The 51048-nt window shown below is 70.2% G+C and carries 50 protein-coding genes; 21 read left to right on the top strand and 29 right to left on the bottom strand.

The window, feature by feature from the left end:
• Positions 1 to 24 precede the first annotated feature (24 nt).
• Positions 25 to 846, top strand: coding sequence for an IclR family transcriptional regulator (locus tag ABD327_RS33515; RefSeq protein WP_344456868.1), 822 nt, complete (start codon positions 25 to 27; stop codon positions 844 to 846).
• Positions 847 to 888: 42 nt separating this feature from the next.
• Here the strand turns inward: ABD327_RS33515 and ABD327_RS33510 are convergent, their stop codons facing one another.
• From ABD327_RS33510 to ABD327_RS33460, 11 genes are all read right to left on the bottom strand, one after another.
• Positions 889 to 1815, bottom strand: a complete 927-nt coding sequence (locus ABD327_RS33510; RefSeq protein ID WP_344456866.1) for an ABC transporter permease — start codon at positions 1813 to 1815, stop codon at positions 889 to 891.
• A gap of 25 nt (positions 1816 to 1840) precedes the next feature.
• On the bottom strand, positions 1841 to 2767 hold the full coding sequence (locus tag ABD327_RS33505; protein WP_344456864.1) for an ABC transporter permease: 927 nt from the start codon (positions 2765 to 2767) through the stop codon (positions 1841 to 1843).
• Positions 2764 to 3045, bottom strand: coding sequence for a hypothetical protein (locus ABD327_RS33500; protein ID WP_344456862.1), 282 nt, complete (start codon positions 3043 to 3045; stop codon positions 2764 to 2766). The genes ABD327_RS33505 and ABD327_RS33500 overlap by 4 nt, the downstream gene beginning before the upstream one ends.
• Positions 3042 to 4082: an ABC transporter ATP-binding protein gene (locus ABD327_RS33495; protein WP_344456859.1), complete on the bottom strand. Its 1041-nt coding sequence runs from the start codon at positions 4080 to 4082 to the stop codon at positions 3042 to 3044. The genes ABD327_RS33500 and ABD327_RS33495 overlap by 4 nt, the downstream gene beginning before the upstream one ends.
• Positions 4075 to 5124 carry an ABC transporter ATP-binding protein gene (locus tag ABD327_RS33490; protein WP_344456857.1) on the bottom strand — a complete coding sequence of 350 codons (1050 nt, stop codon included), beginning with the start codon at positions 5122 to 5124 and terminating at the stop codon, positions 4075 to 4077. Before ABD327_RS33490 ends, ABD327_RS33495 begins: the two co-directional genes overlap by 8 nt.
• Positions 5121 to 6224, bottom strand: a complete 1104-nt coding sequence (locus tag ABD327_RS33485) for a class I SAM-dependent methyltransferase (RefSeq protein WP_344456854.1) — start codon at positions 6222 to 6224, stop codon at positions 5121 to 5123. The genes ABD327_RS33490 and ABD327_RS33485 overlap by 4 nt, the downstream gene beginning before the upstream one ends.
• 3 nt (positions 6225 to 6227) lie before the next feature.
• Positions 6228 to 7778, bottom strand: a complete 1551-nt coding sequence (locus tag ABD327_RS33480; protein WP_344456852.1) for an ABC transporter substrate-binding protein — start codon at positions 7776 to 7778, stop codon at positions 6228 to 6230.
• A 10-nt stretch (positions 7779 to 7788) separates the two neighbouring features.
• Positions 7789 to 8076 (bottom strand): hypothetical protein, encoded by a 288-nt coding sequence (locus tag ABD327_RS33475; RefSeq protein WP_344456850.1) that lies wholly within the window; start codon positions 8074 to 8076, stop codon positions 7789 to 7791.
• Positions 8073 to 9131, bottom strand: coding sequence for a class I SAM-dependent methyltransferase (locus ABD327_RS33470; protein ID WP_344456848.1), 1059 nt, complete (start codon positions 9129 to 9131; stop codon positions 8073 to 8075). Before ABD327_RS33470 ends, ABD327_RS33475 begins: the two co-directional genes overlap by 4 nt.
• Positions 9132 to 9166: 35 nt before the next feature.
• Positions 9167 to 10372 (bottom strand): FAD-dependent oxidoreductase, encoded by a 1206-nt coding sequence (locus ABD327_RS33465; RefSeq protein WP_344456846.1) that lies wholly within the window; start codon positions 10370 to 10372, stop codon positions 9167 to 9169.
• A gap of 380 nt (positions 10373 to 10752) precedes the next feature.
• Positions 10753 to 11565 (bottom strand): IclR family transcriptional regulator, encoded by an 813-nt coding sequence (locus ABD327_RS33460; protein WP_344456844.1) that lies wholly within the window; start codon positions 11563 to 11565, stop codon positions 10753 to 10755.
• 139 nt (positions 11566 to 11704) lie between these two features.
• Between ABD327_RS33460 and ABD327_RS33455 the strand changes: the two genes are divergently transcribed.
• The 8 genes from ABD327_RS33455 (at position 11705) to ABD327_RS33420 (ending at position 20006) form a co-directional block, all read left to right on the top strand.
• Positions 11705 to 11998, top strand: coding sequence for a Dabb family protein (locus ABD327_RS33455; RefSeq protein ID WP_344456842.1), 294 nt, complete (start codon positions 11705 to 11707; stop codon positions 11996 to 11998).
• Positions 11991 to 12647, top strand: a complete 657-nt coding sequence (locus tag ABD327_RS33450) for an isochorismatase family protein (protein ID WP_344456840.1) — start codon at positions 11991 to 11993, stop codon at positions 12645 to 12647. Before ABD327_RS33455 ends, ABD327_RS33450 begins: the two co-directional genes overlap by 8 nt.
• Positions 12644 to 13537, top strand: a complete 894-nt coding sequence (locus ABD327_RS33445) for an isocitrate lyase/PEP mutase family protein (protein WP_344456838.1) — start codon at positions 12644 to 12646, stop codon at positions 13535 to 13537. Before ABD327_RS33450 ends, ABD327_RS33445 begins: the two co-directional genes overlap by 4 nt.
• On the top strand, positions 13534 to 14277 hold the full coding sequence (locus ABD327_RS33440) for a maleate cis-trans isomerase family protein (protein WP_344456836.1): 744 nt from the start codon (positions 13534 to 13536) through the stop codon (positions 14275 to 14277). Before ABD327_RS33445 ends, ABD327_RS33440 begins: the two co-directional genes overlap by 4 nt.
• 14 nt (positions 14278 to 14291) lie before the next feature.
• A complete protein-coding gene (locus tag ABD327_RS33435; protein ID WP_344456834.1) occupies positions 14292 to 15977 on the top strand; it encodes a nitrilase-related carbon-nitrogen hydrolase in 1686 nt (561 codons plus the stop codon).
• A 213-nt stretch (positions 15978 to 16190) separates the two neighbouring features.
• Entirely contained in the window at positions 16191 to 17291 is a 1101-nt protein-coding gene (locus ABD327_RS33430; protein WP_344456832.1) for a PP2C family protein-serine/threonine phosphatase, read from the top strand.
• A 195-nt stretch (positions 17292 to 17486) separates the two neighbouring features.
• Entirely contained in the window at positions 17487 to 19202 is a 1716-nt protein-coding gene (locus tag ABD327_RS33425; protein ID WP_344456829.1) for a hypothetical protein, read from the top strand.
• 252 nt (positions 19203 to 19454) lie between these two features.
• Positions 19455 to 20006: a hypothetical protein gene (locus ABD327_RS33420; protein WP_344456827.1), complete on the top strand. Its 552-nt coding sequence runs from the start codon at positions 19455 to 19457 to the stop codon at positions 20004 to 20006.
• Between the two features lie 15 nt (positions 20007 to 20021).
• Here the strand turns inward: ABD327_RS33420 and ABD327_RS37550 are convergent, their stop codons facing one another.
• The 9 genes from ABD327_RS37550 to ABD327_RS33375 all read right to left on the bottom strand — a co-directional run bounded on the left by ABD327_RS37550 (position 20022) and on the right by ABD327_RS33375 (position 27362).
• Entirely contained in the window at positions 20022 to 20234 is a 213-nt protein-coding gene (locus ABD327_RS37550; RefSeq protein WP_425547276.1) for a hypothetical protein, read from the bottom strand.
• 167 nt (positions 20235 to 20401) lie between these two features.
• Complete coding sequence (locus tag ABD327_RS33410) at positions 20402 to 21094, bottom strand: aspartate/glutamate racemase family protein (RefSeq protein ID WP_344456825.1); 693 nt, start codon at positions 21092 to 21094, stop codon at positions 20402 to 20404.
• Between the two features lie 94 nt (positions 21095 to 21188).
• A complete protein-coding gene (locus ABD327_RS33405; protein ID WP_344456823.1) occupies positions 21189 to 22136 on the bottom strand; it encodes an oxygenase MpaB family protein in 948 nt (315 codons plus the stop codon).
• A gap of 95 nt (positions 22137 to 22231) precedes the next feature.
• Positions 22232 to 22420: a ferredoxin gene (locus ABD327_RS33400; protein WP_344456821.1), complete on the bottom strand. Its 189-nt coding sequence runs from the start codon at positions 22418 to 22420 to the stop codon at positions 22232 to 22234.
• A gap of 17 nt (positions 22421 to 22437) precedes the next feature.
• On the bottom strand, positions 22438 to 22641 hold the full coding sequence (locus ABD327_RS33395; RefSeq protein ID WP_344456819.1) for a hypothetical protein: 204 nt from the start codon (positions 22639 to 22641) through the stop codon (positions 22438 to 22440).
• The gene (locus tag ABD327_RS33390) at positions 22638 to 23783 is read right to left on the bottom strand and encodes an amidohydrolase family protein (RefSeq protein WP_344456816.1); all 1146 of its coding nucleotides are present in this window, start codon (positions 23781 to 23783) and stop codon (positions 22638 to 22640) included. Before ABD327_RS33390 ends, ABD327_RS33395 begins: the two co-directional genes overlap by 4 nt.
• A gap of 15 nt (positions 23784 to 23798) precedes the next feature.
• Positions 23799 to 24659 carry a mycofactocin-coupled SDR family oxidoreductase gene (locus ABD327_RS33385; RefSeq protein ID WP_344456814.1) on the bottom strand — a complete coding sequence of 287 codons (861 nt, stop codon included), beginning with the start codon at positions 24657 to 24659 and terminating at the stop codon, positions 23799 to 23801.
• Between the two features lie 37 nt (positions 24660 to 24696).
• Positions 24697 to 26172 carry an aldehyde dehydrogenase family protein gene (locus ABD327_RS33380; protein WP_344456812.1) on the bottom strand — a complete coding sequence of 492 codons (1476 nt, stop codon included), beginning with the start codon at positions 26170 to 26172 and terminating at the stop codon, positions 24697 to 24699.
• Complete coding sequence (locus tag ABD327_RS33375; RefSeq protein WP_344456809.1) at positions 26172 to 27362, bottom strand: cytochrome P450; 1191 nt, start codon at positions 27360 to 27362, stop codon at positions 26172 to 26174. Before ABD327_RS33375 ends, ABD327_RS33380 begins: the two co-directional genes overlap by 1 nt.
• 320 nt (positions 27363 to 27682) lie before the next feature.
• Here ABD327_RS33375 and ABD327_RS33370 point away from each other — a divergent pair, with 320 nt between their 5' ends.
• The 6 genes from ABD327_RS33370 (at position 27683) to ABD327_RS33345 (ending at position 36246) form a co-directional block, all read left to right on the top strand.
• Positions 27683 to 28915: a CaiB/BaiF CoA transferase family protein gene (locus tag ABD327_RS33370; RefSeq protein WP_344456807.1), complete on the top strand. Its 1233-nt coding sequence runs from the start codon at positions 27683 to 27685 to the stop codon at positions 28913 to 28915.
• A 66-nt stretch (positions 28916 to 28981) separates the two neighbouring features.
• Positions 28982 to 30466, top strand: coding sequence for a FadR/GntR family transcriptional regulator (locus ABD327_RS33365; RefSeq protein WP_344456805.1), 1485 nt, complete (start codon positions 28982 to 28984; stop codon positions 30464 to 30466).
• Positions 30467 to 30628: 162 nt separating this feature from the next.
• Positions 30629 to 32284: a thiolase C-terminal domain-containing protein gene (locus ABD327_RS33360; RefSeq protein WP_344456803.1), complete on the top strand. Its 1656-nt coding sequence runs from the start codon at positions 30629 to 30631 to the stop codon at positions 32282 to 32284.
• A gap of 33 nt (positions 32285 to 32317) precedes the next feature.
• Positions 32318 to 33229: a DUF7065 domain-containing protein gene (locus tag ABD327_RS33355; protein WP_344456801.1), complete on the top strand. Its 912-nt coding sequence runs from the start codon at positions 32318 to 32320 to the stop codon at positions 33227 to 33229.
• Complete coding sequence (locus ABD327_RS33350) at positions 33226 to 34608, top strand: phosphotransferase (RefSeq protein ID WP_344456799.1); 1383 nt, start codon at positions 33226 to 33228, stop codon at positions 34606 to 34608. Before ABD327_RS33355 ends, ABD327_RS33350 begins: the two co-directional genes overlap by 4 nt.
• 135 nt (positions 34609 to 34743) lie before the next feature.
• Positions 34744 to 36246 carry a FadR/GntR family transcriptional regulator gene (locus ABD327_RS33345; RefSeq protein WP_344456797.1) on the top strand — a complete coding sequence of 501 codons (1503 nt, stop codon included), beginning with the start codon at positions 34744 to 34746 and terminating at the stop codon, positions 36244 to 36246.
• 9 nt (positions 36247 to 36255) lie between these two features.
• On the opposite strand, the gene ABD327_RS33340 is transcribed toward ABD327_RS33345, so the two are convergent.
• On the bottom strand, positions 36256 to 36483 hold the full coding sequence (locus ABD327_RS33340) for a hypothetical protein (protein ID WP_344456795.1): 228 nt from the start codon (positions 36481 to 36483) through the stop codon (positions 36256 to 36258).
• Positions 36484 to 36604: 121 nt separating this feature from the next.
• Here ABD327_RS33340 and ABD327_RS33335 point away from each other — a divergent pair, with 121 nt between their 5' ends.
• Both ABD327_RS33335 and ABD327_RS33330 read left to right on the top strand, forming a co-directional pair.
• Complete coding sequence (locus tag ABD327_RS33335; RefSeq protein ID WP_425547275.1) at positions 36605 to 37150, top strand: DUF6193 family natural product biosynthesis protein; 546 nt, start codon at positions 36605 to 36607, stop codon at positions 37148 to 37150.
• Between the two features lie 253 nt (positions 37151 to 37403).
• The gene (locus tag ABD327_RS33330; RefSeq protein ID WP_344456791.1) at positions 37404 to 37913 is read left to right on the top strand and encodes an SMI1/KNR4 family protein; all 510 of its coding nucleotides are present in this window, start codon (positions 37404 to 37406) and stop codon (positions 37911 to 37913) included.
• Positions 37914 to 38783: 870 nt separating this feature from the next.
• Here the strand turns inward: ABD327_RS33330 and ABD327_RS33325 are convergent.
• From ABD327_RS33325 to ABD327_RS33300, 6 genes are all read right to left on the bottom strand, one after another.
• Positions 38784 to 39356, bottom strand: coding sequence for a hypothetical protein (locus ABD327_RS33325; RefSeq protein WP_344456789.1), 573 nt, complete (start codon positions 39354 to 39356; stop codon positions 38784 to 38786).
• A gap of 295 nt (positions 39357 to 39651) precedes the next feature.
• Complete coding sequence (locus ABD327_RS33320) at positions 39652 to 40371, bottom strand: GntR family transcriptional regulator (protein ID WP_344457164.1); 720 nt, start codon at positions 40369 to 40371, stop codon at positions 39652 to 39654.
• Positions 40372 to 40501: 130 nt separating this feature from the next.
• Positions 40502 to 41728, bottom strand: coding sequence for an acyl-CoA dehydrogenase family protein (locus ABD327_RS33315; protein WP_344456787.1), 1227 nt, complete (start codon positions 41726 to 41728; stop codon positions 40502 to 40504).
• 262 nt (positions 41729 to 41990) lie between these two features.
• Positions 41991 to 42956 carry a glucosyl-3-phosphoglycerate synthase gene (locus tag ABD327_RS33310; RefSeq protein WP_344456785.1) on the bottom strand — a complete coding sequence of 322 codons (966 nt, stop codon included), beginning with the start codon at positions 42954 to 42956 and terminating at the stop codon, positions 41991 to 41993.
• A gap of 449 nt (positions 42957 to 43405) precedes the next feature.
• Positions 43406 to 44374 carry a glucosyl-3-phosphoglycerate synthase gene (locus ABD327_RS33305; RefSeq protein WP_344456783.1) on the bottom strand — a complete coding sequence of 323 codons (969 nt, stop codon included), beginning with the start codon at positions 44372 to 44374 and terminating at the stop codon, positions 43406 to 43408.
• Between the two features lie 35 nt (positions 44375 to 44409).
• Positions 44410 to 45846 carry a helix-turn-helix domain-containing protein gene (locus tag ABD327_RS33300; RefSeq protein WP_344457162.1) on the bottom strand — a complete coding sequence of 479 codons (1437 nt, stop codon included), beginning with the start codon at positions 45844 to 45846 and terminating at the stop codon, positions 44410 to 44412.
• 153 nt (positions 45847 to 45999) lie between these two features.
• Here ABD327_RS33300 and aceA point away from each other — a divergent pair, with 153 nt between their 5' ends.
• The 4 genes from aceA to ABD327_RS33280 all read left to right on the top strand — a co-directional run bounded on the left by aceA (position 46000) and on the right by ABD327_RS33280 (position 50162).
• On the top strand, positions 46000 to 47286 hold the full coding sequence (gene aceA / locus ABD327_RS33295) for an isocitrate lyase (protein ID WP_344456781.1): 1287 nt from the start codon (positions 46000 to 46002) through the stop codon (positions 47284 to 47286).
• Positions 47287 to 47623: 337 nt separating this feature from the next.
• Positions 47624 to 48409, top strand: a complete 786-nt coding sequence (locus ABD327_RS33290) for an ABC transporter permease (RefSeq protein ID WP_344457159.1) — start codon at positions 47624 to 47626, stop codon at positions 48407 to 48409.
• A complete protein-coding gene (locus ABD327_RS33285) occupies positions 48402 to 49199 on the top strand; it encodes an ABC transporter permease (RefSeq protein WP_344456779.1) in 798 nt (265 codons plus the stop codon). The genes ABD327_RS33290 and ABD327_RS33285 overlap by 8 nt, the downstream gene beginning before the upstream one ends.
• A 6-nt stretch (positions 49200 to 49205) precedes the next feature.
• Positions 49206 to 50162, top strand: coding sequence for an ABC transporter ATP-binding protein (locus ABD327_RS33280; protein WP_344456778.1), 957 nt, complete (start codon positions 49206 to 49208; stop codon positions 50160 to 50162).
• 4 nt (positions 50163 to 50166) lie between these two features.
• Here ABD327_RS33280 and ABD327_RS33275 read toward each other — a convergent pair whose 3' ends face one another.
• Positions 50167 to 50637, bottom strand: coding sequence for a hypothetical protein (locus tag ABD327_RS33275; protein ID WP_344456776.1), 471 nt, complete (start codon positions 50635 to 50637; stop codon positions 50167 to 50169).
• A 139-nt stretch (positions 50638 to 50776) separates the two neighbouring features.
• On the bottom strand, positions 50777 to 50992 hold the full coding sequence (locus ABD327_RS33270; RefSeq protein WP_344456773.1) for a DUF3099 domain-containing protein: 216 nt from the start codon (positions 50990 to 50992) through the stop codon (positions 50777 to 50779).
• Between the last annotated feature and the right edge of the window lie 56 nt (positions 50993 to 51048).

Raw genomic sequence — 51048 nt, 5'->3', positions numbered from 1 at the left:
CCGACCGAGACTTAGGATCTACACGTGACCGAGAAGAGCGTTTCGGGACGTACCGCCACACGCGCCGCGGACGGCTCGGGAACCGAGACCGCGGCGCGCGTCGCCGACGTGCTCCTGCTGTTCGCCGGCGGCCCCCAGTACCTGGGCGTCAGCGCGATCAGCCGGGAACTGGGCCTGTCCAAGGCCGTGGTGCACCGCATCCTGCAGTCCCTGGTGTCCCGCGAGATGCTGCAGACCGACCCGGGGGTGCCCGGCTACCGGCTGGGGCCCGCGGCGGTGGCGCTCGGGGCGAGCGCGCTGTCGCGGTTCGAGACCCGCACCGCCGCGCTGCCCGTGCTGCGCAGGCTGCGCGACGAGACGGGCGAGACCAGCACCCTGTCCGGGCTGGTCGGCGAGGAGCGCGTCTACCTGACGCAGTTCGAGAGCCCGTACGAGGTCAAGATGACCGTCGAGGTGGGCCGCAGGTTCCCGCTGTACGCGGGCTCCTCCGGCAAGGCCATCCTGGCGTTCCTGCCGGAGGACCGGCGCGAGACGCTGCTGTCCAGGCCGCTGTCCCCGCTCACCGAGCACACCGTCACCGACACCGATGAGCTCCGCGCCGAGCTGGCCTCGATCGCGCGGGCGGGCGCCGCGGTGTCGCTCGGCGAGCGCCAGTCCGACGCCGGGTCGGTCGCCGCCCCCCTGTTCGGCCCGGACGGCGAGGTCCACGGCTCGATCAGCGTGTGCGGGCCCCGGCACCGCTTCACCCCCGAGGTGGTGGACCGGCACCGCGAGCTGGTGCTCGCCGCCGCCGAGGAGATCAAGACGAGCTGGGCCTGGCTGCGCACGCCGAAGGAGCGCCGCTGACCGTATGGTCGGCGACGCTCCTCCTTCACCACTACCGGCGGGTCACCACAGTTCGGGGTCGCTCTTGGTGCGGGCCGACGGGTTGAGCGCGTCGCGCACCGCGTCGCCCAGCAGGTTGAACGCCACGACCACCAACATGATCGCCAGGCCGGGGAAGACCGTGGCCCACCAGGCCAGGCGCAGCGTGGTGCGCGAGTCCGACAGCATGCTGCCCAGGGAGAAGTCCGGCGGCTGCACGCCCAGGCCCAGCAGGCTGAGCGCGCTCTCCACCAGGATCATCACGCCGGCGCTGGTCGACCACAGGATGATGACCGGGCCGAGCACGTTGGGCGCGATGTGCCGGAAGAGGATCGCCGGGGTCCGCGCCCCGATGGTGTGGGCCGCGGTGACGAAGTCCATGCGCTTGGTCTGGGAGACCGAGTTGACGATCGTCCGCGCGTAGTTCGCCCACCCCCACACCGCCAGGATGATCATGAGCTTGACGATGCCGGGACCGACGACCGCGGCGAGCGCGACGCCCACCGCGACGAACGGGATCGCGAACTGGATGTCGGCCAGCCGCATGAGCAGCATGCCGACGCCGTTCTCGAAGTACCCGGCGATCAGGCCGAGCACCAGGCCGAACAGCGCGGCGCCGGTGGCGGTCACCACGCCGACGACCAGGCTGAGCCGCAGCCCGTACAGCAGCCGGCTGAAGACGTCGCGCCCGAGGGTGTCGGTGCCCAGCAGGTAGCCGCCCTCGCCGCCCAGCCACGACGGCGCCTGGCTCGCCGCGGCGAGGTTCTGGTGGGTGGGGTCGTGCGGCACGAGCCACGGGGCGAAGACCGCGATCAGCACCAGCACCGCCAGCATCGGGATCGCGATGCGCCCGGAGGTGTCGCCCCAGACCCGGCCGAGGATCTCGACGAGGCGGCCGCGGCTGCGCCGAACCGGCTTGGACTTGGCGACCGGGACGGTGGCCGTGGTCATGAGGTCCTCCCTGGGATCATGGGGGTCATGCCGCCGCCTTGGCGCGCAGCCTGGGGTCGATCAGCCGGACGATGAGGTCCATGGCGATGTTGACCAGGGTGATGAGCATGGCCATGCAGAACACGCTGGCCTGCACCAGCGGGAAGTCCTGGTTGCCCACGCTGCGGATGAGCAGCGCGCCCAGGCCGTTGTAGCCCAGCAGCGGCTCCAGCACGAGCAGCGCGCTGAACAGGAACGAGAACTCGATGCCCAGCCAGGCCAGCAGCGGCGGCATCGCGCCGGGCAGGGCGTGGCCGAACAGGACCTTCCAGGGCGGCACGCCCTTGGAGCGGGCGGTGAGCACGTGCCCCTCGCCGAAGGAGTCCAGGAGCTGGCCGCGCACCAGCCGGGTGGTGGTCGACACCGCCGCGAGGGTCAGCGCGAGCACCGGGATCACCAGGCTGGCCATGCCGTCGCTGCCGGTGGCCGGCAGCCACTGCAGGTTCACCGCCAGCAGCAGCACCAGCAGCAGCGCCATCCAGAAGTAGGGCACGCTGCCGGTGATGAAGGCGCCGACCATGAGCAGGCGGCCGGAGACGCGGCTGGGCTTCAGCGCGGCGACGATGCCGATGCCGAAGGACACCACCACGCACAGCACCAGGGACGGGATCACCAGCCACAGGCTCGGGCCGAGCCGTTCCATGACCATCGTCGCGGCGGGCTGGCCGAAGGAGAACGACTGCCCGAAGTCGAAGGTGACCGCGCTCAGCAGCGCCTGGCCGTACTGGACGAGGAAGGGCTCGTTGAGGCCGAGCCGCTCCCGGGTCGCCTCGAGCACCGCCGCGCTGGCGTCCGGCGGCGCCATCAGCTCGGCCGGGTCGCCCGACAGCTGGGCCAGGGCGAACAGGAAGGTGGTCACGCCCCAGGCGACCACGAGGACCAGCAGCAGCCGGCGGACCGCGTATCCGATCATCGGGGGCCTCCGGCGGCCGCGGCGTCCATGACGCGCTCGAGGAAGCGGCCGCGGTCGGCCGCCAGCCGGGCGCTCAGCTCGGGCCCGGGCTGGAAGCGGTCGAGGTCCTCGCGGGTGACCGAGCCCTTCTCCTCCAGGAGTTCCTCCAGGACGGTGAAGCGGTCGCGGAGCACCCACAGCTCGGAGGCGACCTCCATGAGGGCGTTGAACACCCCGTCCAGGTGTTCGGAACGTTCCAGGTGGACGGGGTTCTCAGCGGCGAATCCCGGCATGGTCATCCGCCTTTCTTGAGGGTCAGCAGTTCGGAGTCGGGAAGGGTGAGCGGGGGCGGCGCGGGCACCGCGCGATGTCCGAGTTCTCCGCCGAGCCGCAGCTCGCCCGGGAAGTGGCAGGCCGCCTGGCGGCCCTCGGCGACGGTGACCAGCGGCGGCGCCTGCTCGACGCATCTGGCGGTGGCCAGCGGGCAGCGGGAGCTGAACGCGCAGCCCGGCGGCCGGTCGACCGGGGAGGGGATGTCCCCGGTCGGCACGATCCGGTGCTCGGGGTCCCGCTGCATCGAGGCCAGCACCGCGGTGTAGGGGTGGGCGGGGTCGGCGAACAGCTCGGCGGCGGGGCCGATCTCCACCACCCTGCCCAGGTACATGACCGCGATCCGGTGGCTGAGGTGCCGCACCAGGGCCAGGTCGTGGGTGATGAACAGGTAGGCGAGACCGCGCTGACGCTGCAGTTCCTGCAGCAGGTTCACCACCTGGGCCTGGACCGAGACGTCCAGGGAGGCCGTCGGCTCGTCCGCCACGATCAGCGACGGGTCGAGCATGAGGGCCCGCGCGATGCCGACGCGCTGCCGCTGGCCGCCGGAGAGCTCCTGCGGGTACCGGCCGGCGAACGCCGGGTCCAGTCCCACCTGCTCCATCATCTCCATCACCCTGCGGTGCCGTTCGGCGGCGTCGCCGACCTTGTGCACCCGCAGCGGCTCGGCGAGCACGTCGCCCACCCGCTGGTAGGGGTTGAGCGAGGTCGACGGGTTCTGGAAGACCATCGCCATGCGGCGGCGGACCGCGGTGCGCAGCGCCGAGCCGCGCAGCGCGGTGATGTCGCGGCCCTCGAAGTCGATGCGGCCCGCGGTGGGCTTCTCCAGCCGGATCAGCATCCGGGCCACGGTGGTCTTGCCGCTGCCGGACTCCCCGACCAGGCCCAGGGTCTCGCCGCGGCGCACCTCGAAGGAGACCCCGTCGACGGCGCGCAGCGTGCGGCCGCCTCCGAGGCGGAACTCCTTGACCAGGCCTTCGGCCCGGGCGACGTACTGCTCACTCATCACGGGCTCCTGTGGTGATCGGACCGTACCCCTCGGTCAGCAGGCAGGCGGCGGACCGTCCCGGCAGGACCGGGCGCGGCTCGGGGCGCACGGAGCGGCACACCTCGTGCACGCTCGGGCAGCGGGCGGCGAACGCGCAGCCGGTCAGCTTCTCGCCGGGTCCCGGCGGGCGGCCCTCGATGGTGTGCAGCCGCTCGCCCGGCCGGTGGGAGCCGGGCGCGGAGCGCAGCAGCGACCAGGTGTAGGGGTGCCGCGGGCGGGCCAGGACCTCGGCGGTCGGCCCGGCCTCCACGACCTCGCCCGCGTACATCACCACCAGCCGGTCCGCCAGGTCCGTGATCACGTCCAGGTCGTGGGTCGCGATCACGATCGACAGGCCGAGCTCCCGGTTGAGCTCGCGGAGCAGCTCCAGGATCTGGGCCTGGGTCGTCACGTCCAGAGCCGTGGTCGGCTCGTCGCAGAACAGCACGGACGGCCCGGCCACCAGCGCCATCGCGATCACGATGCGCTGGGACTGGCCTCCGGAGACCTCGTGCGGGTAGGAGTTCATCCGGGAGGCGGGCTCGGGGATGCCGACCCTGGTCAGCATCTGCTCGGCCAGCCGGCGGGCCTCGTCACGGGACAGCGACGGGTCCGCCGTCCGCGCCGACTCGACCAGCTGGGCGCCGATGCGCTTCATCGGGTGCAGCGACCGCCACGGGTCCTGGAACACCAGCCGCGCCCGCTTGGCGCGCAGGTGGCGCAGGTGGCGCTTGGGCATGGCCAGCACGTCCTGGCCGTCCAGGATGATCGAGCCCTCCACCTGCGCCCCGGCGGGCAGCAGCCGCAGCGCGGCCATGATCGAGGTCGACTTGCCCGACCCCGACTCACCCGCCAGCGCCACGATCTCGCCCTTCGCGACGGTGAACGTGGCGTCGCGGATGATCCGCAGCGGGCCCTTGCCCGTCGGCAGCGTCACCCGGACGTCCCGCATGACCAGGGCGTCTTCGCGGGCCCCCTTCGAAGACGGCGCCGAGGCGGTCTCCAACAGTCCCTCGCTCACGTCGTCTCCTCTTCCTCGGCCGGGCGACGGGCCAGCGTCACCCACGGATAGCCGCCGGGACCGAGGGCCTGCTGGCGCACCTCGGTGAATCCGGCCGCCTCTGCGGTCTCCACCAGATCGGCCGTGGCGGTGGTCCGCCACCACGGCTCGTTTCCGTTCTCCGCGTCCCAGTCGTCCAGCCAGGCCTGGTAGGGGGCCCGCTTCGCGTACGGGGCGACGTCGGAGAACACCAGGTCCCCTCCCGGCCGCAGCAGCCGGAACGCCTCTTCGAAGACCTTGCGCACCGCGTGCGGGGGCAGCTCGTGCAGCAGGATGAACGAGGTCACCAGGTCCTGGCTGCGCTCCGGCAGCCCGGTCCGCTCGGCGGGTGCCCGCACCAGGTCCCAGGTCAGTCCCCGGTCGGCGGCCCGGCGCTGGGCGTAGCGCAGGGACGCCAGGGACAGGTCCACCCCGGTGACGCGGGCTCGCGTGAAGCGCTCGGCCAGCTTGAGCGTGTACTGCCCGGTGCCGCAGCCGAGGTCGCAGACGGCGGTGTAGTCCGTGCGCGGAGCCGCCGCCGCCACCTCGGCCCGCTGCCGGAAGATGTCCCCGTAAGTCGGTACCAGCATGTACCGGTAGACCAGCTCGTGGTGGACGAACCCCATGTGCTCGTGGCCGTCCCAGCCACCGGTGGTGCCGTGGAACTCGTACTGCCAGTACCGCGGCACCACCTCGTCTCCCCGGTCGAGAATCGCCGCGGGATCCGGCGCCTCCGCGAACTCCGCCAGCTCCGCGCGCTGGGCCTCGAAGGCCGCGGCGGCGCGCGGGGTCAGCGAACGGCGGCTCCAGCGCAGCGCGGCTCCGATCACCGCCTGGTCGGCGGAGCCGCCCAGAGCCCGATCGGCCGCCTCGCGCAGATCGCCGATCCGCGGATCCGGCGCGTCCGCCCAGGCCGCGACCTCGGGGGAGGCCTCGATCCGGGCTTTCACCCGGGCCCGCAGCGGGCCGAGGGCGGCCCGCTGCGCGGCCAGGAACTCCAGCTCGGCCCGGCCGCGCTGGTGCAACCGGACGTCCGGGTTCATCCCGTCGGGAACCGGTGCGGCGATCTCGTCCGGGGACAAGGGTCAGGCCTCCTTCACCACATCGTCGAGCAGCAGCATCAGACCGTTGCCGTTGTCGAACCCGCTCACGCCCTTGCGGTAACCGCCGACGGTCGGGGCGCCGTAGGTGTAGAGGACGTACGCCTGGTCGTTCAGGTACTGGGCGCACTCGATGAGCTTCTTCTCGCGCTTGGCGGTGTTCATCTCGGTCCGCTCAGCCTTGAGCAGCTTGTCCCACTTGGCGTCCTTGACGAACGGCTTCTTGGACGAGGAGACGTGGCCGTACATCCGGTCGGCGTCGAAGATGCCGGTGTAGGAGCCGCCCCGGTAGAAGATGTGGGCGTCGGAGCCGTTGCGGAACGACTGCACCCAGACCGGGACCTCCACAGAGCTGATCTTCGGCTTGAACCCGGCCTCCTGGAGCTGCGCCCCGATCGCCTCGTACAGCTTCTTGTAGAGGTTCATGCCGAAGATCTCGATCTCCGCGCCCACCGCGCCGGCCTCCTTGAGGAGGCTCTTGGCGCCCTCGAGGTCGTAGGCGGGACGGGTGATCGACTTCGTGTGGCCGAAGACGCCCTCCACCGCGACCTGGCCGTCCTCCAGCACGCCCGCGCCGTAGGTGAGCGCCTCCATCAGAGCCGGGGCGTTGACCGCCTTGACGGCGGCCTGGCGCACCCGCAGGTCGTCGAAGGGCGCCTTGTTGGTGTTCAGCTGGAACATGTTCTGGTTGCCGCTGAAGTCGGAGGCGATGGTGAGGTCGTCCCGGCCGGCCAGCGTCTTCAGGCTCTCGGCGCTGAGGTTCTGCGCCGCGTCGATCTCCCCGGCCTCCAGCGCCGAGGCGAGCGCCCCGGCGTCGGTGAAGTACCGGAGCGCGATCTCCGGGGTCTTCGGCTTGTCGCCGTAGAACCCGTCGAAGGCGGTGAACTCCACGCCCGTGTCGACCCCGAACTTGCTGATCTTGAACTGGCCGGAGCCGATGGGCGCGGCGTTGAAGCCGTCCTCACCGACCTTCTTCCAGTGCGCCTCGGGCACGATGAAGATCTGGCCGAGGCGGGCCAGCAGCAGCGGGTCGGGCTCGTTGGTCTCGATCTGCAGCGTGGTGGCGTCGATCTTGCGGACGTCCTTCACGCTGGCGAGGAACATCGCGTTGGCGTACTGCTTGGCGGTGACCTCGGTGATGCTGAAGACCACGTCGTCCACGGTGACCGGCGAGCCGTCGTGGAACGTGGCGCCCTGGCGCAGCTTGAACTTCCAGACCGTCGGCTTGGTCCGCGTCCACTCCTCGGCCAGCCGGGGGGCCGCCTCGGTGTCGCCGCGCAGCTGGCGCACCAGCGAGTCGAACGCGTTGAACTGGAAGGTCGTGTACTGCTCCTGCATCGGGTGCAGCGTGTCGTCCACGACGACCGTGCCGATGGTCAGGAGGGAGGACTTGGAACCGCCGCCGCTCGAGGAGCCCGGACCGCAGGCGCTCAGCAGGGGGGCCGCCGCCGCCAGGCCGCCGAGCGCCAGGCCGCCCCGCAGGAAGTTCCTGCGGTCGATCGCCCGGCCCTGGCCGGAGAAGAAGCTCTTGCTCACTTACCGTTCCTTATGATTCGACGGCCGCGACCGCGGCCTTCACCCGGGTGTCGGGGTCGAAGACCGCCCCGAACACGCGCCCGACGAGCGCTTCGCGCTCCTTGCGCAACTTCGCCACGAGCTCTTCGGACGGCCGCAGCTCGTCCACCGCGGCGGGGTCGAGGCAGCCCCGCTCGGCCAGCAGGTGCTCCAGCACCAGGGTGCGGTCCTTGAGGACCCACAGCTCGGAGGTCACCTCGGCGATCATGCGCGCGAGTTCGTCCAGCCGGTCGGAGCCGAGGTAGTTCTCGCCGCTCACAGGTTCTCCTCCTTGCGTCCGCGGACGATCCACGGGTAGTCGCCCTTGTTCAGTCCGTAGGCCTTGACGTCGGTGAAGCCGACCTCCTCCATCAGGGCGGGCAGGTCGAGCTGCAGGTAGGCGCGCATGAACGGCTCGCCCCGGTGCTCGGTCTCCCAGTCCAGGACGACCGACCGGAAGGCGCCGTTGCGGTCGAAGGGCGCGATGTCGCCCATGACCAGGTCGCCGCCGGGCTCCAGCACCCGGAGCATCTCCTGGAGGATCGCCTTGGTGGCGGTCGGCGGGGTCTCGTGGAAGAGGGTGAAGATCGACACCAGGCCGACCGAGGCGTCCGGCAGGCCGGTCTCCTCGACCGGGGCCTGCAGGAGGGTCCATTCCCGGCCCTCGTGCACCGCGCGGGCGCGGGCGTAGCGCAGCTGGGTCTCCGACAGCTCGACACCGATGACCTTGCTGTCGGGGAAGACGTCGGACAGGGCGGTCAGCATGCGCCCGTTGCCGCAGCCGGCCTCCAGGACCGTGCCGTAGTCCCGGCGCGGGGCCTCCAGGGCCACCTGGGTGCGCTGGTCCTGCAGGTTCTCACCGGTGCGGACGGCGCCGACGCCGCCGGGCATGATGACGTAGCGGTAGCCGAGGTCGTGGATGACCACGCCCATCAGGTCGTGGCCGTCCCAGCCGCCGGTCGTCAGGTGGAAGCCGGTGTGGAAGTAGGCCGGGACGTTGGCGTCGGGGTTGAGAGTGAGCGAGCCCGGGGCGTCCTCGGGGACGTCCAGCCACTCCTCGATCACCGGACGGGACTCCTCCGCCGCCGGGATGGAGCGGACGTAGATCTCCTCGGCCACGTACCGGGTGTAAAGGCGGTCGTAGAGCCAGGGGGCGTGGTCGGCGAGCTTCTCGTTCACCGAACGGCGCCGGTCGGCCAGGTCCTCCGGGGGCGCGGTCTCCAGCTGGTCGTAGCGCGCGGCGGCCGCGGGCTGGAGCACGCCGCCGGCGTAGCCCTGAAGCGAGCCGAGGAATTCCAGGCTCGCACGGGACCGCTGCTTCACGGGAACATCCACGAGATCCTCCTTCTCAACATGTAGGAATACAAGACTCAGGTAAGTGCTCGGGCGCCCCTGGCGATCCGGGAGGCGAGCATCGACGAGCGCAGCAGGTGCGCCCTCGCCAGCTCCGGGTCGGCCGCGGTGCGGCGCATGTGATCGTTCTGGCGCTTCCGCTCGGCGGGGTCCTCCTCGCGGAGCATGTCCCGGTTCTCATGGGTGACGACCCGCACGTAGTCGTGCGCGACGGACCTGCGGGTCTCCTCGTAGGACTCCAGCAGGGCGGTGTCCCCCGCCTCCGCGGCGAGGATCGCCTCGGCCGCCATGGCGGCGTCGTGGATCCCGCTGTTCATGCCCATGCCGCCGAGCGGGTTGTTGAGGTGGGCGGCGTCGCCCGCCAGCAGCACCCGGCCCACCCGGAACCGGTCGGCGACCCGCTGGTGCACCCGGTAGATCCGGGAGTGCACGATGTCGTAGCCGTCGGGGTGGGGGGCGATGGCCTGGAGACGGCGCTGGATCTCGTCGGGGTCGAGGGCCGTGGCGGCGTCCTGCTCGTCCGGAGAGATCGGGAAGAGGGCCCTCCAGTGCAGCGGGGTGCGCAGCAGCACCAGCCATTCACGCGGGTCGGAGATGTAGTTGACCGAGGCGATGCCGGGGATGAGCTCGGCGAAGTCCACGTTGGTGGACACCACCAGGAACTGCTCGGGGTAGGTGATGCCGGGGAAGCCGATGTCCAGCGCGTGCCGGATCGGGCTGTGCGCGCCGTCGGCGGCGATCACCCAGCGGGACCGGTACTCGACCGCGGGGGCGCCGGGGTCGGCCGAGCCGGCCACCTTCACCACAGTTTCCTCACCGTCGGTCTCGGCCGAGCGCACGTGGGCGTTCTGGAAGAGCCGGACGTTCGGCAGCTCGGCGAGCCGGTCGCGGATGATGCGGACCAGGTTCTGCTGCTCGCTCTGCAGCCGGTAGGGGAAGCGGGTGTCCTCCGCGATCTCGGCCAGGTCGAAGTGGGCGACCAGGCCCTCGGCGCGGTCCCGGTACTGGTAGGTGTCGGACACCAGGCCCGTCTCGTGCAGTGCCTCGGAGACGCCCAGCTCGTCCAGGATCTCCAGGGTCGGGGGGTGGAACGTCGAGGCCCGGGACTCGCCGAGCTCGCCGTCCCCGGCCAGGCCCGCCTCGAAGACGTTCACCCGCAGCCCGCGCAGGGCGAGCTTGAGCGCCGCCGTGGCGCCCACCGGGCCGAGACCCACGACCGTCACGTCGGAGTCCTCCGGCGGCCGTGAGTCGTTGAAGCCGAGAAGCACTGGTCCTCCATCAACTAGCAGCTCTCACACTGCGGTAACCATGCACTCGAGATGTGGGAACGCTAACCAGCACCTACCGGGCAAGTCAATGCTTTCTAGACAGGTCTTAACCAACTGGTAACGCCAGGGGGTTTTCGTTCCGCTCAACGGAACAAATTCACCAACAAACACACCCCGAGGGTGGATCACCTGGCAAAATGGAGAGATCGACGTTCCGTCGAGCGAAACATTCGCGACACACAGGGCATGCCGAACACCGGCGAGACAGGGTTCCGGTCACCGGTGAAAGGGGAAGGCGCGAGCGGGGCCGTAAGGGGCCGCGCGTGGATCAGGGCTCAGCCGTTGTGCGAGCGGTCCACGAGGATCCGGGAGATCTCGGCCGCTCCGGAGATCACCAGTTCGATGAGCCGGGCCCGGTCGGCGTGCTGCAACCGGAAGAGGGGGCCGGCGACCCCGAGGGCGCCGACCACTTCGGCGCCGTCCTTGATCACGGCGGAGGCGCCCCAGATCCCCTCGTCCACCTCGCCGAAGCTCTCCAGCCAGCCCACCCTGGCCACGAGGGACACGTCGGCCCTGATCTGCTCGCGCTCGGAGTCGGTGAGCACGGACATCGCCGCCAGGTAGCGCTCCCGCTCCGCCTCCTTCATGGAGGCCAGCAGCACCCGGGAGGCGGAGCCCTGGTGCAGGATCATCGGCTGCCCCTGGTCGAACTGCAGCCGGACCGGGTGCGGCGACTCGACGCGGTCCACGCAGATGGCGCTCCAGCCCACCCGTTTGATGAGGAGCGTGGTCTCGCCGCTGGCCTCGGCCATCGAGCGCAGCATCGGTTTGGCCAGCACGTCCAGGGAGTCCCCGGCGGCCCGGGCGGCGCCGGCGAGGGAGACGAACAACCAGCTCAGCCGGTACTCTCCCGGCCTGGCCTCCTCGACCAGGCCCTCCTCGCGCAGAACCGACAGGTAGCGGTAGATCGAGCTGATCGGCATCTCCAGCACGGCGGCCAGTTCGGCGGCGGAGCGGGTGTGCCGCTGGGGGCTGAAGGCCCGCAGCAGCTGGAGCACCTTGCGCGAGCTCTCCGCGCCGCTGCGTCGGGCGGGCCGCTCCTGCGCCGGGACGAGCGGACCTCCGTCCGCCGCGGACCTGTCGGGCACGCCGGCCCCTCCTCCACCACCGGACAGGCTTGACCCCGGAGAGCACCAGGATCTACCCTGTTCTTACATAACAAAAATCAGTCTCTCACACTGCGGGAACCGGGCACCATCCCTTGTTGAAAACGCCCGGAGGACCTCCATGGTTCGGCACATCGTCCTGCTCCGGTGGACAGAAACAGCCACCGAGCAGCAGAAGCAAGACGCGGAAAAAGCCTTTCACTCACTGCCGGAGAAGGTATCGCAGATCCAGAAGCTCGTCTGTGGCGCCGACCTCGCCCTCACTCCGGGCGCGCACGACTTCGCCGCCGTGCTCGACTTCGCGAGCGCCGATGACTGGCGCGCCTACCAGGCCCACGAGGCCCACAAAGCGATGATCGCCGAGTACCTGGCGCCGATCCTCGCCGAGCGCTCCGTCATCCAGTTCGATGTCTGAGGGGGCCGGGAAGGCCTTCGCCGAGGACGCGCTCGCCGACGACTACCGCGGTGCGGGATTCGGCGGGAGCCTGGGCCTCGGACGGCGCCCCGCGCTGGTGGTCGTCGACCTCGTCCGCGCCTACACCGACCCGGAGTCCCCCCTGTACGCGGGGGCCGAGTCCGCCGTCGCGCAGACGGCGCGGCTGGTGCGGGACGCCCGGGAACTCGGGCACCCCGTCGTCTTCACCTACGTGGAGTACGCGCCCGGCGGGACCGACGGCGGCCTCTTCTACCGCAAGGTGCCCGCGCTGCGGCTGTTCGAACGGGGCTCGCCCTGGGGAGAGCCCCCGGCGGAACTCGTCCCCGGACCCGGCGACCTGCTGGTCACCAAGCAGTACCCGTCGGCGTTCTTCGGCACGTCCCTGGCCTCCACCCTGACCGCGCTCGGCGTCGACTCGGTGGTCGTCACCGGGACGAGCACCAGCGGCTGCGTCCGGGCCACCGCGCTCGACGCCCTGTGCCACGGGTTCCGGCCGGTCGTCGTGTCCGACGCCGTCGCCGACCGCGACCCCCGGCCGCACGAGGCGGCGCTGTTCGACCTGGCCGCCAAGTACGCCGACGTCCACGAGACTGCGAAGGTACTGGACTTGTGGAAGACAACAGCATGACCCCCAGACTCGTCGCCCCCGCCGACCGCCTGCGCGCCCACCTGGCCGCGGGACCGCCGCTCCTGGCCGCGGGGTGCCACGACGCCCTCTCCGCCCGGCTGGCCGCCCAGGCCGGATTCGAGGCGATCCACCTGTCCGGCGCGCTCGTCAGCGCGGTCACCTTCGGCCTGCCCGACCTGGGCTACGTCGGCGCGTCCGACATGGTCGACGCGCTGGTCCGGGTCACGGCCGGCACCGACCTGCCCGTCATCGCCGACGCCGACACCGGCTACGGCGACCCGCTCCAGGTGGCCCAGACGGTCCGCCGGTACGAGCGGGCCGGAGCCGCGGCCCTGCACCTGGAGGACCAGGTCATGCCCAAGCGCTGCGGCCACATGGCGGGCGTGCGGCTGGCCGGCCTGGACGAGACCGTGGCCCGGCTGCGCGCCGCGGCCGACGCCCGCGAGCGGCTCGTGCTCATCGCCCGCACGGACGCGCTGAACGTCGCCGGCGAGGACGAGGTGCTGCGCCGCGTCGCCGCGTTCGCCTCGGCCGGAGCGGACGCGATCTTCGTCGAGGGCGCCCGGGACGCCGGCACCGTCCGGCGGGCGCACGAGGCGTCGGGCGGGCTTCCGGTCGTGGTGAACTACTCCGCCGCCGGGCACGCCCCCGAGCCGATCGACGTCCTGGCCGAGGCCGGCGCGCGGCTCGCGCTGTTCCCGGTGGCCGCGGCCCTGGCCGGAGCCGCCGCGATGAGCGCGGCCTACCGCGAGGTCCTGGCCGGCCGCCGCGCCCCCGAACCGCCGCTCAGCTGGGCGGACTTCACCGCCGTGCTGGGACTCCCCGCCCTCGCCGAGGACGAGGAGCGCTGGCGTCCCTCCGCTTCCGACGACCCCGAGGAGTCCTCATGACGACCGTCCTGGCCGACCGCCACGTCTTCGGCGTGATCGTGCCCTCCACCAACACCGCGGTGGAGGACGAGTACTACCGCTTCCGCGCCCCCGGCGTGTCCTTCCACACCGGGCGGATCCTCATCCGCAACGCCGTCCTGAACTCCGACGAGGACATGGAGAACTTCCTCGAGGACCTGCGCGGCGAGATCGGCGCGGCGGTGGAGTCCGTCCTGACCTGCAAGCCCGACTCCCTGATCATGGGGATGAGCGCCGAGACGTTCTGGGGCGGGGCCGAGGGCAACGCCGAGTTCGAACGCTGGATCGGCGAGATGTCCGGCCTGGACGTGGTCACCGGCGCGTCCGCGACCCACGAGGCGCTCCAGCGGTTCGGGGTCCGCAAGATCGGCGTGATCACCCCGTACCAGCCCGTCGCCGACGAGCAGGTCCGCGCCTACTTCACCGAACTGGGCTACGAGGTGCACGCCGTCCACGGTCTCAAGTGCGGTTCGGCGACCTCGATCGCGGAGGTGACGCCGCAGGAGATCCGCGACGCGTTCGCGAAGGTCGACGCCCCGGACGTGGAGGCGCTCGTCCAGGCCGGCACCAACCTGCCGGTCATCGGCGTGGCCGCCGCTCTCGAGGAGGAGCTGAACAAGCCGGTCGTTCCGATCAACGCGGCCTCCCTCTGGCACGCGTACCGGACCCACGGCATCAAGGACCGCATCCCGGGCGCCGGCCGGCTGCTCGCGACGCTCTAGAAAGGAAGCAAGAGATGGCGAAGGTTCGGGTCGCAGCGGCCCAGTTCTTCTCGGGACCGGATCCGCTGGCCAACCTGGAGCTGTGCGCGGGCTACGTCCGCGACGCGGCGGCGCAGGGGGCGCGGCTGGTCGTCCTGCCCGAGAACTCCAACCGGCTGCGGAACTTCAAGTCGCGCGAGGAGTGCTTCGAGCACTCCGAGGACCTCGACGGCGCGTTCGTGACGGGATTGCGCGAGCTGGCCGCCGAACTCGGCGTCCACATCGCGGTGGGCGTCGACCTGCGCGGCGAGAGCTCTCCGACCGTGTACATCGGCTCGGTCCTCATCGGGCCGGACGGCCGGATCGTCGGCGTGCACCACAAGCACGTCCTGTGGGACTACGAGTACACCCTCTTCGTGCCGGGCGACGAGCCCTACCAGGTGTACGACACCGAGATCGGCCGGCTCGGGCTGCTGCTGTGCGCCGACGGGATCGTCCCCGACACCCCCCGCGCGCTCGGCCTGATGGGCGCGCAGATCCTGTGCAACTCGCTGAACTCCCGCGGCCCGGACGAGTACCGGGTGCACGTGCCGCTGCGCTCCATGGAGAACCGGGTGTGGCACGTCGCGGCAAACACCGTCGGCGGCCCGGAGCACGAGTGGCCGTGGATGGGCGGCAGCCAGATCATCGCCCCCGACGGCACCCGGCTCGCCGACGCCGGAGAGGACGAGCCCGGCCTCGCCATCGCCGACATCGAGCCGGAGCTCGCCGACGACAAGCACATGGACGGCGTCGGCGACGTGTTCGCCTGGCGGCGTCCCGACCTGTACGGCGTGCTCACCCGTCCGCTCGACGAGGTGCCCGCGGCGTCCATGTACGGTCCCGCCCCGGCGGACATGCCTTCGCGACCGCTGCCCGTGGCGCTGCTCCAGGTCAGCTGGGTGCGCAACACCGAGTGGACGGTGCTGCGCGCGATCGGCCAGGTCTCCTTCGCGGGCAGGCGGGGGGCCCGGCTCGGCGTGCTGCCCGAGCTGTTCTGCCTGGAGCCCGGCGAGGCCGCCAAGGACCCCGAGCGCGCGGCGAACCTGTCCCGCGACGTCCTGCAGCGGCTCGCGTCGGCCTGCGCCGAGGCGAAGCTGTGGCTGGCCGTCAACCTGGTGGAGGCCGACGGCGGGAAGTACTACTCGACCGTCTTCCTGCTCGACGACACCGGCGCGCTCGTCCACCGCTACCGCAAGACCCACCTCACCGACGAGGACCGCGCCTGGGCGACCCCCGGCTCGGAGCTGTCGGTGGCCGACACCCCGATCGGCCGGATCGGCTTCATGATCGGTGAGGAGGTCTGGGTGCCGGAGGTGTCGCGGGTCCTGTCCGTCGAGGGCGCCGAGCTGATCGTCCACCCGACGTCCTGGACGACCCCGGACGCCATGCACGTCGCGGCCACCGAGCGCACCGAGGAGAACCGCGTCCACCTCGTCTCGGTGACCCGCCTGGACTGCCCCGCCGGCCTGGGCAGCCAGATCGTCCGCGCCGACGACTTCCAGCCCGGCCAGCCCATCGCCGTGATGCGCTACCCCACCGGCTACTGGACCCGTCCCGGCTTCGAGGAGCAGCTGCTGCTCGAGCTGGACCTGCGCGAGTCCAACGACAAGATGATGGGCTACCACCTCGACCCCCTGGCCACCCGGGCGCCGCAGCTGTACGGCTCCTTCACCGCCTGAGGACCCGGCGGTCCCTTGAGTGCGTGTCCCGGCCGGTTCTCCGGCCGGGACACGTTCGTGTTCCGGCCTGCTCCGTGATGGTCGAAGCGCGCCGGTCTTCCGGAAGAATGGGGGCAGTCGTCCCGCCGACGCGGTTACCTGGCGAAACAGGTGGCCGGGAACGGCCCCCACCGCTAGCGTGACGACGCAGAGGCGGATCAGGCGGGAGGTGGAATGCAGCCGGTCAGCACCCGGAACAGGATCATCCTGGGTCTCCTTCCCTACGCGATGATGGGGGTGGTCGCCCTCGCCGACGCGTTGACCGGTCCGGAGTACGGGTTCCTGCCCCTCCTGTCGCTGGGGCCCGCGTTCGCCAGCCTGAGCGGCGGGGTGAAGCGCTCCCTGGCCATCGGCGTGCTGGCGATGGTGCTCTGCGCGGTGCTGGCGGCCGACAACGACCTGCTGGGAACGCGGCAGAACACCGTGACGTGGGGGACGCTTCTCGGGGTGATCGGGGCGAGCGTCGTGGCGACGGTGGGACGGCAGCGCAGAGAAAGGGAACTGGCCAACGTCCGGTCGATCGCCGAGGCCGCGCAGCGGGTCCTGCTGAAGCCGGTGCCGCGGCGGGCCGGGCATCTGCGGATCGCCGTCTCCTACACCTCCGCGGTGACCGAGGCGCTGATCGGCGGCGACCTGTACGAGGTGACGGTCTCCCCCGGCGGCGGGGTGCGCATGATCGTCGGCGATGTGCAGGGCAAGGGCCTGGAGGCGGTGGAGACCGCCGCGCTGGTACTCGGCGCCTTCCGCGAGGCCGCCCCCTACGAACCCGACATCAGATCCGTCGGCGTCCGCCTGGAGCGCGCCATGAACCACCGCCTGACCGGCGAGGACTTCGTGACCGCGATCCTCGCCGAGATCCGCGACGACGACCTCACCCTCCTCAACTACGGCCACCCCGCCCCCCTCCTCCTCCGGGCGGACGGCACCTCCTTCTTCGCCGAACCGAAGCAGGCCGCTCCCCCGCTGGGCCTGGCCGACCTGGAGCCGGACCCGCCCGAGCCCTACGGCCTCCCCTTCACCTCCGGCGACCAGCTCCTCCTGTACACCGACGGCGTCATCGAGGCCCGCGACCCCTCCGGCGAGTTCTATCCCCTGGAGGACCGGGCCTCCCACCTCAAGGCCGATGACCCCGAGCAGGCCCTCCACGACCTCCGCCAGGACCTCCTCGACCACCTGGACGGCCCCATCCAGGACGACACCGCCATGCTCCTCGTCCGCTGCAAGACCCACCTCGAGGTCCTCGACGCCCAGGACGGCCCCGCCGAGACCCGCTGACCGCTCCCACCCGGCACCGGGCGTGGTGACGGTCCACGCTCCACGCGGTCGACGTCTCCACCGGGACGGGTCTCGTCATGTTGCCGCGGTAACAAAGCGCGGCCGTCACTCCCTGCGCTGTGAACTATCCGGCCGGCCCGTGCCGCAGAAGGATCGATCTGCTGCCCGCCCCGCCCCCAGCGCAAGGAGCACACCATGTCGCCATCCCGGTTCCGAACATTTCTGCTGGCCTCCGCCGTCGTCCTCACCTGCGCCTCACCGGCCGGAGCGGAGGAGTCCCGGACGGAGGCTCCCGTCGTCACGAGTTCGCCGGTGACGAGCGTGGCCGAGAGCGTGGTGCGGGTGAAGGTGCCGCTGCCCGCCTCGGCGGGCGCCCGCCCCGCCGCCTGCGACTGGCTCTCCTACCTGCGGTTCCGGCACGTCGACGGCCCTGCGAAGTCCGCGGACGCCGACAGGATCCTCATCGCGCAGCCCGGAGTCCTGGAAGGGGCCGGCGCGTTCGACAGCGTGGCCCGCAACACGATCACGCAGGCCGCCGCGCAGGGCAGGCACCTGGAGTTCTGGGCGCTGGACCGGCGGTCGAACTGCCTGGAGGACCAGACCGGGGTCCTGGCCGGCCTCGCCGCCGAGGACTCCCATGTCGCGGTCGACTACTACTACCGCGGCAAGGAGATCGACGGCCGGACCTTCGCCGGCTATCCGACCAACGACCAGGTCGCGTGGCTGCAGAACGTCGGCCTCGAGCAGACAGTCCGCGACCAGTACGACCTCATGGTCAAGGAACTCTCCGACGCCGCGGTGCGCAAGCAGAAGGTGCTGTGCGGCGGCCACTCGCTCGGCGGCATCATCACCGCGTTCTTCGCCCAGTGGGACTTCGACCACGACCCCGCCACCAAGGCCGACGCCGGATTCAACCAGTGCGCCGGTTACTTCGCCCTCGACACCCGGATCGGCACCAGGCTCCCCGGCACCGCCCAGGCCCAGGCCGTGCCGACCGGCACGACGCCCGGCGTCGACCTCGGCCCCGAGTTCGTCAAGCTCGGGCTGAACCTCGGTTTCATCCCCCGGACCCTGTCGGCACCGGCCGTCATCAACTCCGAGACGATGAACCTCCTGGCGATCGCGGGCCTGTCAGCGGACCTCGACCCCGGCGGACAGTCCGACCTGGCCACCTACATCCCGGCCGGCCCCAACACCGACGACACCTACCGGCTGCTGTTCTCCAAGGACTACGCCACCTTCTTCAAAGGATCCCCGACCGTGCAGGACTTCCGGATCACCAACGCCGGAGTCCTCGGAGGGCTGCTCGACGACAACTCCCAGCCCCTGGCGTTCATGCAGGCCAGCGTCGGCTTCTTCAGCGGCGGAAAGCTCGCAGACAAGTCCTTCCCCGTCCCCGCCGACCTGGTGAAGACCCCCGGTCTCGAAGGCCTCGCCAAACTCGTCGGCCCCGAGAAGAAGGCCATCCCCGACGAGCCGAACGGACCCCTCTACACCTGGCTCGACTACGACCAGATGGACGGGACCGTCGCCACGTCCGCTGACGGCGCCCCGTTCACCACCCCGGCCAAGGAGGTCACCGCCATCGACGAACTGGCCCGGAGCCTGGCCGAACACCCGCTCGACTTCACCGAGCACTTCTTCCCCACCAAGCTCGTCACCGACATCGCCCTCGCGTCATCCCCCCAGATCGCCGGGGACGCCGTACACCCCGAGGGCATAGAGGCCAACCCGACGATCACCCTCCTCGCCGGCGACGGCATCCTGGCCGGCTCCCCGACCGACGGCATCTTCGGCACCCTCGTCGTCGCCCCCGGCTACCAGCACATAGACGTGCTGACCGCCGCCGCCACCCAGAACGACGGCCGCCCCGAACCGATCTCCACCGCCCTCGCCGACTTCGCCGGGTGACGCTCCCGGGTGCGGGCCGCCCCTGCCCGCACCCGGCCACGACGGCTCGCTGAAGAAGGAAACGTTTGAGGGCCATCTCTTGACATCGGAGTGCGCGAAACGGTCTCCTAGTCCCACGTTGCGAAACCGCGTTTCCTTCACCGAAACGTCGGGGGCGTGCTCGATCGCGTGCGGACCGATGGTGCGATCGAGGACCAGCGGCGTGCTTCCGTGCACGTCATCGTGACCTGCATGCGACAGAAGGAGTGGTTCATGTCGACCAGCCCGATGAAGATGAAGGGCCGCGGGGCACTGCGCGGCCTCACCGTCGGTGCCACCGCGATCGCGCTGGCCACCGTGGGGCTCGGCAGCACCCCCGCCTCGGCCGGTACCGGAACCGTGGCTTACAGCTGTTCCATCTTCTCCACCAAATTCACCTACAACGCCAAGATCACCATGAAGGGCCCGGCCAAGCCCTCCGTGGGCGACACGGTGAAGATCACCGCGGACTTCTCGGCGCTGCCCGGAGTGTCACCGGTCGCCGTCGACTCGTGGAAGAGCACCGCCAAGTTCACCGTGTCGGGCGCCCAGAAGACCTCCGTCAACGCGACAGGTCCGAAGAAGACCGGCCCGATCAAGCCCAAGGGCAAGATCCCGCTCGGGAAGCTGACCGCCAAGGTGAAGCTGAAGAAGAAGGGGAAGATCTCGGTGACCACGGGCACGCTCAAGATCACCGCGGTGGCGTACGGATCGTCCGTGACGATGCCCTGCACGCCCAAGAAGAAGACCCTGCCCAAGCTGCTGAAGCTGACCGTCAAGCGCTAAGCCCGATTTCTCGGATCAGGTGCGGAGCCGGATGAACAAGGCCGTCACGGCGATGGTGCCGAGGTGGACGGTGGTGCGTTCGCCGTAGCCGGTGGGGCGGCCGCCTTCGCCGCCGCGTCTGCGCCGGTCGGCCTGCTGGTCGCGGGATTCGGGGATGGTGTGCCGGATCCCGCGGCTGCGCAGGTGGGCGCGGTCGACTCGGGCGGAGAACCCGGCGTGAACGACCACACGCCGGCTGTCAGCAGATCTATGGGACAGATCTAGCGGTCTTCGTCCCGCCGGCGCCGCATGATGAGGCAAGGGCCGAGCTCATGGAGCCCCGCGTCGATCTCGGCCTGCCGGCGAGCGCGCAACCTCGGCTCCCATTCGCCTTCCGGCGTCTCCGCAACCGGTTTTCAGTCCTCGAGTGCGAAGTCGACTGCGGCGCGGCAGTGGAGGAGCGCCGTCGGGAAGACCGGGACGGGGCTGTCCTCCTGGCCCACGAGGAGCTCGATCTCGGTGCAGCCGAGGATGATCCCCTCGGCGCCTTCGTCGACCAGCCGCCGGATGACCTGGCGGTAGGCCTCGCGGGACTCGTCCCGCACGACGCCGACGCACAGTTCGTCGTAGATGACGTCATGCACGAGCTTCCGGTCGGTCGCGTTCGGGATGAGCACGCGTAGGCCGTTCACGGCCAGTCTCTCGACGTAGAAGGTGTCGCTCATCGCGAAGTCCGTGCCGAGGAAGGCGACTGTGCCGACTCTCGCGGACTTCACCGCCTCCGCCGTCGCGTCGGCGATGTGCAGCAGCGGAACCGTGAGCTCGGACTCGATCCTGTCGGCGACTTTGTGCATCGTGTTGGTGCAGAGCACGACGAAGTCCGCCCCGGCGGCTTCGAGTGCTCTGGCGGCCTCGGTGAGCACGTCGCCCGCCTCGTCCCACCGGCCTTCCACCTGCATCTCCTCGATGGCCGCGAAGTCGACCGAGTAGAGCACGCATCGCGCGGAGTGCAGCCCTCCCTCCCGCTCCCGGACGAGTCGGTTGACGAGCTGGTAGTAGAGGACAGAGGACTCCCAGCTCATGCCCCCCAGCATTCCGATGAGTTTCATGAAGAACCTCCGGCGTGAGACAGGACCGCCTGTTCGATGTCCAGAGGCGGACGTCGGCCGCATCGTTCGGCCGGCGTCCGCCGAATGGCGACGGTCAGGCGGTCGCGTTGATGCGGTCGTGTGCCTCTTTGACGTACCAGGGGGTGCCGATGGCCTTCTGGACGCCGTTGACGACCGTCCAGTGGAGTTTCCGGCCGATCGCGCGCTGGCGGTCGGTGGACTTCGCGCCGAGGATCTCGCGGGCCCACCAGGGCATCGCGTCCTCCAGTGCCCAGCGCAGGGGGGCGCGGCCGGGTTTGTCGAACTCCGAGAAGGCGAAGTCGAGGGCCCACGCGCCGTCCTCGTTGAGGCACATGCGCGGGCGCATCTGGCGGTAGTACTCGTCGAGCTCCGCCATCGTCTGCGGCAGGTCGGTGGCGCCGATGGCCTCGTGGATGCGGGCCATTCCGGCCACCACCTCGTCGATCTTCTCCGGCGGCAGCGGCTTGGGGTGGTACAGCTGGTGGCCGCGGACGTAGCCCCAGGTGAGGCCGGCGTGCGCCCAGCGGAGGTTCTCCGCGCTGTTGGCGGCGTACGGCGTGCCGTCCGGCATCGTGCCCTGGACCGTGTCGTGGTACCGGTGCACGTTCTTGCAGATCTTCTCGGCGACCTCGGTCGGTCCGAAGACGGTGGCCCAGTAGAACGACGCCGAGCGGCCGCCGCGGCGCTTGCGGTCGTTGAAGAAGTCGCTGTGGTCGAGGCCGCCGTACACCATGTCGGGCTTGACGCCTTCGCACATCAGACCGACGAAGCCGCCGACGATCGCGGAGAAGTGCGAGTGCACGTACCACATCGCGCTGTCGGGGGAGAACCATCCGGGGTCGCCGGCCGGCCGGTCGAAGCGCACGCCGGGCAGCATGGCGGACTCGTACATCAGGTGGTCGAGCTTGTCCTGGACCCAGCCGTGCCGGCGGATCGGGTCGACGGGGCGCTGCGGGCGGGTCTGCGGGGGGCGGCGCCCATCGGCCGGCATCGCCTGGGGAGGTTCCTGGGTCACGTCCATCGTCTACATCCCAACTTGGTCATCTTGGTTGCCTTCGCAACTTTTCTAGCCTGAAAAGGCCGGCCTCCCATGGCAAGAGGCAGCCCGTAAGCGGATCACACGACGGTGACAGCCCGTTCCGGACAGGCGCGGGCACCGGCGAGGGCCGCGTCCTCCTTCCCTTCGGGCACCTCGATCTCGCCCGCGACCGCGTATCCGAGGTCGTCGAGCGCGAACACGTCCGGGGCCCGGTCGTTGCAGCGCGCGTGGCCGCAGCACTTGCCCTGGTCCACCACGAGTCTCATGAGTTCTCCAGTCGCGTTCAGCGCGCGGACGGTCCGCGCGTCCACGCCTGCAGGACGCCCAGCCGCTCCTCCAGCGCGGCCCTCGCCTCGGGCCGCGTCTCGGCGTCGAGCCGCGACCGGACGTCCTCGATCTCGGAAAGGACGCGCGCGGCCGCCTCCTCGCGGGTGAGGAGGTCGAGGTCGCTCCAGTCGGACCGCTCCGACTCCGGGCGCCCGCTCATGCGGGGAAGTCGTAGAGCCGGCGGGTGTTCAGTTCGACGATCTTGTGGACCTCCTCGTCGGGCACGCCGGCCAGCCGCTCGGCGGCGACGGCGCGGCTCTTGGGCCAGTAGGAGTCGGAGTGCGGGTAGTCGCACTCCCAGGTGATGTTGTCGACGCCGATCGCGTGCCGGGCCTCGATGCCGAAGGAGTCGTCGATGAAGCAGCCGTGGATGTGCCTGCGGAACAAGTCGGAGGGGCGCACGTCCTGGTTGACGTTCTGGTAGAAGCGGTGCCGCTCCCAGGTGGTGTCGATGCGCTCGAGCAGGTAGGGAACCCAGCCGATGCCGCCCTCGGACAGGCCGATCTTGAGTTTCGGGTGCCGGTGGAAGACCGGGGAGAACAGCAGGTCCGCGGTGGCGTACATCGAGTTGCAGCCGAACAGCGCGATCATCACCGCGAACGGGGCGTCGGGGGCTGTGACCGGCGCGTACCCCGAGGTGCCGAAGTGCATGCTCAACGGCATGCCGGTCTCCTCGGCCGCGGAGAACACCGGGTCCCAGTGCTCGGTGTGGAAGGAGGGCAGCCCCAGAGGGACGGGGTTCTCGGGGAACGCGATCGCCTTGGCCCCCTTGGCCGCGGTGCGGTGGATCTCCGCCACGCACAGTCCCACGTCCCACAGCGGGAGGATGACCAGGGGGATGAGCCGGTCCGGCGCGGCGGCGCACCACTCGTCGAGGATGTAGTCGTTCCACGCCCTGACGCACAGGCGGGCCAGCTCGCGGTCCTCTCCTTCGAGGAAGAGGGTGCCGGCGAAGCGGGGGAAGGACGGGAAGCACAGCGCGCCCCAGACGCCGTCGAGGTCCATGTCGGCCAGCCGGGCCTGGGGGTCGTAGCAGCCCGGGATCATCTCGTCGTAGCGGGTCGGCTCGAGGCCGAACTCCTCGGGCCGCTTGCCCGCCACGGCGTTGAGGCCGATGGTCGGGTAGATCCGGTCCTCGTACCTCCAGACCTCGGCGGGCGCCCGGCCGCCCGCCCGCTCCTGTTCGATGATGACCGGGCCGACGTCGCGGTACTTGGACGGCAGGCGGTCAGACCACACCCGCGGATGCTCGATGAGGTGGTCGTCGGTGGACAGCATCTTCATCCACGGCTGCAACGGCATTGTCGTTCTCCTCCGTCAGAAGGCCGGCTGCTGGGGGCGGTTCTTGACGTAGCTGCCGGCGTCGACCCGCATCTGCATGCCGGTCACGTACCGGGACTCGTCGGAGACCAGGAACAGCACCATGTCCGCGATGTCCTCGGGCTCGACGAACCCGACCGGCATCGCCTGCATCGCGGGGAACGCCACCAGCGCGTCCTCGCGGGTCGGCCGCTCCAGGTCCGGGCGGAACACCCGGTACATGACGTCGCTGTTGAGCATGTCGGTGTTGCAGTTGGAGGGGTGCACCGCGTTCACCCGGATCCGGCGCGGGGCCAGCACCACCGACAGGTCGTGGACGAACGAGGCGACGGCGCGCTTGGCCATGGCGTAGCCCATGCCCCCGAAGCCGTTGGCCGGGTTGTCGGTGCTTCCGGGCAGCAGCCCGGCGACGGATCCGGTCGCGACGATCGAGGCGCCGTCCGGCAGGTGGGGTATCGCGGCCTGGACGGCGTTCACCACGCCGTTGAAGTCGACGGACACGGCGTCCAGGAACGCCTGCGCCTCCTGGCTGCCCAGCGGGCAGATGCCGGCGTTCGCGACGACCGCGTCCAGCCGGCCGAGTTCGGCCACTCCCCGGGAGACGGCGTCCACGAGCGCCGCGGGCTCGCGCACGTCGGCCTGCGCCGCGAACATGCGGCGGCCCAGCTTCTCCACCTGGCGGACGGTCTCGTCCAGGTCCTCGCGCGTGGCGAGCGGGTAGTCGTTGGTGGCGATGTCCTCGCACAGGTCGACGCCGATGATGTCGGCGCCCTCCTGGGCGAGGCGCAGCGCGTGGGCTCTGCCCTGACCGCGCGCGACACCGGTGATGAACACTGTCTTGCCCTGGACCCGGCTCATTCCTCTTCCCTTCCTCCGGTCGAGCGGCGGGGGCGGTTCAGCCGCCCGCGACGCTCCAGCTGATGCTCTTGGTCTGCAGGTACTCGTCGAGCCCGTACTCGCCCCACTCGCGGCCGAGGCCGCTCTGCTTGTAGCCGCCGAAGGCGACGTGCGGGGTGACGCCGCCGCCACCGCCGTTGACCGTGACCAGGCCGGCCCTGATCCGCTTGGCGATCTCGTAGGCGCGGGCCGGGTCCGCCGACCACACCGAGCCGGCCAGCCCGTAGGGACTGTCGTTGGCGATGCGCACCGCGTCCTCGTCGTCGTCGAACGGGATGACGAGCCCGACGGGGCCGAAGAACTCGGTCCGCGCGATCGTCATGGCGTTGTCGACCCCGGTGAACAGCGTCGGCTCCACGAAGTAGCCCTTGTCCAGGCCCGAGGGGCGGCCGCCGCCGAAGGCGATCCGCGCGCCCTCCTCCATGCCGGTGCGGATCAGCTTCTCGACCTTGTCGCGCTGCGCCTCGCTGATCAGCGGGCCCATCACGGTGTCCGGCTCGGCCGGGTCGCCGACCTTGACGTACCGCAGCGCGGTGACGATCTTCTCTACGAGCTCGTCGTGCCGTGAGCGGTGCACCAGCGTCCGGGTGTACAGCGCGCATCCCTGCCCGGCCTGGACGACGATGCCGGCCATGATCTCCGGGAGCACCTTGTCGAGGTCGGCGTCCTCGCACACGATGCTGGCGGACTTGCCGCCCAGCTCCAGCACGGCCCTCTTCATCGTGGACGCGGCCTGCTCGTAGACCAGCCGGCCGACGGTGTCGGAGCCGGTGAAGCTGACGAGGTCCACCATCGGATTGGTGGTCAGCTCCCGGCCCGCCTCGACGTCGCCGGTGACGATGTTGAGCACGCCCGGCGGCAGCCCCGCCTCCTCCGCGATCTCCCCCAGGACCAGCACCTCGAGCGGGGTGGTCGGCGCGGGCTTCAGCACGGTCGTGCAGCCGGCGGCCAGCGCGGGCGCGAGCTTCATGACGCTGAGGAAGAACGGGAAGTTGTAGGCGGAGACGAGCGCGGCGACGCCGAACGGCTCACGCCGCAGCACTCCCTGGCCGATGCTCCCCGGGCCGACGGTCGGCGCCACCGGCTTCTCCCAGGCGAAGGAGGGCATGACGCGCTCGGCCATGTCCCGGAAGTGCCGGATCGGGATGCCCACCTGGATCGACTCGGCCAGCGGTCGGGTCGATCCGGCCTCGGCCATGTTCAGCTCGATGAGCTCGGAGGCCCGCCGCTCCATCACCGCGGCCATCGCGAGCATGGTCTCCGCGCGTTCCCGGACGGACATCCGCGGCCAGGGGCCCTCGTCGAACGCGCGCCGCGCGGCCTGGACCGCCCGCACCACGTCGTCGCGGGTCGCCTGAGGCACCCGGCCGACGACCTGTTCGGTCGCCGGGTTGACGATCTCGATCCGCTCGTCGCCGGAACCCTCGGTCCAGGCCCCGTCGATGTACAGCCGGTGGGTCGGTTCGGTGTTCATCACACGTCCCAGCGCAGCCGCAGCGCGTCGAGCCCCCACACACCGCCGCTGTGCTCCATCGGCGTCTCGACCAGGTCGTAGTCGGGGATGAGCCGGTGCCACTCGGCCAGCAGGACCGCCATCTCCTGGCGGGCCAGGTGGGAGCCCAGGCAGCGGTGCGGTCCGGCGCCGAAGGACAGGTGGCGGACGTCCTCGCGGTCCAGGTCGACGCGGCGGGCGTCGGGGAAGACCGACTCGTCGCGTCCGGCCGCCGACAGCGGGAAGGCGGCCATGTCCCCGGCCTTGACCGGGCAGCCGTGGAACTCCACGTCCCGGGTCGCCTTGCGGGCGGTCTGCGTGATCGGGTAGACGCGCAGCAGTTCCTCGACCGCGTTCGGGATCAGCTCCGGTGAGGCCGTGATGCGCTTGCGGTCCTCGGTGTGCGTGGCCAGGTGCAGGAAGGCGTAGGAGGTCTGGCCGGCGACGGTGTCGAGGCCCGCCATGAACAGCAGCAGCATGCAGTTCAGCAGGTCGGCGTCGGAGACCGGCTCGCCGTCGATCTCCCAGTTCAGGGCGTTGTTGACGATGTCGGACGCCTCCGGGTCCGGATCGGCCCTGCGCTCGGCGATCAGGCCGGCGAAGTAGCCCATCACGAGCTGCATGCCCTCCATGCGGACCTCGGCCTCGCCGCTGTGGAGGATCTTCTCCTCCCACTCCATGAACTCCGGGAACTTGTCGACCGGCATGCCCATGATCCGCAGGAAGATCGTGGCCGGGAACACCCGCGCGACGTCGCGCGCGAAGTCGCACTCGCCCTTCGGCCTGACGGCCTCGATGATCTCGGCGGCCAGCCGGCGCTGCTCGTCGAGCATCCCCTTGGTCCGCTTCGGGGTGAAGTAACCGCCGAGCAGCCGGCGCCAGCGGGTGTGCTCGGGCGGGTCGAGCATCACCGGGATCCACTTGTACGGCGGGTCGGGCTCGGTCGGCGTGACGACCTGACTCGACCACAGGTCGGGCTGCTGGAGCCCGTCCAGGATCACGTCGTGGTCGGTGAAGACCCAGTAGCCGGGGGTGTCCTCGGTCCACAGCGCGGGGCGCGCGCGGTCCTGGTATCCGTCCATCCGCTCGAACGACGTCAACGCCGGCACCGGCGGACCGAAGGTCCGGTAGTCCTCGATCGGGCACGCCGCGGGGGTGGGGTCTCCGGCCATATCGGCTCCTCAGAAGGCGCATGTGATCTGACGCACAGGAGCATAAGTCTCTTCTCCGGATTTGGGTAGCCTCAATTCGAGCCAGCCGTCATCTCGCACCACCCGCTCCCGCAGTGCCGCCCTCCGGCGAAGACTCCCCCTCCGCACACCAGATCCCCCTTCCTGTCCCGCAATAAAGGCGATCTACCTCAGCCGGCCAGGGATCGCCCGCCACCTTCCCGAAGATCCGGGCGGTTGCTATGCTCCGGCCGAAGAGGGAACAGAGTGCACACAATAGCGCTCCGTAGCAATCCCTTTACACCGAGGAGAGGGCGGTACGGATGCATCGACCCATGGACGGCGTACGGATTCTGGAAGTCGCCCAGTTCACCTTCGTGCCGTCCGCGGGCGCGGTACTGGCCGACTGGGGGGCCGACGTCATCAAGATCGAGCACGCCGAGCTCGGCGACGCCCAGCGCGGCCTGGTCCGGCTGCTCGGCCTGGACGTGCGCAGCAAGGGCACCTCGTTCTTCCCGATCATGGAGGGCCCCAACCGGGGCAAGCGCAGCGTCGGCCTCGCCCTGGAGAACCCGTCGGCGCGCAGGGTGCTGGAGGAGCTCGTCCGCAGCAGCGACGTGTTCCTGACGAACTTCCTCCCCCGCGCGCGGGCCAAGCTGCGCATCGAGCTCGAGGACATCCGGGCGATCAACCCCGACATCATCTACGTCCGCGGCAGCGGGTTCGGCGCCCGCGGCGAGGAGGCCGACAAGGGCGGCTACGACAGCACGGCGTTCTGGGCCCGCGGCGGCAGCGCCGCCGGGGTCACCCCGCCGGACTCCGGCACCATGGCGCGCCAGCCCGCCGGCGCCTACGGCGACTCGATCGGCGGCATGACGATCGCCGGCGGGATCGCCGCGGCGCTGTACTCGCGGCAGGCCACCGGACGGCCGTCGGTCGTCGACGTGTCGCTGATCGGCGTCGGCGCGTGGGCGACCCAGTTCTCGGTCAACCTCGCGCTGCTGGCCGGCGGCCCGCTGCCGCAGGTCGAGCAGCCCAGGCACGGGTCGGCGTCCAACCCGCTGATCGGCGCCTACCGCACCGCCGACGGGCGCTGGCTGGAGCTGGCGATGCTGCAGCCCGGCCGGTACTGGCCGGAGCTGTGCGCCGCCGCCGGCCGCGGGGACCTCGTCACCGACGAGCGCTTCGACGGCGTTGAGAAGATCATGGAGAACGCCGCCGAGGCGGCGGAGATCCTCGCCGGGATCATCGAGCGGCGCACCTACGCCGAGTGGCTCGAGGTGCTGGAGGGCGTGCGGGGCCAGTGGGCCGCGGTGCAGAACTCCTGGGAGGTCGGCCAGGACCCGGCGCTGCGCGCCAACGGGCTCATCGCCCCCGTCGTCGACGCCGACGGACGGCCGCGCGAGCTCGTCGCCAACCCCGTCCAGTTCGACGAGACCCCTCCCCCGCTGCGGCGCGCGCCCCAGTTCGCCGAGCACACCGACGAGGTGCTGCGCGAGCTGGGCTGGAGCGACGACGAACTGATCCAGCTCAAGATCGACGGCGCGATCACCTGATCCGGAGACCGGGCCGGACGGGGCGCCCCCGCATTAGACTCGACGCAGCATGTCGGAGGGCCGGGGGTGAGCCGCTTGGCGGTGGAGGCGGATTCCCGGCTCGCACGCGTCCGTGACGGCGGCGGCCCCGCCCCCGGCGGACGCGCCGCCGGGTCGGTGGGCAAGCTCGCCTCGCAGGTGGCCCGGCGGATCGAGGCCGAGGTGATCGGGCGGGGCTGGCCGGTCGGCGAGATCCTGGACTCCGAGCCCGTGCTCCGGGAGCGCTACGGGGTGAGCCAGACGGTGCTGCGCGAGGCGGCCCGGCTGCTGGAGCACCACCAGGTCGCCAGGATGCGCCGCGGCCGGGGCGGCGGGCTCGTCATCTGCGCCCCCGACGCCGGGCCGGCGGTCAGGGCCGTCGTCGTCTACATCGAGTACGTCGGCGCCACTCCGGGCGACGTGCTCCACGCCCGCCGCCTCATCGAGCCGCTCGTCGGCAGGCTGGCCACCGAGCGGATCGACGAGGGCGGCATCGCGAGGCTGCGCGCCACCCTCGCCGCGGAGCTCTCCTCCCGCAGGCACGGGGACTGGGCGGACGGCCTCTTCCACGCCGTGCTGAGCGAGATGACCGGGAATCCCGTGCTCCAACTCTTCATCGACGTGCTGGAGCAGCTGACCTACCGGCACGCGGGCGTGTTCGGGCACATCCCCAGGGACGAGCTGCTCCGCTTCACGGAGGTCTCCCACCACCGGCACGCCGAGATCATCGACGCCGCGGTCGCCGGCGACGCGCCGCGGGCCGAGGTCGGTCTCCTCGAGCACCTCGACGAGGTCGTCGCCTGGCTCGGCATCGGAACCGACCGGGAACGGCGCGGGCCGGTCGCGCCCGCCGCCGCTCCGGCGAACCTCGGCACGGGCACCACGCTCGCCGAGACGGTCGCGGCACGGATCTACCAGGACGTCGTCGACCGGGGCCTGCGGCCCGGCGCGGTCCTCGGTTCGGAGGCCGAGCTCATGGACCGCTACGAGACGAGCCGCGCCGTGCTGCGCGCGGCCGTCCGGCTGCTGGAGCACCACTCGGTGGCCGCCTCCCGGCGGGGGCCGGGGGGCGGCCTGGTCGTCACCCCCCAGGCGCCGCAGGCGGCCATCGACGCGAGCGCGCTGTACCTGGCGTTCCGCGGCGTCACCGCCGAGGACCTGGACCTCGTCCGCGAGGCGATCGAGGCCGGGACGGTCGCCCGCGTGGCGGCCCTGCGCGACGAGCCGGACGTCGCCCGCCGGCTCGCGGAGCTCGCGGACCGCCCGCCCCGGGAGCCGCGAGACGACGACCCCGCCGGCGACGGGGGATTCCACGCCGAGCTCGCCGGGCTGGCCGGCAATCCGGTGCTGAGCCTGTTCCTGCGGATCATCACCGACCTGTCCCGCCGGATCCGGGCCGCCCATGGCGGATCCGTCCCTCCCGGCGCCTGCCTCGACGGCTTCGACCGGGCGCACGGGGAGATCCTCGGCGCGATCCGCGACGGCGACGCGGGCCTGGCCCAGCACCGGATGCGGCGGCACCTGTCCTCCTGACCTCCGGTGTCCGGTCGGGCGGGAGAGCTCAACGACCCCTTTTGAGGCTACTTATTAGTGCCCCATGTGCCGCATTTCCCCTGCCATCTCTTGATCCCGCCAGATTGTGTGCACTATATTCGGCCTCGGTCACCGGCGACCTTCGGACGAAGGGCTCTCGACATGGACCGACCGACAGGCAGACCGCTACCTCAGCCGACCCTGGCCAGCGCCGAGTTCTGGGCGGGCGGCGGCGACGGCGAACTGCGCATCGCGCGCTGCGGGGACTGCTCGGCCTACACCCACCCGCCGCTCCCGCGCTGCCGGTCCTGCCGCAGTGCGAACATGGCGGCGACACCGGTCTCCGGCAGGGCGACGGTGGCCGGGTTCACCGTCAACGTCCAGCAGTGGCTGCCGGACCTCCCCCCGCCGTACGTCGTCGCGATCGTCGTGCTCGACGAGGACGACGGGGCGCGGCTGACCACGAACATCGTCAACTGCGACCCCGCCGACGTGCGCGTGGGCATGCGGGTGCGGGTGCTGTTCGAGAAGGCCGGAGAGGTCTACCTGCCGCTGTTCGAGCCGGACCCCGAGCAGGCGGGCGTCACCGGCCCCCTCCCGGAGCCCCGCGACCACGGGGCGGCGCTGCGGCCGATGGCCCGCCGGAGGAAGTTCGAGGACGAGGTCGCCCTGACCGGGGTCGGGCAGTCGGAGGTCGGCCGCCGCCTGATGGCCGACCCGCTGTCGCTCACCGCCGACGCCTGCCTGCGCGCCATCGACGACGCGGGCCTGACCGTCGACGAGATCGACGGCCTGGCCACCTACCCCGGCAACGCACCCGCGGGCATGTCGGAGGGCGGGGTCATGGCGCTGGCCGAGGCCCTGCAGCTCAAGCCCACCTGGGTCGCCGGGGGCGCGGACACCCCCGGCCAGATCGGGTCCATCATGTCGGCGATGCTGGCGGTCGCCTCCGGCCTGTGCCGCCACGTGCTGTGCTTCCGGACGGTGTGGGAGTCCTCGCACACCGCCCTGGTGCGCTCCGGCCGCTGGCACGTCGGCGACGAGCGGGCCACCGGGATGATGGAATGGCGCCTGCCCTTCGGCGCGATGTCGGCGGCCAACTGGATCGCCTGCCAGGCCTCCCACTACTTCCACCGGTACGGCGGCGACCGCGAGACGCTCGGCTGGATCGCGCTCACCGCCCGCGACAACGCCGCGCGCAACCCCGAAGCGATCTACCGGGACCCGCTGACCATGGACGACTACCTGGGGGCCCGCGTGGTCTCGACCCCCTTCGGCCTGTACGACTGCGACGTTCCCGTCGACGGCGCCGTCGCCGTCATCGTGTCGGCCGTCGAGACCGCCGCGGACCGGCCCAAACCCCCCGTCCTGGTCGAGGCCGTCGGCACCCAGATCACGGAACGGCTGTCATGGGACCAGGACACCCTCACCCACCTGCCGCAGTCCCTCGGCCCGTCGGCGCACCTGTGGAGCAGGACGTCGCTGCGCCCCGAGGACGTCGACGTGGCCGGACTCTACGACGGGTTCACCTTCAACGCCCTGTCGTGGCTGGAGGCCCTCGGCTTCTGCGAGTTCGGCGGCGCCCGGGACTTCATCGACGAAGGCCGGGGCATCGCCCTCGACGGCCGGCTGCCCCTCAACCCCCACGGCGGCCAGCTGTCGGCCGGGCGGCTGCACGGCTACGGATTCGTCCGGGAGGCCGTCCTGCAGCTGAGGGGCGAGGCCGAAGGACGGCAGGTCCACGACGCCCGGGTCGCCGTGGTCACCGCCGGCGGAGGCGTCCCCTCGGGCGCGATGCTGCTGCGCTCGGACCGCTGAGGAGCCCGCCCCACCACAGAAAGGCCGCCTGCCGTGCCCGACCGCTTCACACCGGAAGACGACGACCTGCACCCGCCCGCCGGCGACTTCTACCACACCGAGGCCTTCTGGTACTCGTTCTTCGTTCCCGAGCGCGCCCTCGGAGGATGGCTGTACGCGTCGGTCCGCGGCGCCCTGGGCGCCACGGCCGGCGGGATGTGGATCTGGGACGCCACCGCGACGGACCCCTGGGACCTGCCCTTCTTCGAGCAGTTCGGCCACCTCAAACCGCCGACCGTCCGGTCGCCCGGACGCATCGACTTCCCCACGGGCATGTCGGTGGTGACGCTCGAGCCGGGCATGTCGTACGACCTGGCTTACGAGGACCGCGACAGGGTCGGCGTACGGCTGCGCTTCGACGCGCTGGAGGAGCCGGTACCGCTGCTCAGCGGAGCGCCTCCGTACCCCAAGGCGTCCCACTACGACCAGACGGGCCGGGTGACCGGGCGGATCGTCCTCGACGGCGAGCGCATCGACGTCGACTGCCACGCCATGCGCGACCGCTCCTGGGGGACGCGGAACGAACGCGGCTACCGCCGGGTGGGCTACAGCTGGGCGGCCTCGCCCGAGTTCAGCCTGCTGGCCTACACCTTGCCGAAGGGCGAGGGGCCCGAGCACGTCCACGCGGGTTACGTCAGGCGCGACGGCCGGACGGCGCACATCGTGGAGGGCCGCCGGGAGGTCGAACGCGACCCCGTCAAGAACTGGATCACCGGGATCTCCCTCGAGGTCCGCGACGAGCTGGGGCGCGTCACCACGGCCCGGGCGGAGACCCTCAGCAGGATGTTCCTGCCGGGCGCCACCTCCCTGTGCCTCAACAGCTCGCTGCTCTGGACGGTCGAGGGGAACCCCGTCCACGGCGAGGACCAGGACGTCTGGCCGCTGAAGGAGTGGACCCGCCCGTGACGACGACACCCGAGGAGACGACCACCGGGCTCAGCGAGGCCCTGACCGACTGGATGGCGCGTTCCGTCGGAGGAAAGATCACCTCCGTCCGGCGGCAGCCCGGCGGCGGGAGACGCGAAGCCTGGTTCGTCGACGCCGAGACGGCCGGCGGGGAGAGGCTCGAACTGTTCCTGCGCTACGACCGCAGCGACCCGGACGAGACCGGCGACCCCTTCACCCTCCAGGACGAGGCGCGCTACTTCCTCGCGCTGCAGGACACTCCCGTCCCGGTGCCGCGCATCCAGGCCGTCCACCCCCGCGAACAGGCCATCCTGGCCGAGCGGGTGCCGGGGCAGGCCTGGTTCTCCCGGTTGCGGGACGAGGAGCAGCGGCTGGCCGTCGCCCGCGAGTTCATGGGCGTCCTCGCGGAGCTGCACAAGGTCGACCCCCGCAGAGTGGCTCTGCCCGGACTGTCGCCGAAGGCCGATCTGCGCGAGCTGGTGCACGCCGAGATCGACCGCTGGGAGGCGCTCTACCGGCGGTCCGGGGAACCCGCCGACCCGCTCATCGAGCTGGGGCTCGCCTGGGTGCGGCGGAACATCCCCGACGTGTCGGAACCCGCGGTGATCGTCCAGGGGGACACGGGGCCGGGCAACTTCCTCTACCTGGACGGCCGGGTCACCGCGGTGCTCGACTGGGAGCTGGCCCATCTGGGCGACGTGCACGACGACCTGGCGTGGCTCACGGTGCGCGCGGTCCAGGAGCCGTTCACACATCTCCCCGACCGACTGGCCGACTACGCGGCGGCGGCCGGGCGCACCCTGGACCTGGACCGGATCCGCTACTACCGCGTTCTCGCCGAGCTGCGCATCCTCATCCTCGGCCACAGGGGCCCGGGCGGGATCGACCCGCTCTCCGAGGTGGGCAACAACCTGATCTTCCGTGTGCTGCACCGCCGCCTCTTCGTGGAGGCGCTGGCCGACGTGACCGGGGCGGAGCTCGAACCGCCCGCGCCGCTGACGGCGGCCGACCTCGACGACGCGTGGCTGTACGACGCCGCCGTCGCCCAGCTCGGGCAGATCATCGTGCCGCGCAGCGAGGACCCCTTCGTCGTCCTGCGCGGCAAGGGGGTGGCCCGCATCGTGAAGTACCTGCGGGAGAGCGCTCGACTCGGGGACGCCAAACGCCGATGCGAACTGGACGACCTCGAAGGCTTGCTGGGCTGCCGCCCGGACACCGTCGCCGACGGATTCGCCCGCCTGGCGGACGGGCTGCGCGAAGGCGCGGTGACGCTCTCCGCGGCGCTGCCCGTCCTGTACCGCTGGGTGCTCCGGGAGACCCAGGTGTGCCGTCCCGCGATGGGCCGGCTCGCGGACCGGCATTTCGACCCCCTGTCCTGACGCGGGGACGACGTCCACGCGGTGCCGCGCCGCAGGCGGCCGCGCCCGGCCGCCTGCCAGCGGTTCGTCCCGAAGTGACCGCAGGACGGAACTAAACTGGGGGCCCTTGATCCCTGCGGAGGAGTTGTCCGTCCCATGGCGAGAGCCGACACGAACGCTCCCGCCACCGGTGAACGGGAGCCGGTGCGGGCGTGGGACGCCGGGCGGCCGGACGCCGCCGGCGCCCCGGCGGGCAAGCTGGCCGCCCAGGTCGCCCGGCGGATCGAGGACGACATCATCCGCCTCGGCTGGCCGGTCGGACGCAACCTGGGCTCGGAGGCCGAGCTGCGCGACCGCTACGGGGTGAGCCGGTCGGTGCTGCGCGAGGCCGCGCGCCTGGTGGAGCACCACCAGGTGGCGCGGATGCGCCGCGGGCCGGGCGGCGGCCTGCTGGTGACAGCCCCCGACGCCGCCCCCGCCAGCCACGCCATGGTGATCTACCTCGACTACGTCGGCACCGGCGTCGAGGACGTGATGTACGCCCGGCTGCTGCTGGAGCCGCCGGCCGCCGCGCTGGCGGCCGAGCGGCTGACCGAGGACGGCATCGCCCGGCTGCGGCGCGCCCTGCGCGAGGAGGAGGAGCGCAGCGGCGAGCCCGGGGTCTGGTCGCAGAACCCGCTGCACGTACTGCTCGCCGAACTGTCCGGAAACCCCGCTCTGCACCTCTTCGTCGACATGCTGGCCCGCCTGACCACCTGGTACGCGCACCACTCGCGCCACATGCCCAGGGCGAAGGCCGAGCAGGCCAAGGAGCTGTCCCGGCACGCCCACGTCCGGGTCGTCGACGCCGTCGTCGCCGGTGACGGAGGCCGGGCGCAGGCGTACCTGACCGACCATCTGAACGTCATCGCCGACTGGCTGCGCGAGTACCGGGCGCCGGAGGGCGTCCGGCCTCCGCAGGCGGACAGCCGGCTGGTCGGCGGGCCCGGCGCCAAGCTGGCCGAGATGACCGCCGCCCGCATCCACGACGAGATCGCCGCCGACGGCTGGCGGGACGGCCGGGTGCTGGGTTCGGAGGCCGACCTGCTGGCCCGGTACGGCATCAGCAGGTCGGTGCTGCGCGAGGCGGTCCGGCTGCTGGAGTACCACCAGGTCGCGCGGATGCGCCGGGGCCCGGGCGGCGGCCTGGTGGTCACCGTCCCCGAGCCGGACGCCAGCGTCGACACCATGGCGCTCTACCTGGACTACCAGGGCGTCACCGCCGAGGACCTGCGGCTGGTGCGCGACGCCGTCGAACTGGGCACGCTGCGCCGGGTGGCCGCCCGCCGCGACGAGCCCGAGGTCGGCACGCGACTGCACGCCGTACTGGAGCGGACGGCCGAGCCGGTCGCCCCCGGCCTGTCGGGCGCCGACCTGTTCCACACCGAACTGGCCGACCTGTCCGGCAACCCGGTCCTGTCGGTGTTCCTGCGGATCCTCACCGAACTGTGGGCCCGACACACCTCGGCCCAGGAGCAGCCACTCCCCGGCGCGGAGTCCGCCGCCGAGGTAGAACGCATCCACCACCGCATCCTGGAGGCCATCCTGGAGGGCGACGAGAGCGTCGCCCACCACCGCATGCGCCGCCACCTCGAAGCGCTCACGACCTGGTACCACTGACCCGGCCCTCTAGAGTCCGGGTCTCCCCCACTCCTCCTCAGGGGCGGCGACGTCGACGTACTTGGCCCGCATGCTCTTGGGACCGCCCCGCATCCCGCCGGTGACGCGGCGGAGGAGCGGCGAGCTCATCAGGCGCATCATGCTTTTGCGGATGATGAGCTCCCTGCGGTCGTGCGGAGTGAAGATGAGGCGCTCGCTCAGGGCGGCGGCCCGGTAGATGACGATGAAGGGCCGCATCCGCGTCACCGGGCAGGACGACGCGGCCCTGATGCCAGTGCGGCATCCTCACCTGCTGTACCGAGTCGAACAGGGGATCGGCCGCATCCTCGTAACGGGCAGTCCGGTGACGGAGCGGCCGATGACCAGGCGCTGGATCTCCGAGGCGCCCTCAAAGACGGTGAAGAGCTTCCCTCGCCTGTGGTCATCTTCCGATGCCTTTTCAGTCTTCACGGAACAACGACGGAACAGGACCACCTGCCTTGCCCTTGCCGCCCACGCCCATCTTCATACGGGCATGATGGCGGCCATGACGACAGATACACCCGGGCAAGCCATCGTCGAAGCAGCCTGGCGGGACGTCCGGAACGGCGGAGGGGTGCGCACCGAACTGATCGATGCCGCGTATGCCGAGCCTCGGCTTCGTGAGCTTTTCCCATGGACAGGCATGGGAGAACTCCACTTCAGCCGCTGTACCGGCAATCGCTGGACCTGGGATATCCCTTATATCGGACCTACGAGAGACGGCGGCTACTGCGTAGAGGGCCCCCTACGCACCGAGACGGTAGGATCAGCAGCAGACGCCGCCCAAGCCGTCGCCATGGTGGTCGAGCGACTCCCGGCAAACTGCGGCCCCGCCTTCATCGGCACCCCGGAAGAACTCGCCGCCCACGAGGCAAAGGGGTGAGCGACAGGCTCAGGGCCTGTCTCATAGCCGACAAGCCAGAGCTCGAACTTGTAGACGGTGCCCTGTCGGCTGAGCTGGGGCAAGGTCAACGATCAACCGGATGAGCTGCCGAGATGTCTCTCGACAGCTCTTGTCGTTTTGCGCCGTCTTCCATGGTCATGTGCCCTGGGTGCGCCCTTGAAGCGGAGACCTGTCAGGACAGCCGGGCTCTCGATCTGGGCTGGTTGTCGGCGGAATGCGGTATCCATGGCGGGTGAACGACGATCAGATCATCCGCAGGCTCAAAGACGCGGTCTCGTGGTGGGGTATAAGACGGGCGTCGGCGGAAGACGTCGCCGAGGTCGAGGCCGCAGTGGGGTATCCGATGCCTCCGTTGCTCAAGCGGATCTATCTCGAGGTCGCCGACGGCGGTGAAGGGGGCTGCCTGCTGGTCCTGTCCCTTACGGAGCCGGAATACTGCTGTGATGGCGATCAAGGCGAGCATGCCGAGCCTCTGCTCAGCGAGTGCCTGTCTTGGGTGGAAAGCTTCCCCCGTCATCGCTTGGACCGCTCACCCACCCTGGTGCCTTTGACCGGGGGATGTGACACATGGACCCTCATCGACTACAGCACCCCGCAGGGAAACATCTGGAGCTGGGAGTCCTCCCGGCTGTCGGACGAGGACCTCACTTTCGCCGAGTGGCTGGTCGCGAAGCTGGATGAGTGGGACGCCAGCGCCAAGAGGATGAGTGAGCCCGTCGACATGGCAGATCTCCCTTGGTAGCCCTCTCGGCAGGGAGAACGAGTCGGCTGGCCGTTCTCTGCTATTGGGCGATTGTGGGCCCTTTCGATGCGGGGGCGTGGCCGCTCCGGTGTGCTCGTCCGCGCGAACGGCGAGACGTTGCGGTGGAGGGATTCGCGCGGATGAGTGCTCCGGCCCGCGGGGGGTTGGGGGCCGCGAGGTCCCTGCTTCGAGCTCGACCAACCCTTGTTCCCCGGCGCTAGCCGTCAGTCCTGCTCCTGAGCCCTTCCCGTCTGCCGTCGTCCCACGCTCCGCGCAACCGGGCGGGCCCTGAGGGGTGGCGCCCCATTGGACGAACGACCTTCGCCCCTCAGGGCCTGTCTGGTAGTCCCCTGGGATGGGATGACGGCAGATGGGAAGGGCGAAGCCCCAGCCACCCGCCCCGTGACCTGCTGCACACCTTCGCTTCTCGCCCATCCCGGAGCCGGAGTTCCCCGCGGGCTCCTGGAGGTGGTGCCGGACAGGGTTTCCCTCCTTGGTGGGAGGGAGGATCGAAGGCACGAGGAGCCTTATCGTTCCGCGCCATCGGCGCGGGCCGCCACCCCCGACGGGTGGGCCCGAAGAGGCCAAGCCCGGCGGGGAGCGAGCGGCGGCAACCCCCTCCAGGGTTTGCACGGACCACGTAGCACTCGAACGATCGGCCTCGTCCCGCCCGAGCCCACCGGCCCCCGAGGAGAACCCCGCCGCCCGCGCCCTGCCCCTCCAGCTCTCAGCGGAGTTTCTTCTCCTGCACATCACGGCGGACCGTGGAGAGCGGGTGTCACCTCCGACGAAGGGGCCCGGCTCTCCACCCGCCGCGCGTCAGCGGGGCAGGCTTGATGACGTGAAGAAACTTGGAACAGCTCTCCTCGGCTAGGAGAAGAAGTAAGCCAAGACGAGGAAGATCGCGATGAAGAGCACAAGACGAACGGGATGGAAGGTGACCTTGACCTTGAACCGTTTGCCGCCGGTTTCGGTCTTCCATTCCTCGTAGTCGGTGATCAACTCGTGAACGAACTGGACGACTCCCAGGGAATTACCGTCCTTCGACAGGAAGTCACCGACGTCATCGGAGGATAGACGCCTCATGCTGTTCGATGAGCCGTCCTTGTCCTCGGAGGCGAACAAGCCTCCCTTGCCGTCGGCCCATAGGAAGGTCACCCGTGAGTCGGGGTATCCGCCATAGTGATCCGGGCCGATAGGCACCTCGACGTGCCCGATGGGCCAGCATCGAGCACCTACCCTTCCCTGCCCGGGCACCCCGGCCTCGCGGTAGCGGGCGATGGCCCATGCCGCCGCCTCTTGCAGATGGGGGTAGGTCTGCCTGCTGGCCGCCTGGCGCTGCTCCTCCGACATCCATGCCGCCTGGCGGAACGAGGCTTCTTGTGCCTTTCGCTCGGCCCGGGCCCGGGCAAGATCGCTGTCCCACTGCGACATATCGTCCATGATCCAAAGGATGACGGACTCGAAAGAAGAATGCCAGAAAGTCGGGAATTCTGAGGTACCAATCATCGTGGGCGGATCAGCTCGCACGATCGGGAGAGCTGGCAAGAGCCTGTCTTCGGACCTCGAAGCTGTTGGCCATAGCTTGCAGAGAGCAAGGCTGCTAGATCGGAAAGCAGCTGGAGGCAACATCCACCCGACTCCAGGCGGAACACTCGCCAAGAACCAGCTGTTCTGCTCCACAACCTGGAAATTTGAAGACAGCCCTAGAGCACCAGTCCCCTGAAGTAAGGCTCTGTCAGGCACCTTCTGCAGGTGGGATCGGCACCTTGTAGGCCAGGGTGTACCGGTCGGCGGCGACGATGATGTCTGCGGTCTCGACCGGTAGGTCGTCGGCGTAGTAGGTCCGCTCGATCGCCAGGACTGCGACGCCTGCGGGGACTCGGAGGTTCTCGGTCTCGTAGGGACGTGGGGCCCGGGCGGTGACTTCCTCGGTGACGTGGGTGATGTTGACGCCGATGGCGTCCATCCGGGGGATGACGCCTGTGACGGGTCCGGCCTCGGGCTGCTCGACGGGGGTGCCCTCGGTGATGGCCAGGGGCTCGTAGGACGTGGAGAGCATGACCGGGGTGTCGTCGGCGAAGAAGCGGTGGTTGGTCCGCATCACCGGGTCGCCCGCGGCGATGTTCAGGCGGGTGGCGATCGCCTTGGGGGCTGTCGTCGCCCTCGACTGGTACTCCCACTCCGGGGCCTGGCCCGCGGCCTTGGAGGCTCGGGCGAACGGGGAGCTGGTGGGACGGGAACCGTAGAAGTCTCCGACGATTCTTCGCTGCTGGGGCTTCAGGGCCCTGACGAAGGTGCCGGCGCCTTGGCGCTTGATGACCAGGCCTTCGGACGCCAGGACCTTGACCGCATCGCGGACGACGATCCGCGAGACACCGTAGTCGGCCTCGGAGGGCACTCGATCACCCTCCTGAAGCGAGCCGTCCAGGATCTGGCTTCTCAGGTCATCGGCGATCTGCAGGTACGCGGGTCGGCCTTGGAACTCGGGGATGGTCTCTCTTCATTTCCCGACTTCACATGCCCGGAGGAACAAAAGTGCCCCTGCCGTGGGGGGAGCGGCAGGGGCACGTTCTTGCTGGTCGGGGCTACCGGACGGGGAGGCCCGTGACGGAGCGGCCGATGACCAGGCGCTGGATCTCCGAGGTGCCCTCGAAGATGGTGAAGATCTTGCTGTCGCGGTGCATGCGCTCGACGGGGTACTCGCGGGTGTAGCCGTTGCCGCCGAGGATCTGGATGGCCTCCTCCGTCACGCGGACGGCGGTCTCGGAGGCGTGGAGCTTGGCCATGGAGCCCTCGGCGTTCTCGAAGGGCTTGCCCTGGCGGGCCATCCAGGAGGCGCGCCAGATGAGGAGGCGGCTGGCGTCGACGCGCATCTTCATGTCGGCGAGCTTGAAGGCGATGGCCTGGAAGTTGCCGATCTTCTGGCCGAACTGCTCGCGCTCGCGGGAGTACTCGAGGGCGTAGTCGTAGGCGGCGCGGGCGACGCCGAGGGCCATCGCGCCCACGGTCGGGCGGGTGGTCTCGAAGGTCTTCATCGCGGCCTGGCCGGCGGCGCGCTTGCCCTCGCGGACGCGGGCGATGCGGGCGTCGAAGCGCTCCTTGCCGCCGATGAGCAGGTTGCCGGGGATGCGCACGTTGTCGAGGATGACCTCGGCGGTGTGGCTGGCGCGGATGCCGTGCTTCTTGAACTTCTGGCCCTGGGAGAAGCCGGGGGTGTTCGGCGGGATGATGAACGACGCCTGGCCGCGCGAGCCGAGGTCGGGGTGGACCGAGGCGACGACGATGTGCACGTTGGCGATGCCGCCGTTGGTCACCCAGGTCTTGGTGCCGTTGAGGACCCACTCGTCCTTGGCCTCGTCGTAGACGGCGCGGCAGCGGATCGAGCCGACGTCGGAGCCCGCGCCGGGCTCGGAGGCGCAGAACGCGCCGAGCTTGACGTCGTCGGCGGTGCCGAACATCTGCGGCGCCCACTCGGCGATCTGCTCGGGGGTGCCGGTGGCGGCGAGGGACGCGGCGGCCAGGCCGGTGCCGGTGATGGCCAGCGCGATGCCGGCGTCACCCCAGTACAGCTCCTCGAAGGTGACCGGGATGCCGAGGCCGGTGTCCTCCAGCGACTGGGTCGCGAAGAAGTCCAGCGAGTACAGGCCGATCTTGGCGGCCTCCTGGATGATCGGCCAGGGCGTCTCCTCCCGCTCGTCCCACTCCTCGGCCGCAGGCCGGATCACGTCCCGGGCGAACTCGCGGCACCAGGCCTGGGCTTCCCGAAGATCCTCCGTGAGCTCCAGGGAGAAGCTCTTGGCTGCGTCGGACATGGTGTGTAGACCCCTTACCGAAATTCCATCAAACAATGTGTTACCCACGGTAGCAGCAGGGGGTTACCGAAGAGTAGCCCCCAAGTGGGTGATCCAGTCGCCGTGACGAGTATCACGGTTTGTCACCTGGAGCGGTCTACTGTTCCTACCCAAACACCCGCTTGGAAAGCACTCAATTACTTGAGTGGCGTTCTCCCCCCGACACGGGACGCGCCGGCCGGAGCCGCCCGGAAGCGGCCGCCGACCGGCGCGGAAAGAAGGCTCAGGGGCGGAGAGTCAGCGCGTACTCGGGGATCTCGACCATGGGGGGCCGCTCGCCGACGGCGGTCTCGCGGTCGAGGGGGAGGTATCCCGACGAACCCCGCTGGAACTGGGTGAGTTCGGGGGACGGTGAGGACAGGGGCATCATCAGCCCGTGCCGGTCCAAACGGGACCAGGCGGTCTGCATGATCTGGGATGCCATGGCGGCCAGCGCCTCGGTGGACTGGTGGGAGTGCTCCCGCACCCCCAGGTCCACCTGGGCCAGCCCGTCCAGGCCCGCCGCTTCCAGGGCGTCGAGGAGGAGGCCCAGCTCGACGCCGTAGCCGGTCATGAACGGGAGCCGCTCCAGGAGTGAGCGGCGCCCCGCGTACTCGCCGCCCAGCGGCTGCACCACTCCGGCGAGCAGCGGCCAGTGCATATTGAGCAGGGGGCGCGCCACCAGTTCGGTGACCCGGCCTCCCCCGGCGAAGGCGGCTTCCGCGCCGTTGTAGGGACGGTCATAGCAGGCTTTCACGTAGGACACGTCGGGGCAGGCCAGCAAGGGGCCCAGCAGCCCCGTCACGAAGGACGACGAGAAGTTCACCAGGTCGGCGTCCACGAACACCACGATGTCGCCGGACGTCACCGCCAGGGACTTCCACAGCGCCTCGCCCTTGCCCGACAGGCACGGCAGGCGCGGCAGGATCGCGTCCTGGGCGAACACCTTCGCCCCCGCCGCGGCGGCGACGGCGGCGGTGCCGTCCACCGACCGCGAGTCGATCACGACGATCTCGTCGACCAGGGGCACGCGTTCGACCAGTTCCCGCCGGATCGTCGAAACGATGCCCCCGACGGTGTCCTGCTCGTCCCGTGCGGGCAGCACGACGCTCACCCGGGTGGCGCCCTTCAATCCCAGCAGCAGCTCGGCCGGCCAGTCCGCGGCGGAGCTGGATCGGCGGCGGAGCCATTCCGCGGCTTCAGCGAGCACAGCACCCTCCTTTCCAGAAAGGAACATCGCGGACATCCCCGATCATTCACCTACCTATACGAAGGCGGGCATACCGACCCAGGAACTTAACCGGCCGTAACAGCGCGTTCACATGGACGTTCCGAGGAGACAACGCACCCTTAAGGGATGGATCGCACCAAAGAGCACACCCTAAGGAGAATTCAGAGAGATTTATCGTAATGAGACTCTCCATACCAGCGAAACGCAGTCAAAATGCCACGGACAGCGCCGTTTCTTGAGAGAATCCTCCTCCAAGGAAGTCTCACGCAAGGATCCCATCCATGACCCTCATCGTTCTGGCAGTCGTCGCGGTCCTGGTGGTAGGACTCACCTACTGGTACTTCTCCCGTCAGGCATAGGACTGACACCGGTCCGGCATCCGGTGACCGCCTCGGGAACGGAGGCGGTCACTGGGAACACCCTCCGGTTCAGTGCCGGAAGGACAGCGCGTACTCCCGGACGCCGATCATCGGCGGCCGCTCCCCCAGCGAGGTGTCCCGGCCCACCGGCACATGCCCGTTCTCCTCCCTGTGGAACTGCGTCAGTTCCGGAGAGGGCGACGACAGCGGCATCATCAGCCCCTGCCGGTCCAAACGGGACCAGGCGGTCTGCATGATCTGGGACGCCATGGCGGCCAGTGCCTCGGTGGACTGGTGGGAGTGCTCCCGCACCCCCAGGTCCACCTGGGCCAGCCCGTCCAGGCCCGCCAACTCCAAGGTGTCGACCAGCAGACCCAGCTCGACCCCGTACCCGGTGACGAAGGGGAGGCGCTCCAGGAGCGAGCGGCGCCCCGCGTACTCGCCGCCCAGCGGCTGCACCACTCCGGCGAGCAGCGGCCAGTGCATGTTGAGCAGGGGGCGCGCCACCAGTTCGGTGACCCGGCCTCCCCCGGCGGGCGGCGTCTCCTCCGTCCCGTGGTACGGCCGGTCGTAGCACCCCTTGACGTAGGCGACCTCGGGACAGGCCAGCAGAGGGCCGAGAAGCCCCGTCACGAAAGAGGACGAGAAGTTCACCAGGTCGGCGTCCACGAACACCACGATGTCGCCGGACGTCACCGCCAGGGACTTCCACAGCGCCTCGCCCTTGCCCGACAGGCACGGCAGGCGCGGCAGGATCGCGTCCTGGGCGAACACCTTCGCCCCGGCGGCGGCCGCGACCGCCGCCGTGTCGTCCACCGACCTGGAGTCGATCACGACGATCTCGTCGACCAGCGGGACCCCTTCGACCAGTTCCCGCCGGATCGCCGAGACGATCGTCCCGACTGTCCTCTCCTCGTTCCGCGCGGGCAGCACGACACTCACCCGTGTGGAGCCCTTCAGCTCCCGCAGGCTCCCGGCCGGCCAGTCCGCGGCGGTGCTGGACCGGCGGTCGAGCCAGTCCGCGACCTCAGCGAGCACGGCGCCTTCTTCCTCCCCTACAGCCACATTAGGCGCTACTCCACGCTGTGCTTGTCCAGGAAGGTATAAACGTCTGCTTCGTCCACGCCGGGGAAGGCGCCGGGCGGCAGCACCGACAACACGTGCGAGTGGGCCCGGGCCGACGGCCAGGACTGCCCCTCCCAGCGGGCGGCGAGATCGGCCGGGGGCAGCTGGCAGCACTCCCCGTCGGGGCAGGCGGACTTGACCCGGTTGGAGGTCTCCCTGCCGCGGAACCAGCGGGAGTCCTCGAACCGCACGCCCAGCGTGATCGCGAAGTCCCGCTCGTGGCTGGGGTCGATGTGCGACAGGCACCAGTACGTGCCCTTGGGGGTGTCGGTGTACTGGTAGAAGACCGAGAACCGGTCGTTGCTGTTGAACACCCGGCGCCCCGCCCACTGCCGGCACATCCGCTGGCCCTCGATCGCCCCGTCCTCGTCGGCGGGGAAGAGCAGCCCGTCGGTGGCGTAGGCCTTGTAGATCGTGCCGCTCTCGTCGTTCTTGGTGAAGTGGCAGCGCAGGTCGAGGTGCTCGGTCGCGATGTTGGTGAAGCGGTGCGCGGCCATCTCGTAGGAGACGGAGAAGACGTCCGCGAGGTCCTCCACCGACAGCTCCCGGTTGGCCTTGGCGTCGCGCAGGTAGGGCACGACCGCGGCCTCGGGGATCAGCGTGGCCGCCGCGAAGTAGTTGGCCTCCACCCGCTGGCGCAGGAAGTCGGCGAAGTCGCGGGGCACGGAGTGGCCCAGCGCGATGTGGCCGAGGGTCTGCAGCAGGATCGTGCGGGGCGTGTGCATGCCGAGCTGCTCGCGCTCCAGGTAGATCCGCCGGTTGCGCTGGTCGGTGATCGACCGGACGGAACGGGGCAGGTCCTGGACGTAGCGGAGGGTGTAGCCGAAGTGGCCCACCAGCGCCATGAGCATGCCCTGGGACAGCGCGCCGCCCTTGTAGCCCACGTTGTCGAGGGTCTTGCGGGCCACCTGCTCGATCTCGCCGAAGTAGTTGCCCCGGTCGTGCATCTTGCGCCGCAGCTCGGCGTTGGCGATGCGGGCCTCCTCCGGGGAGGCGGTGGGCTTGGTCCGGGAGCGCTTGAGCTCGTCGTACAACCCGAGCAGATGCTCGAGGACGTCGTTGGGCAGCCGCTTGGACGCCTTCAGGTAGGGCAGGCCGAGGCTTCCGTAGATCGGGTCGCGCTGGGCGTCCTCGAGGGCGATCTCCAGCTGGGCGCGCCGCGAAGGCGCCTCTTTCTGCAGAAGTTCTTCGACCGGCACCGCCAGGGCGTTCGCCAGGGACTGCAGCAGTGAAAGCTTCGGTTCGCGTTTGCCGTTCTCCAGCAAAGACAGCTGGGAGGGGGCCCGGCCGACACGTTCTCCCAGCTCAGAGAGGGTAAGACCACGTTGACGGCGGAGATGCCGCAGGCGCTGTCCAAAGACGGAAAGGTCTACACCACTCGACAAGTTCAGCGGTTCTTCGCTTCGCAAGGTCGTCACGGGTTGATAGTAGCGCAAAAACGGCAGAAGTTTCTGTTACTACCGGGTAGAACCTTGACGTCAAGACATGCAGACTCAGAGACAAGCACCCAGGGGACGACACAACGAGGGAGCAAGACAATGACTGACGGTCGCCTCAAGGGCGCAGCCGAAGCGCTGCAGAACCAGTGGAACACCGACCCGCGCTGGAAGGGCATCGAGCGGACCTACACGGCCGAGGATGTCGTCAAGCTGCGCGGCTCCGTCCAGGTGGAGCACACCCTGGCCCGGCTCGGCGCCGAGCGCCTGTGGAAGCTGGTCAACGAGGAGAACTACGTTCACGCCCTCGGCGCCCTGACCGGCAACCAGGCCGTCCAGCAGATCAAGGCCGGCCTCAAGGCCATCTACCTGTCCGGCTGGCAGGTCGCCGGTGACGCCAACCTGGCGGGCCAGACCTACCCGGACCAGTCGATCTACCCGGCCAACTCGGTCCCCGCCGTGGTCAAGCGCATCAACAACGCCCTGATCCGCGCCGACCAGATCACCTGGTCCGAAGGCCAGGAGGACGCTCCGCACTGGCTCGCGCCGATCGTCGCGGACGCCGAGGCCGGCTTCGGCGGCGTGCTCAACGCCTACGAGCTGATGAAGGGCATGATCGAGGCCGGCGCCGCGGGCGTGCACTGGGAGGACCAGCTGGCCTCCGAGAAGAAGTGCGGCCACCTGGGCGGCAAGGTCCTCATCCCGACCGGCCAGCACATCAAGACCCTGAACGCCGCCCGCCTCGCGGCCGACGTCTCCAACGTCCCGACCCTGGTGATCGCGCGGACCGACGCCGAGGCCGCGACCCTCATCACCACCGACGTGGACGAGCGCGACCGCCCGTTCATCACCGGCGAGCGCACCGCCGAGGGCTTCTACCGGGTCCGCAACGGCGTCGAGCCCTGCATCGCCCGCGCCCTGGCCTACGCGCCCTACTCCGACCTCATCTGGATGGAGACCGGCACCCCGGACCTGGAGCTGGCCCGCAAGTTCGCCGAGGCCGTCAAGGCCGAGTACCCGGACCAGATGCTGGCCTACAACTGCTCGCCTTCCTTCAACTGGAAGAAGCACCTGGACGACGCGACCATCGCCAAGTTCCAGCGCGAGCTCGGCCACATGGGCTTCAAGTTCCAGTTCATCACCCTGGCCGGCTTCCACGCGCTCAACTACTCCATGTTCGACCTGGCCCACGGCTACGCCCGCGAGGGCATGACCGCCTACGTCGACCTGCAGGAGCGCGAGTTCGCCAGCGAGGCCCGCGGCTACACCGCCACCAAGCACCAGCGCGAGGTCGGCACCGGCTACTTCGACGCCGTCTCCACCGCCATCAACCCGAACTCCTCGACCACCGCCTACAAGGGCTCCACCGAGGACGAGCAGTTCCACTAGGAACGTGCGCCTGACGGCGCGCTGACGTTCCACTGGAAACACCGATCCGCACGGCCACTCCCCCCTCGTTCCGTGCGGTTCCCCTGAGAAGACCCTTTCGGCCCCCGCGGCCGGAAGGGTCTTCGCCTTGTTCCCGGCCGACGGTGGCGGATCTCCGGGACGGGCGGTCCGGGGAGAGCCGCGACGGATTGAGCTCCCGGGCCAAGCGAACGGCGCGGACGTCCGCATCGCCATGGATATCCGTACCGGGAGTAGTTGTTAGCCCTCTCGACCACTGCGGCCGGGAGGGCCCCTCGCCTAAGCTGAGCGATCTTGCCGTCTTCCGGACGTGAGGTCCATGCTCTACGCGCTGGTCTGTTGGTTCTCGTTCCGCCGTCACTCCGCCTATCGGCTGGCCGCGCTCGGCGAAGCCGTCTCCAACACGATGTTCGGGTTCCTGCGGGCCTACATCCTCATCGCCCTGTGGCAGAGCAGGCCCGGCCTCGGCGACTACACCGTCCTGGACGCGATCACCTTCGCCTTCCTCACGCAGGCGCTCATCGGACCCGTGCAGATCTTCGGCGGGATGGACCTGACCGAACGGGTGCGCACCGGGGACGTCTCCATCGACCTGCACCGGCCCGCCGACCTCCAGCTGTGGTGGCTGGCCGACGACCTCGGCCGGGCGTCCTTCACCCTGCTGGCCCGCGGGTTCGTGCCGATGACCGCGGGCTGGCTGGTGTTCGGGATCCTGGTCCCCTCCCCCGCGCGCTGGGCCGCGTTCCTCCTGGCGCTCCTGCTGGCCGTGGTCGTCAGCTTCGCGCTGCGCTACCTGGTGGCGCTCGCGGTGTTCTGGATCCACGACTCGCGCGGCGTGGAGGCGGTGATGATGGTCTGCTCGCTGTTCTTCTCCGGCATGATCCTGCCGCTGGTGACCTTCCCCGGGCTGCTCGGCACGGTCGCGAACGCGCTGCCCTGGTCGGCGCTGGTGCAGGTTCCGGCGGACGTCTACCTGGGCAAGCGGCAGGGCTGGGAGCTGCTGGGCGCCTACGCCTTCCAGGCGACCTGGGCGCTGGCCCTGATCGCCGCCGGACGGCTGCTCACCCGCGCCGCCCACCGGAAGCTGGTGATCCAGGGTGGTTGAGACGGTCGGGACGTGGCTGCTGCTCGCCCGGACCTGGACGCGCGCCGCCCTCCAGTACCCGCTGGGGCTGGTGATGATGACGCTCGGCGCGGTGGTCAGCACCTCGCTGGACCTGATCGGGATCGTCATCATCTTCGTCCACATGCCGTTCCTCGGCGGGTTCGGCCCGGCCGAGGCGGGCTTCCTCTACGGCGCCTCCCAGCTCTCGTTCGCCGTCAGCGACGTGGCGATCGGCGCGGCCGACCGGCTGGGCCGCCACATCAAGGCCGGCACCCTGGACACGATGCTGATCCGGCCGGTGAGCCCGCTGCTGCAACTGGCGACCGAGGACTTCACCCCGCGCAAGGCCGGGCGCCTCGTCCCGGCCGGGGTGGTGCTGGTCTGGAGCATGTCCCGGCTCTCGCTGAGCCCCTCCGACGTGGCGCTGACCGCGCTGATGATCGTGAACGGGGCCGTGCTGTTCTCCGCCCTGTGGGTGCTGGCGGCCTCCGCCCAGTTCGTGCTGGTGCACGGGCACGAGGCGACCAAGGCCGTCACCTGGGGCGGGGTGTTCATGACGCAGTACCCGATGTCGCTGTACGGCAAGGACTTCGTCCGGGCGGTGACGTTCACGGTGCCGCTGGCCTTCGTGAACTGGCAGCCGTCCCTGTACATCCTGGGGCATCCCGATCCGCTGGGCCTGCCGGTCTTCGTCCGGTTCCTCGGCCCCGTGCTGACCGCGCTGCTCTGCCTCGTCGCCGCGCTGGCCTGGCGGACGGGGCTTCGCCACTACCGATCGACGGGAAGCTGACTCGCGATGATCCGACTGTCCGGGGTGACCAAGACCTTCCCCGTCCACCGCAAGTCCGGGCTGATCCGCCGGACGCGTTCGCTGGTCACGGCCGTGGACGGGATGACCTTCGAGGTGGAGCGGGGCGAGTTCGTCGGCTACCTGGGTCCGAACGGGGCCGGGAAGTCCACGACGATCAAGATGCTGACGGGCATCCTGACGGCCTCCGGCGGCGAGATCCGGGTGGCGGGGCTGGATCCGTCCCGCAGGCGCAAGGAGCTGGCCCGCCGGATCGGGGTGGTCTTCGGCCAGCGGACCACCCTGTGGTGGGATCTGCCGCTGGGCGACAGCTTCGCACTGATCCGGCACCTTTACAAAGTAGATCAGAAACGGTTCGCCGGTCGGCTGGACGAGCTGACCGAACTGCTGGAACTGGCGCCGTTCCTCCAGACCCCGGTCCGCCAGCTCAGCCTCGGCCAGCGGATGCGCGGCGACCTGACCGCGGCGCTGCTGCACTCCCCCGAACTGCTGGTGCTGGACGAGCCGACGATCGGCCTGGACGTGGTCAGCAAGGCGGCCGTCCGGGAGTTCCTGGCCCGGATCAACGCCGAGGAGGGCACCACGATCCTGCTCACCACCCACGACCTGGGCGACATCGAGCGGCTCTGCCGCCGGGTGATGGTGATCGACCACGGGCGGCTGACGTTCGACGGGGCGCTGGAGGAGTTGCGCGCCACCGCCTCGGCCGACCGGATCCTGATCGTCGACCTGGCCTCCCCCGGGCCGCTCGCGCCGCCGACGGGGACCCGGCTGATCCGGCGGGAGGGGCCGCGGGTCTGGCTGGCCGTCCCCGCGGACGTCAGCGCCGCCTCCGCGGTCGCCGAGGTGGCCGGCGCCCATGACGTACGGGACATCGCGCTACGCGAACCCGACATCGAGGACGTCGTCACCCGGCTCTACCAGGGGTCGCCCGTGCAGGCCTAGCGGCTCACCTGCGGGAGCGGGGTCGGTAGTCGTAGTGCTCCTCGACGACGTCCTGCGGGTGGGGCCAGCGGTAGGGCGCCCAGGTCGGGACGAGCAACACGAACCCGACGAGTCCCAGCACCCCGCTGGAGAGCAGGAGCTGCAGCGCGGTGTCCAGCTGTCCGGCGGGCGGGAACCGGTCGACCAGGTCGGCGGCCTTGACGGGGTCGGCGAGGTACCAGCCGCTCCAGCCCAGCAGGCCCAGTGCCGGGATCATCGAGACGAAAGGCGAGATCCACCGCGCCACCACCAGGATTCCCACGAGCAGGCCCACCGCCGCCATCGCGGCGTAGGCGCCGTAGAACTGGGTCCGGTCGGTGATCGTCAGATCCAGCGCGTTGACCGAGGCCCGGGAACTGGAGAAGCCCCAGCCCATGCCGTAGACGAGCGCCGGAGTGAGTATGAGGCCGAGCAGAAACCCGAAGGCGTGCCGCAAGGAGAATCACCGTCCCTGTCCGAGGTGCCGAAGATCGCGCGCACCGTCGCCACTTCCTAACAGGTCAGTCACTGTAAGGCTATGGATTCTCCGATATTTACGGCCATTCACCTACAAGCCGGACGTATCAGGCGTGGAGCTATGGGCGGTTCTCCTCCTCCTCTTCATCCTCGGCGACGTACTCCTCACCCGGCTTGTTGGCCATGATCACGGCCACGATGGGGATGATCACCGCCACCACGATCATGATGAACATCAACAGCGTGGAGAAGAGGCGGACCACTGCCACGGCGAGCACGAACACCACCACGCACACGGCCATCGCGATCAGATAGTGGGACTTCCATTTATCCATCTCCCCATACTACGCCTCGCACCCATTCCATTACTTTCCGTATAGAAATGCGTGAC

The sequence above is a fragment of the Actinocorallia aurantiaca genome, from assembly GCF_039533685.1.
GTDB lineage: Bacteria > Actinomycetota > Actinomycetes > Streptosporangiales > Streptosporangiaceae > Actinocorallia > Actinocorallia aurantiaca.
Note: the sequence above shows the minus strand (reverse complement) of the source record. Positions and strands in the feature narration are given on the sequence as shown.

What these genes read in the sequence shown, in the direction of transcription:
- ABD327_RS33385 (WP_344456814.1), bottom strand. Translation starts at nt 24,659, where the DNA reads ATGAGCCGGGTCCAGGGCAAGACAGTGTTCATCACCGGTGTCGCGCGC.
- ABD327_RS33345 (WP_344456797.1), top strand. Translation starts at nt 34,744, where the DNA reads ATGGCGAGAGCCGACACGAACGCTCCCGCCACCGGTGAACGGGAGCCG.
- ABD327_RS33495 (WP_344456859.1), bottom strand. Translation starts at nt 4,082, where the DNA reads ATGAGTGAGCAGTACGTCGCCCGGGCCGAAGGCCTGGTCAAGGAGTTC.
- ABD327_RS33280 (WP_344456778.1), top strand. Translation starts at nt 49,206, where the DNA reads ATGATCCGACTGTCCGGGGTGACCAAGACCTTCCCCGTCCACCGCAAG.
- ABD327_RS33290 (WP_344457159.1), top strand. Translation starts at nt 47,624, where the DNA reads ATGCTCTACGCGCTGGTCTGTTGGTTCTCGTTCCGCCGTCACTCCGCC.
- ABD327_RS33445 (WP_344456838.1), top strand. Translation starts at nt 12,644, where the DNA reads ATGACCCCCAGACTCGTCGCCCCCGCCGACCGCCTGCGCGCCCACCTG.
- ABD327_RS33335 (WP_425547275.1), top strand. Translation starts at nt 36,605, where the DNA reads ATGACCAGGCGCTGGATCTCCGAGGCGCCCTCAAAGACGGTGAAGAGC.
- ABD327_RS33410 (WP_344456825.1), bottom strand. Translation starts at nt 21,094, where the DNA reads ATGAAACTCATCGGAATGCTGGGGGGCATGAGCTGGGAGTCCTCTGTC.
- ABD327_RS33270 (WP_344456773.1), bottom strand. Translation starts at nt 50,992, where the DNA reads ATGGATAAATGGAAGTCCCACTATCTGATCGCGATGGCCGTGTGCGTG.
- ABD327_RS33395 (WP_344456819.1), bottom strand. Translation starts at nt 22,641, where the DNA reads ATGAGCGGGCGCCCGGAGTCGGAGCGGTCCGACTGGAGCGACCTCGAC.
- ABD327_RS33435 (WP_344456834.1), top strand. Translation starts at nt 14,292, where the DNA reads ATGGCGAAGGTTCGGGTCGCAGCGGCCCAGTTCTTCTCGGGACCGGAT.
- ABD327_RS33370 (WP_344456807.1), top strand. Translation starts at nt 27,683, where the DNA reads ATGCATCGACCCATGGACGGCGTACGGATTCTGGAAGTCGCCCAGTTC.
- ABD327_RS33425 (WP_344456829.1), top strand. Translation starts at nt 17,487, where the DNA reads ATGTCGCCATCCCGGTTCCGAACATTTCTGCTGGCCTCCGCCGTCGTC.
- ABD327_RS33430 (WP_344456832.1), top strand. Translation starts at nt 16,191, where the DNA reads ATGCAGCCGGTCAGCACCCGGAACAGGATCATCCTGGGTCTCCTTCCC.
- ABD327_RS33505 (WP_344456864.1), bottom strand. Translation starts at nt 2,767, where the DNA reads ATGATCGGATACGCGGTCCGCCGGCTGCTGCTGGTCCTCGTGGTCGCC.
- ABD327_RS33500 (WP_344456862.1), bottom strand. Translation starts at nt 3,045, where the DNA reads ATGACCATGCCGGGATTCGCCGCTGAGAACCCCGTCCACCTGGAACGT.
- aceA (WP_344456781.1), top strand. Translation starts at nt 46,000, where the DNA reads ATGACTGACGGTCGCCTCAAGGGCGCAGCCGAAGCGCTGCAGAACCAG.
- ABD327_RS33405 (WP_344456823.1), bottom strand. Translation starts at nt 22,136, where the DNA reads ATGGACGTGACCCAGGAACCTCCCCAGGCGATGCCGGCCGATGGGCGC.
- ABD327_RS33440 (WP_344456836.1), top strand. Translation starts at nt 13,534, where the DNA reads ATGACGACCGTCCTGGCCGACCGCCACGTCTTCGGCGTGATCGTGCCC.
- ABD327_RS33325 (WP_344456789.1), bottom strand. Translation starts at nt 39,356, where the DNA reads ATGGACGATATGTCGCAGTGGGACAGCGATCTTGCCCGGGCCCGGGCC.
- ABD327_RS33375 (WP_344456809.1), bottom strand. Translation starts at nt 27,362, where the DNA reads ATGGCCGGAGACCCCACCCCCGCGGCGTGCCCGATCGAGGACTACCGG.
- ABD327_RS33450 (WP_344456840.1), top strand. Translation starts at nt 11,991, where the DNA reads ATGTCTGAGGGGGCCGGGAAGGCCTTCGCCGAGGACGCGCTCGCCGAC.
- ABD327_RS33420 (WP_344456827.1), top strand. Translation starts at nt 19,455, where the DNA reads ATGTCGACCAGCCCGATGAAGATGAAGGGCCGCGGGGCACTGCGCGGC.
- ABD327_RS33400 (WP_344456821.1), bottom strand. Translation starts at nt 22,420, where the DNA reads ATGAGACTCGTGGTGGACCAGGGCAAGTGCTGCGGCCACGCGCGCTGC.
- ABD327_RS33380 (WP_344456812.1), bottom strand. Translation starts at nt 26,172, where the DNA reads ATGAACACCGAACCGACCCACCGGCTGTACATCGACGGGGCCTGGACC.
- ABD327_RS33360 (WP_344456803.1), top strand. Translation starts at nt 30,629, where the DNA reads ATGGACCGACCGACAGGCAGACCGCTACCTCAGCCGACCCTGGCCAGC.
- ABD327_RS33455 (WP_344456842.1), top strand. Translation starts at nt 11,705, where the DNA reads ATGGTTCGGCACATCGTCCTGCTCCGGTGGACAGAAACAGCCACCGAG.
- ABD327_RS33510 (WP_344456866.1), bottom strand. Translation starts at nt 1,815, where the DNA reads ATGACCACGGCCACCGTCCCGGTCGCCAAGTCCAAGCCGGTTCGGCGC.
- ABD327_RS33390 (WP_344456816.1), bottom strand. Translation starts at nt 23,783, where the DNA reads ATGCCGTTGCAGCCGTGGATGAAGATGCTGTCCACCGACGACCACCTC.
- ABD327_RS33340 (WP_344456795.1), bottom strand. Translation starts at nt 36,483, where the DNA reads ATGCGGCCCTTCATCGTCATCTACCGGGCCGCCGCCCTGAGCGAGCGC.
- ABD327_RS33315 (WP_344456787.1), bottom strand. Translation starts at nt 41,728, where the DNA reads ATGTCCGACGCAGCCAAGAGCTTCTCCCTGGAGCTCACGGAGGATCTT.